49 protein-coding genes (1 of these 49 only partly in view) are annotated in these 55,941 nt (G+C 73.4%); 18 read left to right on the forward strand and 31 right to left on the reverse strand.

The genetic code is table 11. The annotated features are described in order from the left end of the window. Nucleotides 1-65: 65 nt before the first annotated feature. From mshC to M3185_RS08795, 3 genes are all read right to left on the reverse strand, one after another. Nucleotides 66-1,346 carry a cysteine--1-D-myo-inosityl 2-amino-2-deoxy-alpha-D-glucopyranoside ligase gene (mshC, locus tag M3185_RS08785; protein ID WP_251333292.1) on the reverse strand — a complete coding sequence of 427 codons (1,281 nt, stop codon included), beginning with the start codon at nt 1,344-1,346 and terminating at the stop codon, nt 66-68. 170 nt (nt 1,347-1,516) lie between these two features. After that, nucleotides 1,517-2,347, reverse strand: coding sequence for an undecaprenyl-diphosphate phosphatase (locus M3185_RS08790; RefSeq protein ID WP_251333293.1), 831 nt, complete (start codon nt 2,345-2,347; stop codon nt 1,517-1,519). Nucleotides 2,348-2,454: 107 nt separating this feature from the next. Next, nucleotides 2,455-2,850, reverse strand: coding sequence for a primosomal protein (locus M3185_RS08795; RefSeq protein WP_251333294.1), 396 nt, complete (start codon nt 2,848-2,850; stop codon nt 2,455-2,457). 40 nt (nt 2,851-2,890) lie between these two features. Here M3185_RS08795 and M3185_RS08800 point away from each other — a divergent pair, with 40 nt between their 5' ends. Then, nucleotides 2,891-3,124, forward strand: coding sequence for a DUF5703 family protein (locus M3185_RS08800; RefSeq protein ID WP_251333295.1), 234 nt, complete (start codon nt 2,891-2,893; stop codon nt 3,122-3,124). Nucleotides 3,125-3,162: 38 nt separating this feature from the next. On the opposite strand, the gene M3185_RS08805 is transcribed toward M3185_RS08800, so the two are convergent. From M3185_RS08805 to M3185_RS08825, 5 genes are read right to left on the reverse strand one after another with little or no spacing between them, the layout of a single operon-like run. After that, nucleotides 3,163-4,344 carry an acyl-CoA dehydrogenase family protein gene (locus M3185_RS08805; RefSeq protein WP_251333296.1) on the reverse strand — a complete coding sequence of 394 codons (1,182 nt, stop codon included), beginning with the start codon at nt 4,342-4,344 and terminating at the stop codon, nt 3,163-3,165. Between the two features lie 40 nt (nt 4,345-4,384). Then, on the reverse strand, nt 4,385-5,722 hold the full coding sequence (locus M3185_RS08810) for a M20/M25/M40 family metallo-hydrolase (RefSeq protein WP_251333297.1): 1,338 nt from the start codon (nt 5,720-5,722) through the stop codon (nt 4,385-4,387). 24 nt (nt 5,723-5,746) lie between these two features. Continuing rightward, nucleotides 5,747-6,181 carry a nuclear transport factor 2 family protein gene (locus M3185_RS08815; protein WP_251333298.1) on the reverse strand — a complete coding sequence of 145 codons (435 nt, stop codon included), beginning with the start codon at nt 6,179-6,181 and terminating at the stop codon, nt 5,747-5,749. 32 nt (nt 6,182-6,213) lie between these two features. Continuing rightward, nucleotides 6,214-6,744 carry a hypothetical protein gene (locus M3185_RS08820; protein WP_251333299.1) on the reverse strand — a complete coding sequence of 177 codons (531 nt, stop codon included), beginning with the start codon at nt 6,742-6,744 and terminating at the stop codon, nt 6,214-6,216. 46 nt (nt 6,745-6,790) lie between these two features. Further along, nucleotides 6,791-7,798 carry a zinc-dependent alcohol dehydrogenase family protein gene (locus tag M3185_RS08825; RefSeq protein WP_251333300.1) on the reverse strand — a complete coding sequence of 336 codons (1,008 nt, stop codon included), beginning with the start codon at nt 7,796-7,798 and terminating at the stop codon, nt 6,791-6,793. A 233-nt stretch (nt 7,799-8,031) separates the two neighbouring features. On the opposite strand from M3185_RS08825, the gene M3185_RS08830 reads away from it, so the two are divergent. After that, nucleotides 8,032-8,913, forward strand: coding sequence for a manganese catalase family protein (locus tag M3185_RS08830; protein ID WP_251333301.1), 882 nt, complete (start codon nt 8,032-8,034; stop codon nt 8,911-8,913). A gap of 141 nt (nt 8,914-9,054) precedes the next feature. On the opposite strand, the gene M3185_RS08835 is transcribed toward M3185_RS08830, so the two are convergent. The 4 genes from M3185_RS08835 to M3185_RS08850 all read right to left on the reverse strand — a co-directional run bounded on the left by M3185_RS08835 (nt 9,055) and on the right by M3185_RS08850 (nt 12,559). After that, entirely contained in the window at nt 9,055-9,798 is a 744-nt protein-coding gene (locus tag M3185_RS08835) for an MBL fold metallo-hydrolase (RefSeq protein WP_251333302.1), read from the reverse strand. 15 nt (nt 9,799-9,813) lie between these two features. Continuing rightward, nucleotides 9,814-10,839: a glycosyltransferase gene (locus tag M3185_RS08840; RefSeq protein ID WP_251333303.1), complete on the reverse strand. Its 1,026-nt coding sequence runs from the start codon at nt 10,837-10,839 to the stop codon at nt 9,814-9,816. Between the two features lie 83 nt (nt 10,840-10,922). Then, entirely contained in the window at nt 10,923-11,636 is a 714-nt protein-coding gene (locus M3185_RS08845) for a type 1 glutamine amidotransferase domain-containing protein (RefSeq protein ID WP_251333304.1), read from the reverse strand. 50 nt (nt 11,637-11,686) lie between these two features. Further along, the gene (locus tag M3185_RS08850; protein ID WP_251333305.1) at nt 11,687-12,559 is read right to left on the reverse strand and encodes an aldo/keto reductase; all 873 of its coding nucleotides are present in this window, start codon (nt 12,557-12,559) and stop codon (nt 11,687-11,689) included. Nucleotides 12,560-12,730: 171 nt separating this feature from the next. Here M3185_RS08850 and M3185_RS08855 point away from each other — a divergent pair, with 171 nt between their 5' ends. Beyond that, a complete protein-coding gene (locus M3185_RS08855) occupies nt 12,731-13,606 on the forward strand; it encodes an SDR family NAD(P)-dependent oxidoreductase (protein ID WP_251333306.1) in 876 nt (291 codons plus the stop codon). Here the strand turns inward: M3185_RS08855 and M3185_RS08860 are convergent. Beyond that, nucleotides 13,587-14,216, reverse strand: a complete 630-nt coding sequence (locus M3185_RS08860; protein ID WP_251333307.1) for a deoxynucleotide monophosphate kinase family protein — start codon at nt 14,214-14,216, stop codon at nt 13,587-13,589. The two genes, M3185_RS08855 and M3185_RS08860, sit on opposite strands and share 20 nt — an antisense overlap. Nucleotides 14,217-14,351: 135 nt before the next feature. Between M3185_RS08860 and M3185_RS08865 the strand changes: the two genes are divergently transcribed. Continuing rightward, nucleotides 14,352-15,014, forward strand: coding sequence for a TetR/AcrR family transcriptional regulator (locus M3185_RS08865; protein WP_251333308.1), 663 nt, complete (start codon nt 14,352-14,354; stop codon nt 15,012-15,014). After that, a complete protein-coding gene (locus M3185_RS08870) occupies nt 15,011-16,621 on the forward strand; it encodes an MDR family MFS transporter (protein ID WP_251333309.1) in 1,611 nt (536 codons plus the stop codon). Before M3185_RS08865 ends, M3185_RS08870 begins: the two co-directional genes overlap by 4 nt. Nucleotides 16,622-16,727: 106 nt before the next feature. On the opposite strand, the gene M3185_RS08875 is transcribed toward M3185_RS08870, so the two are convergent. Next, nucleotides 16,728-17,792, reverse strand: coding sequence for a GmrSD restriction endonuclease domain-containing protein (locus M3185_RS08875; RefSeq protein ID WP_251333310.1), 1,065 nt, complete (start codon nt 17,790-17,792; stop codon nt 16,728-16,730). Nucleotides 17,793-18,027: 235 nt separating this feature from the next. On the opposite strand from M3185_RS08875, the gene M3185_RS08880 reads away from it, so the two are divergent. Both M3185_RS08880 and M3185_RS08885 read left to right on the forward strand, forming a co-directional pair. Next, nucleotides 18,028-18,333 (forward strand): DUF4193 domain-containing protein, encoded by a 306-nt coding sequence (locus tag M3185_RS08880; RefSeq protein ID WP_251333311.1) that lies wholly within the window; start codon nt 18,028-18,030, stop codon nt 18,331-18,333. Between the two features lie 59 nt (nt 18,334-18,392). After that, entirely contained in the window at nt 18,393-19,574 is a 1,182-nt protein-coding gene (locus M3185_RS08885) for a PP2C family protein-serine/threonine phosphatase (RefSeq protein ID WP_251333312.1), read from the forward strand. A gap of 25 nt (nt 19,575-19,599) precedes the next feature. Here the strand turns inward: M3185_RS08885 and M3185_RS08890 are convergent, their stop codons facing one another. Then, nucleotides 19,600-20,190 (reverse strand): thymidine kinase, encoded by a 591-nt coding sequence (locus M3185_RS08890; protein WP_251333313.1) that lies wholly within the window; start codon nt 20,188-20,190, stop codon nt 19,600-19,602. A gap of 162 nt (nt 20,191-20,352) precedes the next feature. Between M3185_RS08890 and M3185_RS08895 the strand changes: the two genes are divergently transcribed. Then, nucleotides 20,353-20,850, forward strand: coding sequence for a hypothetical protein (locus M3185_RS08895; RefSeq protein ID WP_251333314.1), 498 nt, complete (start codon nt 20,353-20,355; stop codon nt 20,848-20,850). A 40-nt stretch (nt 20,851-20,890) separates the two neighbouring features. Here the strand turns inward: M3185_RS08895 and M3185_RS08900 are convergent, their stop codons facing one another. Continuing rightward, nucleotides 20,891-22,087, reverse strand: a complete 1,197-nt coding sequence (locus tag M3185_RS08900; RefSeq protein ID WP_374238484.1) for an MFS transporter — start codon at nt 22,085-22,087, stop codon at nt 20,891-20,893. 209 nt (nt 22,088-22,296) lie between these two features. After that, a complete protein-coding gene (locus M3185_RS08905) occupies nt 22,297-22,641 on the reverse strand; it encodes a hypothetical protein (protein ID WP_251333315.1) in 345 nt (114 codons plus the stop codon). A gap of 242 nt (nt 22,642-22,883) precedes the next feature. Here M3185_RS08905 and M3185_RS08910 point away from each other — a divergent pair, with 242 nt between their 5' ends. Next, nucleotides 22,884-23,753: an IclR family transcriptional regulator gene (locus M3185_RS08910; protein WP_251333316.1), complete on the forward strand. Its 870-nt coding sequence runs from the start codon at nt 22,884-22,886 to the stop codon at nt 23,751-23,753. 892 nt (nt 23,754-24,645) lie between these two features. Here the strand turns inward: M3185_RS08910 and M3185_RS08915 are convergent. From M3185_RS08915 to M3185_RS08930, 4 genes are all read right to left on the reverse strand, one after another. Then, complete coding sequence (locus tag M3185_RS08915; RefSeq protein WP_251333317.1) at nt 24,646-25,437, reverse strand: potassium transporter TrkG; 792 nt, start codon at nt 25,435-25,437, stop codon at nt 24,646-24,648. A 72-nt stretch (nt 25,438-25,509) separates the two neighbouring features. After that, nucleotides 25,510-26,193, reverse strand: a complete 684-nt coding sequence (locus tag M3185_RS08920) for a response regulator (protein WP_251333318.1) — start codon at nt 26,191-26,193, stop codon at nt 25,510-25,512. Continuing rightward, nucleotides 26,190-27,719, reverse strand: coding sequence for a sensor histidine kinase (locus tag M3185_RS08925; protein WP_251333319.1), 1,530 nt, complete (start codon nt 27,717-27,719; stop codon nt 26,190-26,192). The genes M3185_RS08920 and M3185_RS08925 overlap by 4 nt, the downstream gene beginning before the upstream one ends. After that, complete coding sequence (locus tag M3185_RS08930; protein ID WP_251333320.1) at nt 27,716-29,695, reverse strand: amino acid transporter; 1,980 nt, start codon at nt 29,693-29,695, stop codon at nt 27,716-27,718. Before M3185_RS08930 ends, M3185_RS08925 begins: the two co-directional genes overlap by 4 nt. 536 nt (nt 29,696-30,231) lie before the next feature. Between M3185_RS08930 and M3185_RS08935 the strand changes: the two genes are divergently transcribed. Further along, the gene (locus M3185_RS08935) at nt 30,232-30,741 is read left to right on the forward strand and encodes a hypothetical protein (protein ID WP_251333321.1); all 510 of its coding nucleotides are present in this window, start codon (nt 30,232-30,234) and stop codon (nt 30,739-30,741) included. Between the two features lie 97 nt (nt 30,742-30,838). Here the strand turns inward: M3185_RS08935 and cls are convergent, their stop codons facing one another. The 3 genes from cls to M3185_RS08950 all read right to left on the reverse strand — a co-directional run bounded on the left by cls (nt 30,839) and on the right by M3185_RS08950 (nt 35,617). Continuing rightward, entirely contained in the window at nt 30,839-32,302 is a 1,464-nt protein-coding gene (gene cls / locus M3185_RS08940) for a cardiolipin synthase (protein ID WP_251333322.1), read from the reverse strand. A 1,120-nt stretch (nt 32,303-33,422) separates the two neighbouring features. Continuing rightward, complete coding sequence (locus M3185_RS08945; RefSeq protein ID WP_251333323.1) at nt 33,423-34,661, reverse strand: ABC transporter permease; 1,239 nt, start codon at nt 34,659-34,661, stop codon at nt 33,423-33,425. After that, entirely contained in the window at nt 34,661-35,617 is a 957-nt protein-coding gene (locus M3185_RS08950; protein ID WP_251333324.1) for an ABC transporter ATP-binding protein, read from the reverse strand. Before M3185_RS08950 ends, M3185_RS08945 begins: the two co-directional genes overlap by 1 nt. A 402-nt stretch (nt 35,618-36,019) precedes the next feature. Between M3185_RS08950 and M3185_RS08955 the strand changes: the two genes are divergently transcribed. After that, nucleotides 36,020-36,232 (forward strand): hypothetical protein, encoded by a 213-nt coding sequence (locus tag M3185_RS08955; RefSeq protein ID WP_251333325.1) that lies wholly within the window; start codon nt 36,020-36,022, stop codon nt 36,230-36,232. A 338-nt stretch (nt 36,233-36,570) separates the two neighbouring features. On the opposite strand, the gene M3185_RS08960 is transcribed toward M3185_RS08955, so the two are convergent. Both M3185_RS08960 and M3185_RS08965 read right to left on the reverse strand, forming a co-directional pair. Beyond that, a complete protein-coding gene (locus M3185_RS08960) occupies nt 36,571-37,485 on the reverse strand; it encodes an NAD(P)-dependent oxidoreductase (RefSeq protein WP_251333326.1) in 915 nt (304 codons plus the stop codon). Between the two features lie 36 nt (nt 37,486-37,521). Continuing rightward, on the reverse strand, nt 37,522-38,949 hold the full coding sequence (locus M3185_RS08965) for a GntP family permease (protein WP_251333327.1): 1,428 nt from the start codon (nt 38,947-38,949) through the stop codon (nt 37,522-37,524). Nucleotides 38,950-40,093: 1,144 nt separating this feature from the next. Between M3185_RS08965 and M3185_RS08970 the strand changes: the two genes are divergently transcribed. Together M3185_RS08970 and M3185_RS08975 are read left to right on the forward strand one after the other, a co-directional pair. Then, complete coding sequence (locus tag M3185_RS08970) at nt 40,094-40,822, forward strand: response regulator transcription factor (RefSeq protein WP_251333328.1); 729 nt, start codon at nt 40,094-40,096, stop codon at nt 40,820-40,822. Then, nucleotides 40,819-41,949, forward strand: coding sequence for a sensor histidine kinase (locus tag M3185_RS08975; protein WP_251333329.1), 1,131 nt, complete (start codon nt 40,819-40,821; stop codon nt 41,947-41,949). Before M3185_RS08970 ends, M3185_RS08975 begins: the two co-directional genes overlap by 4 nt. Before the next feature lie 85 nt (nt 41,950-42,034). Here M3185_RS08975 and M3185_RS08980 read toward each other — a convergent pair whose 3' ends face one another. Continuing rightward, nucleotides 42,035-43,204 carry a heparan-alpha-glucosaminide N-acetyltransferase domain-containing protein gene (locus M3185_RS08980; protein ID WP_251333330.1) on the reverse strand — a complete coding sequence of 390 codons (1,170 nt, stop codon included), beginning with the start codon at nt 43,202-43,204 and terminating at the stop codon, nt 42,035-42,037. A 514-nt stretch (nt 43,205-43,718) separates the two neighbouring features. On the opposite strand from M3185_RS08980, the gene M3185_RS08985 reads away from it, so the two are divergent. After that, complete coding sequence (locus M3185_RS08985) at nt 43,719-44,033, forward strand: hypothetical protein (RefSeq protein ID WP_251333331.1); 315 nt, start codon at nt 43,719-43,721, stop codon at nt 44,031-44,033. 288 nt (nt 44,034-44,321) lie between these two features. Here the strand turns inward: M3185_RS08985 and M3185_RS08990 are convergent, their stop codons facing one another. Then, nucleotides 44,322-45,461 carry an aromatic ring-hydroxylating oxygenase subunit alpha gene (locus tag M3185_RS08990; protein WP_251333332.1) on the reverse strand — a complete coding sequence of 380 codons (1,140 nt, stop codon included), beginning with the start codon at nt 45,459-45,461 and terminating at the stop codon, nt 44,322-44,324. Nucleotides 45,462-45,570: 109 nt separating this feature from the next. Next, nucleotides 45,571-46,761 (reverse strand): NAD(P)/FAD-dependent oxidoreductase, encoded by a 1,191-nt coding sequence (locus tag M3185_RS08995; protein ID WP_251333333.1) that lies wholly within the window; start codon nt 46,759-46,761, stop codon nt 45,571-45,573. A gap of 255 nt (nt 46,762-47,016) precedes the next feature. Here M3185_RS08995 and M3185_RS09000 point away from each other — a divergent pair, with 255 nt between their 5' ends. Together M3185_RS09000 and M3185_RS09005 are read left to right on the forward strand one after the other, a co-directional pair. Then, nucleotides 47,017-48,918, forward strand: a complete 1,902-nt coding sequence (locus tag M3185_RS09000) for a putative nucleotidyltransferase substrate binding domain-containing protein (protein ID WP_251333334.1) — start codon at nt 47,017-47,019, stop codon at nt 48,916-48,918. Next, nucleotides 48,915-49,601 (forward strand): 3'-5' exonuclease, encoded by a 687-nt coding sequence (locus tag M3185_RS09005; protein WP_251333335.1) that lies wholly within the window; start codon nt 48,915-48,917, stop codon nt 49,599-49,601. The genes M3185_RS09000 and M3185_RS09005 overlap by 4 nt, the downstream gene beginning before the upstream one ends. A 135-nt stretch (nt 49,602-49,736) precedes the next feature. Here the strand turns inward: M3185_RS09005 and M3185_RS09010 are convergent, their stop codons facing one another. After that, the gene (locus M3185_RS09010) at nt 49,737-51,356 is read right to left on the reverse strand and encodes an APC family permease (protein ID WP_251333336.1); all 1,620 of its coding nucleotides are present in this window, start codon (nt 51,354-51,356) and stop codon (nt 49,737-49,739) included. 373 nt (nt 51,357-51,729) lie between these two features. Between M3185_RS09010 and M3185_RS09015 the strand changes: the two genes are divergently transcribed. Both M3185_RS09015 and M3185_RS09020 read left to right on the forward strand, forming a co-directional pair. After that, a complete protein-coding gene (locus M3185_RS09015) occupies nt 51,730-52,092 on the forward strand; it encodes a bifunctional 3-phenylpropionate/cinnamic acid dioxygenase ferredoxin subunit (protein WP_251333337.1) in 363 nt (120 codons plus the stop codon). A 35-nt stretch (nt 52,093-52,127) separates the two neighbouring features. Next, nucleotides 52,128-54,596 carry a GcvT family protein gene (locus M3185_RS09020; RefSeq protein WP_251333338.1) on the forward strand — a complete coding sequence of 823 codons (2,469 nt, stop codon included), beginning with the start codon at nt 52,128-52,130 and terminating at the stop codon, nt 54,594-54,596. Nucleotides 54,597-54,881: 285 nt separating this feature from the next. Here M3185_RS09020 and M3185_RS09025 read toward each other — a convergent pair whose 3' ends face one another. After that, a protein-coding gene (locus tag M3185_RS09025) for a protein adenylyltransferase SelO (RefSeq protein ID WP_251333339.1) crosses the window boundary here: on the reverse strand, nt 54,882-55,941 show its 3' portion. The gene runs 407 nt beyond the window's last position; 1,060 of the gene's 1,467 nt are visible here — the last part of the coding sequence; its start codon lies beyond the right edge, outside the window; it ends in the stop codon at nt 54,882-54,884.

A 55,941-nucleotide genomic window follows, 5' to 3' on the forward strand; every position in this document is an offset into this window, starting at 1 on the left:
CCACGAGCGTGCCGTCCATGTCGAACAGCACGGCCGAGGGCAGCACGGCGGCGGGCCGGACCGGGTCAGAGCACGACGCCGAGCCGGGCCTCCACGAGCTCCCGCACCAGCTGGGCGTCCGCGGGGGAGCACTCGGCGGCGCTGCCGGCGGTCAGGGCGCCGGCGGCCCAGTCGTCGAGGGCCGTGAGCGCGGCGGGGGCGTCGAGGTCGTCGGCCAGGGCGGCGCGCACGGTCGCCAGCAGCGGGGCGGCGGTGCCGGCCGGGGTGACGGCGAGGGCGCGGCGCCAGGCGTCGAGGCGGGCCACGGCCGCGGCCAGGCCCAGGTCGGTCCACGACCAGTCGTCGGAGTAGCGGTGGGCGAGGATCGCGGTGCGCACCGCCGCGGGCTCCACGCCCTGCGCGCGCAGCCTCGAGACGAGCACCAGGTTGCCCTTCGACTTCGACATCTTCTCCCCGTCGAGACCGACCATGCCGGTGTGCAGGAAGTGCTCGGCCATGGGCCGGCCGGTCAGGGCCGAGCAGTGCCCGGCGCCCATCTCGTGGTGCGGGAAGACGAGGTCGGAGCCCCCGCCCTGCACGGTGAAGGGCGCGGGCAGGTGCTCCAGCGCGATCAGGGCGCACTCGATGTGCCACCCCGGCCGGCCGGGCCCGAGGGACGCCCCGTCCCACGCGGGCTCGCCCGGGCGCTCGACGCGCCACAGCAGGGGGTCCAGCGGGTGCCGCTTGCCGGGGCGCTCCGGGTCCCCGCCGCGCTCGGCGAAGACCGGCAGCATCTGCTCCGGGGTGAGGTGGGAGACGTCCCCGAGCACCCACGCGGCGTCGTCGTCCAGGGCGCCGGCGGCCTCGACGTCGAAGTAGACGTCGCCGTCGGGCTCCCCGTCCGCTCCGGGCACGCGGTAGGCGAGGCCGCGGCCGAGCAGCTGCTCGACGGCGGGGACGATCCAGCCGACGGCCTCGGTGGCGCCCACGTAGTGCTGGGGCGGGAGGACGTTGAGGGCGCTCATGTCCGCGCGGAACAGCTCGGTCTGCTCGGCGGCCAGCTCGCGCCAGTCCACGCCCGTGGCCTCGGCCCGCTCGAGCAGGGGGTCGTCCACGTCGGTGACGTTCTGGACGTAGTCCACGGGCGTGCCGGCGTCGAGCCAGGCGCGGTGCAGCACGTCGAAGGCCACGTAGGTGGCGGCGTGGCCCATGTGGGTGGCGTCGTACGGGGTGATCCCGCAGACGTAGAGGCTCGCGCGCTCCTGCCGGGGCAGCTCCGCGCGACGCCGCAGCCGGGTGTCCTGCACCACCGGCAGGGGGGCCTCGCCGGGGAGGTCGGGGACGGGTCGGGCGGACCAGGCTTTCATGCTCACCTCGGAAGGGTTCGGGAACGGGAGGATCGGGGCGCGGGGCCCCCCTTAACCTACCGGCCCCCGCGAGGGGTCCCGGTCCGGGCCCCCGGCGGGGGCCCGGACGGAGCTCCCGGCGGGGGCTTCGGCGGAGGCTGCGGTGGAGCGTGCGGTGGAGGCTGCGGCGGTCAGGCGCTGATCAGGCCGAGCCCCAGGAGCACGAAGATCGCCAGGCCCAGCGCGATCCGGTACCAGACGAAGACCGTGTAGCTGCGGTTGGAGATGTAGTGCATGAACCAGCCGATGATCACGTAGGCCACGCCGAAGGCGATGCCGGTGGCCACGAGCGTCTCGGCCGTCCCGTAGGGGCCCGCCTGGGGCTCCCCCAGCGTCTGGGCGAGCTTGTACAGCCCCGAGGCGAACACGGCCGGGATGGCGAGCAGGAACGCGTAGCGGGCCGCGGCCTCCCGGGTGTAGCCCATGAGCAGCCCGGCGGTGATCGTCCCGCCCGAGCGGGAGACGCCCGGGATCAGGGCCAGCGCCTGGGCGAGGCCGAAGAGCACGCCGTGGCGGACGGTGAGCTCGTCGAGGTGGCGCACCTGCCGGCCCACCCGGTCCGCGGCGGCGAGGATCACGCCGAAGACCACGAGCATCGTGGCGGTGATCCACAGGGAGCGGAACTCGGTGTCGATCCAGTCCTCGAGCAGCAGCCCGAGCACGCCGATGGGCAGGGAGCCGAGGATGATCAGCCAACCCATCCGGGCGTCGGGGTCCGAGCGGTCCACCCGCCCCACCAGGGACAGGGCCCAGTGCCCGATGATCCGGGCGATGTCGCGCCAGAAGTAGATGATCACGGCCGTCTCGGTGCCCAGCTGGGTGATGGCGGTGAACGCGGCCCCGGGGTCGGCGCCGTGGGGGAGGAACTCGCCCGCGATGCGCAGGTGCGCCGAGGAGGAGACCGGCAGGAACTCGGTGAGGCCCTGCACGAGGCCGAGAATGATTGCTTCGATCCAGTTCACCCGGCCACCTTACGGCACGGTACCGCCGCCGCCCGCCGCCCGGACACGCCGGGAGCGGCCCGCCGGGGCGGGCCGCTCCCGGGCAGGCCCGGGCGGACCGGGCCGGGTCAGCGGGCGGACCGGGACTGACCGCCCTCGTCGAGGTCCTCGTAGTCCTCCTCGTCGACGAGGTCGTCGTCGAGCATCTCGTTGTCCTCGAGCAGATCCTCGTCCGCGCCCTCACCGGAGTCCTCGTCCTCGTCGTCCGGGCCGAGGTCGTCCTCGTCGTCGGAGTCCTCGTCCTCGGAGTCCTCGTCGTCCTCCTCGGCGAACACGGTCAGCGGGGTGACCTCGTCGTAGGCGTCGTAGAGCGCCTCCTCGTAGGCGTCGAAGGCGTCGGCGATCGCCAGGTAGGCGCCGTCGACCGCGGGGTCGTCGTCGCCCCGGCGGTTGGAGGCCGCAGCCAGGTGTTCTTCGAGGGCACTCACGAGGGCCTGCAGCGCAGCACGAGGATCTTGGCTCATGGAGTAGACGTTATCGCTATTCCGTGCAGAATGGGGACCGATGAGAGAACAAGTCCGGACCAGCTCGGCGGCCCTCGCGCGGGACGCCGACCAGCGCTACGAGTACCTCCTGCTGACCGTCGCGCCGCACGAGAGGCTCAGCGAGGCGCGCGCCCGGCTCACCGAGCACGCCGAGTACGGCAAGTGGGAGCTCACCCGGTCCGTCCTGCTCTACAGCGGGGCGCGCAAGTACTGGCTGCGCCGCCGCGTGATGCGGGTCGAGCGCACCATCTGAGCGCTCCCGCCCGGCCCGGGCGCGCCCGGGCCGCTCCCTCAGCCGCCGACCGGGCCCAGCAGGGCCCTGGCGGCGACCGCGTGCACGGACTCGCTGTCCGAGGGGTGGTAGATCCCGGCGAGCACGTCCCGGTAGAGCCGTTCCAGCTCCCGGCCGCGGGAGTACTGGGCGCCGCCGGCGGTGCGCAGCGCCAGGTCCACCACCTGACGGGCCGTCTCCGTGGCCCGGTGCTTGACCCCGGAGAAGAGCAGGAACCAGCGCGGCCCGTGCTCCGGAGCGCGTCCCGAGCCGAGGGCGTCGACGTCCGCGCTGAGCTGCCGCAGCTGCAGCTCCAGCCCGTCCCGCAGGATGGCGGCCTCCGCGATCTGCCACCGCACGTCCGGGTGCTCGGCCCGGGGGGCGTCCGCGCCCCGGGAGCGGCGGGTGCGGGCGAGCTCGGCCGCCAGCTCCACCGCCCGGTCCGCGATCCCCGTGTAGACCGCGGCCAGGAGCAGCTCGAAGCACCCGAAGATCCCCCACACCACCGGATCGGGGTTGGGCTCCGCGGGGGTGCGGGTGAGGACCTGCTCGGGGCGCATCCGCACCGAGCGCAGCACCGTGGTGCGCGACTGCGAGGCGCGCATGCCCAGGGTGTCCCAGTCGTCGAGGACCTCGATCCCGTCCGCGTCCCGGTCCACGAAGCCGAACACGAGCGGCGCCCCGGCGTCGGCGTCGTCCCGGGCGTGGACGATCAGCCGGGTCCACACCGGGGACAGCGAGGTGAAGATCTTCGTGCCCGTCACCCGGTAGCCCTCCCCCTCGGCGACGGCGGTCGTCGCCGCGTCGAAGAGCACCGCGTCGTTGCCGGCCTCGGAGATGCCGAACGCGAAGATCTCCCCGGCCGCCGCCTGCCGGAAGATCCCCTCGGCGCGGCCGTCCCCGCGCAGGCGCAGGGTGTGCGCCACGCCCACGAGCACGTGGTGCATGTTGATCCCCAGGGCCGTGGCGGGGGCCGCCGAGGCCAGGCGCCGCTGCGCGGCGACCGCCTGCTGCAGGGTGAACCCGAGGCCGCCGTGTTCCCGCGGCACGAGCATCAGCGGGTAGCCGATGCGCACCAGCTCCGCGAAGTCCTCGTCGAAGAACCGGTTGTCCCGGTCGTAGCCGGCGGCGCGCTCGCGGAACGCCGCGAGCAGCTCGTCGGGCAGCAGGGTCTCGGGCGTCGGGGCGTCCGTGCTGGGCATGGGGTCCTTCCGGGAGCGCGGGTCGGGCGGGGCGGGACGGTCAGTACGAGCTGAGCAGGCGGTGGAGGACCCGCGAGCCGAACTCCAGCGACGCCGTCGGCACGCGCTCGTCCACGCCGTGGAACATGGCGGGGAAGTCGAGCTCGTCGGGCAGGCGCAGCGGCACGAACCCGTAGCCGGTGATCCCCAGCGGGTCCAGGGACTTGTTGTCGGTGCCGCCGGAGAGCATGTACGGCAGCACGACGGCCTCCGGGTCCTCGGCGTGCAGGGCGTCCACCATGGCGTCCACGACGCTGCCGGAGAACGGCACCTCGAGGGCGATGTCGTCGGACTCGAACTCGAAGCGCACCCCGTCCCCGGCCAGCTCGGCGAGCTTGTCCAGCACGAGCTCCCGCTGCTCCGGCAGGTAGCGCACGTCCAGTCCCGCCTGGGCGGAGCCCGGGACCACGTTGACCTTGTACCCGGCCTCGAGCATCGTCGGGTTGGCCGTGGTCTGCAGGGTCGCGCCCACGAAGCGGGCCACCGAGCCGAGCTCGGCCAGCAGCCGCTGCGGGTTCTGCGGGTCGAACTCCACACCGGTCAGCTCGGTCACCGAGTCCAGGAACGCGCGGGTGGTCTTCGTCAGCTGGACCGGCCACCGGTGCTCCCCGATGTTGGCCAGCGCCCGGGACAGGCGGGTGACGGGGTTGTCGTCGTTGATCTGGGAGCCGTGCCCGGCGGTGCCCTCGGCGTGCAGGCGCAGCCACATCAGGCCCTTCTCGGCCGTCTGCAGCAGGTAGGCGCGGCGCCCCCCGATGGTCGCGGAGTAGCCGCCGACCTCGCTGATGGCGTCCGTGACCCCGTCGAAGAGCTCCCGGTGGTGCTCCGTGACCCACCGGGACCCGTAGGTCATCCCGGCCTCCTCGTCGGCGAAGAAGCCGAAGACGATGTCGCGCCGGGGCCGGGTGCCGGTGCGGGCCATGTGGCGCAGCACCGAGATCATCATCGCGTCCATGTCCTTCATGTCCACGGCCCCGCGGCCCCAGATCATGCCGTCCGCGAGCTCCCCGCCGAAGGGGTCCACGGACCAGTCCGCGGCGATCGCGGGGACCACGTCGAGGTGCCCGTGCACGAGCAGGGCGTCGGCGGACGGGTCGGTGCCCTCGAGCCGGGCGAAGACGTTGGCGCGCCCGGGGGCGGACTCGAGCAGCGTGGGCGTGAGCCCGACCTCGTCGATCAGCCCGGCGACGTACTCGGCCGCGCGCCGCTCCCCGCGGGCGTCGCCGCTGCCGAAGTTGGACGTGTCGATCCGGATGAGGTTGCGGCAGATCTCGACGGTCTCGCCCTCCGGCGACGAGGCGGCGGGTGCCGGCACGGGGGTGGGCTGGGAGTCGGTCATGGGGTCCTTCCTGGTGCCTGGGGGTCAGCGGGTGGCGGTGTCCCGGCCGGGGTAGTCCCGCAGCAGGAGCCGGCCCGACTCCTCCACGACGGTGACCGTCTCGGTCCGGTCCGGGGCGCCCTCGGGGGCCACCAGCAGCTCGTGGCCCTCCGGGGTGGCCGTGGCCCCGTCCTGCACGACCAGCGTCCGGTAGCCGGAGGTGTCCTCGTGCCACTGCTCGAGGTAGCGCGGGCAGTACTGCGAGTTGCCGTCCGTGCTGCGGTGGACGAGGTCGTGGGAGAGCAGCGCGCAGGCGCCCTCCCAGTCCCGCTCGGCCATCGCCTCGACGAATGCCTCGGTCACGCCCTCGGGCGTGCCGGGGTCGGGCCCGCAGCCGGCGAGGCCGGCGGCCGCCGCCGCGGCGAGGCCCAGCCGCAGCGCGCCCCGGGACCGCGCGGGGCGGGTGGCGTGGACGGGCATGGGTCTCCTTCCCGGGGGCGGGCCCTCCCAGCCTAGCGCCACGGGCCCGCGGGCACCGGCCGCGGGGGCGCCGGGGCGTCCTCGAGGTGGCGGGGGCGCCCGGCGACGACGCCGGCCACCAGGGCCACGAGCAGGCAGCCCAGCAGCACGAATGCGCCGGCCCAGCTGCCCGTCAGCGCCAGGACGAGCCCGAACCCGAGGGGCCCGGCCGACGCGGAGGCGTAGCCCACGCCCCGGGCGACGGCGGAGAGCGCCGCGGAGCCGGCCGTGGTGCGGGTGCGCGGGCTGGTGAGCGGCCGGGCCATCGGGTAGGCACCCCGGCCGCTGCCCGCCCTCCGGGCCCCGTCCCTGCGGGTGCCGGCGAGCACCACCGGCCAGGGCGCGACGGCGACGGGGCCGACCGCGGCCCGGACGCCGATCGAGAGCCGCCACCCCGCGGTCCGGGCCGGGGGCACGGCCAGGAAGGGGGTGGCGGGGGTGCCGATCCCGCAGCACATGGTGTGCGCGGAGGTCAGGGCGGCCAGGCGCAGGGACAGGGCGAGGAGGACGGTCCGGGCCAGCACGGCGACGCGGCCGGGCAGGCGCGGGGGTCCGGGGAGCGCCGGGGCCTCAGTACTCCAGGCAGATCTTGCCGAAGTGGCGGCCGGACTCCTGGTGGCGGAACGCCTCGGCGGCCTGGGCGAGGCCGAAGCTGCGGTCGATCACGGGCCGCAGCCCGGTCGCCTCGAGCGCCCGCACGAAGTCCTCCTGCTCGCGGCGGCTGCCCACGATCAGCCCCTGCAGCCGGGCCTGCCGCGCCATGAGCAGGGCGGTGGGGACCTCGCCGGATCCGCCGGCGAGCACGCCGATGAGGGAGATGTGCCCGCCGATCCGCACGGCCCGGATCGACTGCGGCAGCGTCCCGGCGCCGCCCACCTCGATGACGTGGTCCGCACCGCGTCCGCCCGTGAGCTCCAGGACGGTGCGGCCCCACTGCGGGTCCTGCCGGTAGTTGATCGTGTGGTCGGCGCCCAGGGCGCGCAGACGCTCGAGCTTCTCGTCGGAGGACGACGTCGCGATCACGGTGGCGCCCATGAGCTTGGCCAGCTGCACGGCGTAGACCGAGACCCCGCCCGTGCCGAGGGCGAGGACGACGTCCCCCGCCCGGAGCCCGCCGTCGACGACGAGCGCGCGCCAGGCCGTGAGGCCGGCGGTCGTGATGGTGGCGGCCTCGGCGTGGGTCCACCCCGCCGGGGCCCGCGTGAACCAGGTGGCGGGCCGCACGACGACCTCCCGCGCGTAGCCGTCGAGCCCGTCGCCGGGCACGCTGCGGAAGTCGCCGACCGCGGGCGGGCCGTCCTGCCACAGCGGGAAGAAGCAGGAGACCACGGCGTCGCCCGGCGCGAGCTCCTCGACGCCCTCCCCCACGGCCTCGACGACGCCCGCGCCGTCGGCCAGGGGGATCCGGCCGTCCTCGGCGGGCGAGCCGCCGCTGACGACGAGGTAGTCGTGGAAGTTCAGCGAGCTGGCGCGGACCCGCACGCGGACCTCCCCCGGTCCCGGGTCCCCGGGGGCGGGGACGTCCTGCAGGACGAGGCGGTCGAGACCGCCGGGGGCGGCGAGGGAGAGCTGCTTCACGGGGGGACCTCCGGGGCGTCGTGGTCGGGCGGCGTCGCGGTCGGGTGGCGGCACGCCGGGGCGGCGCACGGGCGCCGCCGGTCGGGAGCCGCCAGCCTACCTGGCGCGGCCCCTTTCGTCAGCACACTTCCCTTATGGCCCCCGCGGCGTTTAGGGTGGCCTTACCTGCGACGGTGCGACGCGGACATCCGCGGCCCGCCGCATCCCCACTGCAGTCGACGACGGAGGCAAGCATGTTCTTCCACCAGCAGAAACTCCAGTACAACGCCACCCCCGAGGCCCCGGACGCGGTCTACGCGCGCAAGCTGCAGGAGGTGATCGGCGGGCAGTACGGCGAGATCACCGTCGCCATGCAGTACAGCTTCCAGGCCTGGAACGCCCACATCCCCGGCAAGTACCGTGACCTGCTCTTCGGCACGGCGGCCGAGGAGTTCGGCCACATCGAGATGCTCGCCACGATGGTCGCGCAGCTGCTCGAGAAGGCCCCGCTGGGCATCACCGACGAGGCCGTGCAGGGCGACCCGGCCGTGGCCGCCGTGATCGGCGGGACGGACCTCCAGCACGCCATCGTCGCCGGGGCCGGCGCGCGGCCGGTCGACTCCATGGGCAACCCGTGGCAGGGGTCCTTCGTCACCGCCAGCGGCAACCTCCTGGCCGACATGACGGCCAACGTCAACGCCGAGATGCAGGGCCGCCTGCAGGTGGCCCGGCTCTACCACATGACCGACGACCACGGGATCCGGGACATGCTCTCGTTCCTGCTGGCCCGCGACACCATGCACCAGAACCAGTGGATGGCCGCGGTCAAGGAGCTGCAGGAGGACGGGCTGGAGCAGATGCCGGTGCCGTCGAACTTCCCGCAGTCGAAGGAGGCCACGGAGTTCTCCTACGACTACTACAACTTCTCGGACGGCGCGGCCGCCGCGGACGGCTCGTGGGCCTCCGGCCCCACCCCGGACGGCAAGGGCACCTTCGGCTACAAGGCGGAGCCCATGGCCGGCGTGCCCATGCCCCCTCCCACGCACCCGGACGCCCGCTTCTACGGCACCACCGAGGTCCCCAACGCCGTCGAGAAGGCCGCCGGCACCCTCCAGGACAAGCTCAAGAAGGAGTAGCGCCCGGCCGGACGCCCCGCCGGGGAGTGTCCCCGCAGGCGCGCAGGGGCCCGGGACGGCGACCGCCGTCCCGGGCCCCTGCGCGTGCCCGGCAGCACCGGGCCACGGCCTCGGGTCGGGGCACCGGCTCCGGGCGTGCGGTCAGTGGGCGCCGACGGCGAGGGCGTGGCGCACCGCGGCCTCGGCGCCCTCGGCCCAGGGCTCGCCGTGGCCGGGCAGGACCGTGCGGGCGCCCGTGGCGGCGACCGCGTCGAGGGAGGCCAGGGCCGTGGCCGTGTCGCTGGTCGCGGCCGAGGCGACGATCTGCGGGCCCCGCCGGCCGGTGTACGGGTCGAGGGTGACCAGCGCGTCCCCGCTGAGGACGGTGCCCCGGCCGGGCAGGTCGAGCACGCAGTGCCCGTCGGTGTGACCGGGGGTGTGCACGACGACGGGCCGGCCCGGCACCGGCAGGGGGCTGCCGGTCTCCAGCGGACGGAGCACGCGCACGCCCTTGACGCTCAGCGCTCCGGCGAGCGCCATCCGGCCGAGCAGCGGCAGGGAGCGCGGGTGGCCCAGCGGGTAGAGGAAGCGGTTGCGCTGGGGCCGGTAGCGGTACGGGTGGGCGGCCAGCCGCGCGTCGGCGGGGTGGCCGAGCACGGGCAGCCCCCACTCGTCCTGCGCGCGGCGGGCGAAGCCCACGTGGTCGAAGTGCCCGTGGGTGAGCACGAGCGCCTTGACGTCCTCGGGCCGCCGGCCGAGCTCCTCGAGCCCGGCCAGGAGCATGGGCCACATGCTGGGCAGTCCCGCGTCCACGAGGGTCAGGCCGTCCTCGTCCTCGACCAGGTAGCAGTTGACGTGGGCGTGGGTGATGAGGTGGACGCCGTCGGCGACTCCGGAGGTGAACATGGGACTCCTCGGTGGTCAGTGGGTCGGTGGGAGCGGGACGGGGGCGGCCGCCGCCGCGTCGTCGGCGGGGCCGGGGCGCCCGCGCAGCCGGCGGCGCAGGGCCGCCCTGGAGTGCCCGGCCGTGCGCAGGCGGGCCCCCGCGTAGGGCACGCCGCCGCGCAGCCGCGCCCCCACGGCCGCCCACACGCACACGGCGCGCTCGAGGAGCCACACGGGCGCCCACGCCACGGTGCCGGCGGGGAAGACCGCCCGTCCGCCCGCGCGGCGGCGCCCGGCCTCCGCGACCCCGCACGCCAGCACCCCCAGGGCGGCGAGGCGGGCCGGCCGGCGCGCGGCCCAGCCGAGGAGGGGCAGCAGGGACAGCTCGGCGGCCAGGCGCCCGGGCTGGGCGAAGTCGTCGTAGGCCTGCCGCACCCGCTGGCCGAGGAAGTGGGCGGCGCTCGGCGGGATCCGGCCGACGTACAGGTCGGGGGCCCGCACCTCCCGGCCCCCCGCGGCGGTGATCGTGCGGATCAGCTCGAGGTTCTCGAACAGCACGTCGCCGTCGTAGCCGCCCGCCCCCAGCAGCGCCGAGCGGCGCACGCCGAGGGTCCCGGGGTAGTCGGCGCCGAGGGCGCGGTTGAACAGGGTGCGGGCGGTGTCCCAGCGGGCGTGCCAGGGCAGTTCCAGGAAGTAGTTCTGCGGGCGGACCAGCTCCGCCCGCCCCAGCAGCCCGACCACCCGCTGGAGGGCCTCCCGGGTGTAGCGCACGTCGTCGTCGGCGAGGACGATCCGCTCCTGCGCCACCCGCCGCACCCCGGTCATGACCCCCGCCACCTTGCCGTTGGCCCCGGGCCACGGCTCGGGGCGCAGGAGCTGCACCGCGTCCGGGAGGGCGCGGCGGTGGGCGGCGAAGAGCTCGTCGGCGGACCCGTCGACGACCGTGACCGGCACCCACTGCACGACCTCGGCGAGGTAGCGGGCCAGCTCGTCCAGGGCCGCGTCGTCGCTCCACTTCAGCGGCAGGACGTAGTGGGCGTCGGCGAGCGGGGGCAGGGCCATGGGCGGGGGTCCTTCGCGGCGTGGGCTCTTGATAAGGGCACTGATGGTGGTGTCCCGATCATGCGCCCGCGCCGGGACGGCGGTCAAGCCGGGGACTGCTCCGCGAGGGCCTCGGCGACGACCTCGGCGACGGCCTGGCTGGACTGCGGGTTCTGGCCGCTGACGAGGTTGGCGTCGCGCACGACGTGGCTGGACCAGGCGGGGCCGGTCTCCACGACGGCGCCCTGCTCGCGCAGCGCGGTCTCGACGAACCAGGGGGTGTTCTCGCCGGTGCCGCCGCCGAGCTCCTCCTCGTTGGTGAACACGGTCATCCGGCGGCCGGTGAAGACGAACGCCCCGTCCTCGTCCACGGCGCTGAGCAGCCCGGCGGGACCGTGGCAGAAGGGCGCGACGATCCGGCCCGCCCGGTCCGCCTCGGCCAGCAGGCGCCCGAGGTCGGCGTCCTGGTGGAGATCGGCCATGGGCCCGTGGCCGCCGGGCAGCACGAGGGCGTCGTAGTGGCCGCCGTCCACGTCGCCGAGCACGAGGGGGACGGCCAGCTCCGCGTCGATCCGCTGGAGGTAGGCGCGGAACTCGTCGGCCCGCTCCTGGCCGCCGGTCATCTCCGGGGCGAAGCTCGCCCGGTCCACGGTGGGGGCGACGCCGCCGGGGGTGGCGATGTCGACGTCGTGGCCGGCCTCGCGCAGGACGCGGTGGGCGACGACCAGCTCCTCGGCCCAGAAGCCGGTGGGGTGCTCGGTGCCGTCGCGCATGGTGAGGGAGTCGGCGGCGGAGACGATCATGAGGACGTGTGCCATGGGAGTGCTCCTTGCAGGGGTCGTGGACGGGGCGGGCCGGTGCGGCGGCGTCAGGCGGCGGCGGTGAGCTCCGCGTAGGTGGCGTCGTCGAGCTGGAGCCGGGCGGCGCCCATGTTCTCCTCGAGGTGCTCCAGGGACGCCGTGCCGGGGATGGGCATGATCACCGGGGAGTGGTGCAGCAGCCAGGCGAGGGCGACCTGCGAGGCCGTGGCGCCGAGGCGCTCGGCGGCCCGGTCCACGGGACCGCCGGGGCGGGCGAGGTCGCCGGCGGAGATGGGCGCCCACGGGATGAACCCGATGCCGTGCTCGGCGCAGTGCTCGAGGACGTCCTGCGAGCTGCGGTCGGTGAGGTTGTAGCGGTTCTGCACGGTGGCGACGGTGAAGTGCTCCTGGGCCGCCCGGATCTGGTCCACGCCCACCTCGGAGAGCCCGAGCGCCCGCACCTTGCCCTCCTCCTGCAGCGCGCGCAGGACGGCGAACTGTTCCTCCGCGGGGACGGTGGGGTCGATCCGGTGCAGCTGGAGCAGGTCGAGGGCCTCGACCCGCAGCTTGCGCAGGCTCAGCTCGGCCTGCTGGCGCAGGTACTCGGGCCGGCCCAGCGGGATCCACCGGCGGGGACCGGTGCGGGCGAAGCCGACCTTGGTCGCGATCCGGACGCCCTCGGGGTAGGGGTGCAGGGCCTCGGCGATGATCTGCTCGCTGACGTCGGGGCCGTACGCGTCGGCGGTGTCGACGAAGTCGACGCCCAGCTCCACGGCGCGGCGCACCACCCGCACGGCGTTGGCGCGGTCGGCGGGCTCGCCCCACACGCCCTCGCCGACGATGCGCATGGCGCCGAAGCCGAGGCGGTGGACCGTGCCGAGGTCCTGGAGGTCGATGGTGCCGGGCACTGCTCGGGTGCCGGCCGGGGTGCTGTCCGTCATGTCCGCCGCAACCCGGCGGCGCCCGACGTTATTCCGATCACGCCGGCACCGGCGGGAGCTCCCCGGGTGCCGACCGCGCCGCCCGTTCCCCGGGCGCCGGACGGTGGGTAGCCTGAGCGGCGGGACGCACCCGCGGCCCGCCCCGCACCACCCCGCCCAGGAGGGAGCCCCATGGAGCCCAGCACCGAGCCGCGCACCATCGTCGTCACCGGCGCCAGCGACGGCATCGGGGCCGCCGCCGTCCGGGAGCTCGCGCGGCGGGGCCACGAGGTCGTCGTCGTCGGCCGCTCGCCCGCCAAGACCGCCGCGGTCGCCCGCCCGCTGGGGGCGCGGCACTTCTCGGCGGACTTCGCGCGCCTGGACGAGGTGCGCGGGCTGGGCGCCCAGCTGCGCTCGGCCCTGCCGCGCATCGACGTGCTCGTCAACAACGCGGGCGGCATCTTCGACCGGCCCGAGCGCACCGCGGACGGGCTCGAGCGGACCTTCCAGGTCAACCACCTGGCGCCGTTCCTGCTCACCCACCTGCTGCTGGAGCCGCTGCGGGCGGGCACCGGCGCGGTGGTGAACACGTCGAGCATCGCCGCCCGGATCGGGCGCCTGGACCTCCGGGGCATGGACGAGCTGGACGGGTTCGGCGGCCCGGGCGGCCGCCGGGCGTGGTCCCCGCACCGGGCCTACGGCGACTCCAAGCTCGCCAACGTCCTGTTCACGCGCGGGCTCGAGCGCCACCACGGGGACCGCGGGCTGGCCGCCGCGGCGTTCCACCCCGGCGGGGTGGCCACCAACTTCGCCTCCTCCACGACCACGGCCCTGGGCCTGCTCTACCGCACCCGGCTGGGGCGGCGCCTGATGATCACCCCGGAGCAGGGCGCGGACACGCTCGTCTGGCTCGCCGAAGGCACCCCCGGGCGGGACTGGGCGTCGGGGGCGTACTACGAGAAGCGCCGGCCGGCCCGCACCAATCCCCGCGCCGGCGACGACGCCCTGGTGGACGCCCTCTGGGAGCGCAGCGCCCGGCTCGCCGGCCTCAGCGGCCGCGCAGGCTGAGCACCAGGGCGTCCACCTTCTGCTCCAGCTGCTCGATCGTCCCGTCGTTGACGATCGTGGCCGTGATCCACCGCGGGTCGATGCCGGCCTCTGAGGCGTGCGGGTCGGCGCTCCCCCCGGCCCCCGGGCGCACCACGTGCACCACCCGCCCGCCCGCGGCCACGACGGCCTCGGCCTCGACGTCGAAGCGCACGTCCGTGAACACGACCCGTCCGCCCAGCCGGCGGGCGGCCGCCAGACCGCGCTGCGCCCACACCGTCTCCCCGAAGACCGCCTTGCCCGCCTCGTTGCCCACGCGCTGGAGCAGGACCCGGATCTCCCGGTGCACCGGGTCGCGCTCCTCGTCCTTGAGCCGGTCCCAGTCCCCGCCGACCTCGGCCAGCACCGTGGACAGGCGCAGGAGGGCGTCCCCGCGCCGGCCGACGAGCGGGTCCAGCTTCGTGAGGAACAGCCGCAGCGGATCGGCGAACGCCACCCGCGAGTAGCCGTGGGCCGCCACGAGCCGGGCCCCGCACGTGTCCTTGCCCGCCTGCTTGCGCCCGTGCAGCCCGATCAGCTCCACACCGCCGGGGTCGTCCGCGCCCGTGTCCGTGCCCGTGTCCGCGCCCATGGTCAGCCTCCTCGGTCGTGCCGGCACCGTTGCCAGCCTACGAACCGCCGCCCGGCACCGCACCTGACGCATCGCACCAACTTTTTGCACTATGATGCCGAGAGTGCAATTAATGGTCTGCGGCAGGAACTCCCGGTGACCGACGGGGCGCGCGAGCAGCGGATGCGGCGCACGCGCCGGTCGCTCATCGTGCACGCGCGCCGGCTCACGGCCGAGCGCGGGCTGGGCGGGTTCACCGTGGACGAGCTCTGCGCGGAGGTCGGCATCTCCCGGAGGACCTTCTTCAACTACTTCGCCTCGAAGGACGACGCCGTGCTGGGCACCCCGGCGCGGGACCCGCTCGCGGCCTACTCCGAGGAGTTCGTGGCCGGCGGCCGGTCCTCGGGCGGGCCGGGCCTGCTGGAGGCCCTGCAGGAGCTCGTCGTGCGGTCCTTCCGCGTCATGGACGCCCCCCACGACCGGTCGGTGCTGCTGGAGGTCCTGCGGCGGGAGCCCGCCCTGCTCCAGCGGCTGACCGAGTCCATGGACCGCCACGTCGCGGGCCTGGCGGAGCTGATCGCCCGGCGGCAGGGCTGCCCGCCCGGGGACCCCTTCCCGCGGGTGGCCGCCGCCGTCGTCGCCCACCTGGCGGGGCACACCGTCCACGAGCTCCTGGAGAGCCGCCCGGGCGCCGACGAGTCGCCGCCGCTCGAGGAGTTCGCCGCCCTGCTGGAGCGCAACGTCGGCCTCGCCGCCGAGCTCCTCGCGCCCGCCGGCACCGGCCCGGCCACCCCCACCGACACCGAAGGAACCCCATGACCACGACCCCGCCGTCGGCCGTCCCGGACGGCCCGCTGCTGGTGCTGACCCGGAAGCGGATCTGGATCATCTTCTCGGCCCTCATCGCCGGGATGCTGCTCTCCAGCCTCGACCAGACCATCGTCTCAACCGCCATGCCGACCATCGTCGGCGAGCTGGGCGGCGTGGAGCACCAGGCCTGGATCACCACCGCCTACCTGCTCGCGACCACCATCGTGATGCCCGTCTACGGCAAGTTCGGCGACGTGCTGGGCCGGCGCACCCTCTTCCTCGTCGCCATCGCCCTGTTCACCGTCGCCTCGGTCGGCTGCGCCCTCGCCACGGGCTTCTGGGGCTTCGTCGCGTTCCGCGCGATGCAGGGCCTCGGCGGCGGCGGCCTGATGATCCTCTCCCAGGCGATCGTCGCGGACATCGTGCCGGCCTCCGAGCGCGGCAAGTACATGGGCCCCCTCGGCGGCATCTTCGGCCTCTCCGCCGTCGCCGGGCCGCTGCTGGGCGGCTACTTCGTGGACCACCTCACCTGGCAGTGGGCGTTCTACATCAACATCCCGGTCGGGATCGCCGCCTTCGCCATCGCCTGGTTCACCCTGACCCTGCCCCACAAGCGCGCCACCCGGCGGATCGACGTCGCCGGCGTGGTGCTGCTGTCCGCGGCCACCACGTGCCTGATCTTCTTCACGGAGTTCGGCGGCGACGCCGAGCGCGGCTGGGACTCCCCCGCCACGTGGGCGTGGGCCGCCGGCACGGTCGTCGCGGCGGGCCTGTTCGTGCGGACCGAGGCGCGCGCGGAGGACCCCATCATCCCGCTCGCCCTGTTCCGCAACCCGGTCTTCGTCAACGCGACCGCGATCGGGCTCACGCTGGGCCTGGGCATGTTCGCCGCCATCGCCTTCGTGCCGACGTTCCTGCAGATGTCCTCCGGGACCTCGGCCGCGGAGTCCGGGCTGCTCATGCTGCCCATGATGGCGGGGCTCATGGGCACCTCCATCTGGTCGGGCATCCGCATCTCCCGCACCGGCCGGTACAGGGGCTACCCGATGGCCGGCACCCTCGTCACGGCGGCCGCGATGCTGGCCATGACCACGCTCGCAGCCGACACGCCGATCTGGCTGATCTGCGCCTACCTGCTCGTCCTCGGCGCCGGCCTCGGCCTGATCATGCAGGTCATCGTCCTCGTGGTGCAGAACGCCGTGGACCCCTCCATGGTGGGCACGGCCACGAGCACCAACAACTACTTCCGGGAGGTGGGGGCCGCCCTGGGCGTGGCCATCTTCGGGGCGATCTTCACCAACAACCTCGCGGAGCAGCTCACCGAGGTGTTCGCCGGCGCCGGGGCCACCGCGGACCAGGCCGGGCAGGCCACCGCGACCCTCGACCCGCAGACGCTCGCGCAGTTGCCCGATCCCGTCCGGGACGGCATCGTCGCGGCGTACGCCGACTCCCTCGCCCCCGTGTTCTGGTACCTCATCCCCTTCATGCTCCTCGCGTTCCTGCTCGCGCTGTTCCTGCGGCAGATCCCGCTGTCGGAGACCGCCGGGATGGTGGCCCGCGGCGAGGCGGTCGGCGGCGCCGAGGCCGAGGCGCTCGAGGCCGCCCGCACCCGCTGAGCGCCCCCGCCCGGGCACGGCACGAGGCCCTGCCCGCCGTGGGCGGGCGGGGCCTCCTCGTCGTGCCCGGGCCGTCCCGGGGCGCAGCGGAGGAGCCGCGGGACGCTCACGGGTTCTCGCAGCCGACCCCGTCGCCGTTGCCGTCCAGGCGCGGCTGCCAGCGGGGATGCGCCGGCGTGAGGTGCGAGAGCCCGTCGGCGTAGACCGCCGAGCAGTGGGGGTACGGATCCGTGGGGGCCGGGGACGGGGTGGCCGGCCCGGGCGCGGTCGGCTCCGGCGCGGCCCCCGGTCCGGTCACCGGCCCCGCCCCTGGCGCGGGCTCGGGGTCCGCGGGCACGACCTGACCGGGGCACTCCCCCAGCACCTGGCCCATCGCGTCCTTCTCCGCGGCGGTCACCCACAGCCCGTACCCGGCCTTCACCGCGATCTGGCGCGCGACGTAGTCGCAGCGGAACGCCCGGTTCGGCGGCAGCCACGTGGCGGCGTCGCCGTCGCCCTTGGCCTGGTTCGTGGGCCCGTCGACCGCGAGCAGGTTGAGCGGGTCGTTGGCGAAGCGGGCCCGGGTGCCGGCGTCGAGCTGCCGGGCGCCCTTCTGCCAGGCGTCGGAGAGCGCGACGACGTGGTCGACCTGGACGTCGGAGGAGGTGGCCGGCCCGCGCACGAAGTCGATCGTGGTGGCGGTGTAGGGATCGAGCAGGGTGCCCGAGAGCACCGTGCACCCGTCGCTGCCGGCCCGGTGCACGACGTCGACCAGGTCCCGGGCGAGCACGTCGTTGCGGGTGTCGCAGCCGTTGCCGTCCACGTCCTGCCAGGCCGGGCCGAACTGCTCCCGGTCGTAGCCGGCCCTCGGCGCCCGGCCCTTCACGGCGAGCGTCTCCAGGGCGGCGGCCGCCGTGGCGGGCCCGCCGCCCGTGGACGCGGCGGGTGCCGTCGCGCTCGCCGGGGGTTCCGGCGGGTCCGCGGTCCCGGCCGGCACGGGCGCGGCCGAGGGCGCCGCCGTCGCCGGGGCGGGATCGTCCGGCGGGCCGGCGGTGGTCGCGCCGACCGGGCCCGCGCAGCCGGTGAGCGCCAGGACCGCCGCGCCCAGCGGCACGGCGAGGGTGGCGCGGATCCGACGGCGGGGCGCCGGGGCGCGGAGCACGGACGGGCGCGGGGCGGTGCAGCGGGGCACGGGGTCGACCTCCGGGGGCAGGTGCGAATGCGAATGCAGAGTCCACCGTAGGCCCGGTCCCCGGCGCTGCGCGAGCCGGTCACGGGTCGTGACGCGTCGTGGCGAGATCCTCCGCGCCGGACCGCGCGGGCGGCGCCGGGAATAGGCCCCTGCCCCACCGGGTTGTCGGGGGAACACCCCGCTGCCGCCTCTCGCGCGCGGCGGTCCCACCGCACTTCCGAGGAGCCGAGAACCCATGGCCACCGACTACGACGCCCCGCGCACGGGCCCCGACGACGACGACGCCGGCGAGTCGCTCGAGGTGATCCAGGCGCAGCGCAGCGCGCCCGCCCAGAGCCCGGCGATCGACGTCGACGACGCCGACACCGCGGAGGGCATCGACCTGCCCGGGGCGGACCTCTCCCACGAGGAGCTGCTCATCCAGGTCGTGCCCGAGCGGGAGGACGAGTTCACCTGCATGTCCTGCTTCCTGGTCCACCACCGCAGCCAGCTCGCCCGCGAGGAGAACGGCAACAAGTACTGCACCGACTGCGAGGGCTGACCGGCGCCGGCACGGGCCGGCCGTCCGTGGGCGGCGGCCGGGCACCGTAGGGTGGATGCATGTCGATCGATGCTGTGGAGCGCGCCGAGGACGCCCGGGTGGAGGCGCTGCACGCCCTCCAGGTGCTGGACACCCCGCGGGAGGAGCGCTACGACCGGATCGTGCGCCTGGCCCAGCAGGTCTTCGACGTGCCGATGGCCGCGATCAACCTCATCGACGCCGACCGGCAGTGGACCAAGGCCGAGGTCGGCCTCGACGGGCTGGAGAGCATCCCCCCGGGCGACTCCATGTGCCGCCACACCGTGCGCTCCCCCGGGACGCTGGTGGTGCCCGACACCACCGTCGACCCCCGCTTCCGCGCCAACCGCTTCGTCGTCGGCGACGAGCGCATCCGCTTCTACGCGGGCCAGCCCGTCCACGCCCCCGGCGGGGAGGCGGTGGGCACCCTGTGCCTGTTCGCCACCGACCCGCGGGAGCTCAGCGGCCGGGACCGGCAGATGCTCCAGGAGATGGCCGGGTGGGTCGAGCGCGAACTCGTCGCCCAGCAGGAGCTCGACCGCGCGGCCCAGGTCCAGCAGGTCCTCATGCCCGCCACCGCCCCGGTCGTCGACGGCTACGAGCTCGCCGGGCGGTGCGTGCCCACCCAGGCCATCGGCGGGGACTTCTTCGCCTGGCACACCCTGCCCGGCGGGGCCCTGCAGCTGCACGTGGCCGACGTGATGGGCAAGGGCATCCCCGCGGCCCTGATCGCCGCCTCGGTGCGGGCCATGCTGGTGGGCGCGGCCCAGTTCAACGACCAGGCCGCCACCGTCCACCGCACCGCCACCGCCGCCGAGGAGCTGCTGTCGGCCACCGGGGCGTTCGTCACCGCCTTCTCCGCCCGCCTGGACCCGGCCACCGGGGTGCTGGACTACATCGACGCCGGGCACGGGCTGGCCTTCGTCTTCGGTCCCCACGGGTACCGCCGGCTGCACCGCTCCGGGCCCCCGATCGGGATCTTCCCCGAGACCACCTGGCCGCTGCACACCACCACCCTGGCCCCCGGGGAGCTGCTGGTGGTGGTCTCCGACGGGTTCCTGGACTTCTTCCCCACCCTCGGGCACACCCTGGAGGCGGCCGCCCGGGCCGGGCTGGCCGAGGCCACCGCGGCCCGAGTGGTGGACCGGGCCATCGCCTACGCCCGCACCCGGGGCCACCCCGACGACGTCACCGTCCTGGCCCTGCGCCGCGAGCCCGCCTGACGCCGGCCGCCGTCAGGACCGGCGCTCAGCGCAGGCGGCCGCCGGAGTGGCGCAGGTAGCAGGCGGCGCACATCGACTCGTAGGAGGCCTCCTGGCCGTCGATGGCCACCTGGTCCCCCTCGAAGACGAACGCCCCGTCGACGAGCCGCGCGTTGAACATCGCCTTGGACCCGCAGCGGCAGATCGTGCGCAGCTCCTCGACGGTGTGCGCCAGCGCCAGCAGCCGTGCCGCCCCGGGGAACGCCTCGGTGCGGAAGTCCGTGCGCAGCCCGTAGGCGAGCACCGGCACGCCGTCGAGCACCGCGATGCGCAGCAGGTCGTCGACCTGTCCGGGGGTGAGGAACTGGGCCTCGTCCACCAGCAGGCAGTGCACCGGGCCGTGCTCCCGGACGGCCGCGTGGAACAGGGCGCGCGCCGGGTCCCCGGGGCCCAGCAGCAGGTCCACCCGCCGGGACTCGCCGAGACGGGACACCACCGTGTCCGCGCCCTTGGAGTCGATCGCCGGCTTGGCGACCAGGACCTTCTGGTCCCGCTCCTCGTAGTTGTGCGCGGCCTGGATCAGGACCGTGGACTTCCCCGAGTTCATCGCCCCGTGGCGGAAGTAGAGCTTGCCCATCAGGCGCCCCTGCGGTGCCGGGCGGAGGTGGCGGAGGTGGTCATCGTGGTGCTCCTGGGGGGGGTCGGGCCGGGTGCCGGTGTCGAACGCGCGTCCTAATATAGGCGCCAGGAGCGCGGGGCCGGGCCACCCCGGCCGCACCCACCGAGGAAAGGGCTGGCAGTGGACCACGACTACAACTACGGCGGGGCCACCGCCGTCGGCACGCGCGCCGTCGTCGTCCGCGGCGGCCACGGCCGCTCCACGGAGCGGCGCACGGTCGTCGACGAGTCGCACTGGACCGTCACCGTCGACGACGGCACCCGCTTCTCCAAGGCCGACGGGGTGCAGTGGGGCGACTCCGCCGGCGGGTCCTCCGACCTCGAGGACGCCCACCGCCCCACGCACATCGTGACGGAGGGCAACCCGGACTTCGACGAGCTGTGGGCGGACGCCGTGCTGAGCGCCTACACCGGCCACGACCAGCTGGCCTACGTGGAGGACAGCATCGCCGCGAACCTGCTCACCGGCGACGCCGACGTGCACGCCCACTACGACGTCTCCGGGATCATCGACGAGCTCACGCCCATCGGCCAGGACTACGACGAGATCCCCCAGGAGCAGTTCTGGGCCGTGGTGGCCAGGCACCGGCTCGCCGCCGACGACCCCAGGGGCCGATGACCGGCCCGGAGCGGTCGCCGGTCCTCCCGGCCGGTCCGGGCTAGCGGCGTCGCGCCGCGACGCCGCGCACCGCCAGCGTGGTGCACACGAGGTACGTGGCCGTGGCCGCCAGCACGACCAGCAGGGACACCGACCAGGAGCCGCTGCGCGCCTGCACGAAGCCGAGCACGGTCGGAGCCAGGGCCCCCACCCCGTAGCCGGTCCCCTGCACCACCGCCGAGAGGCGCCCGGCCGAGGCGCTGTCGTGCGCCAGCTGCATGATGGCGATGAAGATCACGGTGATGCCGCCGCCCTGCGCCACCCCGCCCAGGGCGGTCCACGCCCACCACTGGGCGGGAGCCAGGAGCAGGCCCAGCGGCAGGGCGAGCCACGTCACCCCGACGGCGGCGGCCACGGTCACGGTGCTCAGCCGCCGGGCGGCCAGAGGAACACCGAGCGCGCCGGCGATCGCGAACACCTGGAAGAACGACGACGCCGCTCCGGCGGCGACGGTCGTCATCCCGACGACGTCGACGAGCAGCGTCGGCAGCCACGCCGTGACGCCGTAGAAGGCGAAGGCCTGCCCGGCGAACCCCGCCGCCAGGCCGGCCGCGGCCCACCGGCCGCCCCGGGGGCGCACCGCCTCGCCGGCCGGCCGGGGCTCGCGCGCGGGCACCAGCGCCCCTCGGCCCCGGACGGTCAGCAGCCAGACCCCCACGCCGACGACCACGGCCGCCGCCGAGGAGGCCAGGGCGATGCGCCATCCCGCCGCGGCCGCGATGGGAGCGGTGAGCAGCGCCGCGAGGGTCGAGCCGATGTTCAGGGCGGCGGTGTAGAGGCCGGTGGCCGCTCCGTAGCGGCGCGGGGGGAAGTCGCGCCGGATGAGCAGGGGCACGGCGATGTTCCCGACGGTGATGGCCAGTCCGATGACCACGGTGCCCAGCATCGTGGCCGTGATGGTCCCCGCCGACCGCAGGACCATGCCGGCGAGCACGCCGAGCAGGGTCGCGGTGATCGAGAACTCCACGCCGAAGCGGCGGATGCCCGGCGCGACCAGCGGGGACGCCAGGGCGAAGCAGAGCACGGGAATGGTGGTGAGCAGACCGGCCGCGGCGGCGGAGAGCCCCAGATCGGCGCGGAGGTCCCCGAGGACCGGGGCGACGGCGACGATGGGGGTGCGCAGCGCCAGGGCCACCAGGCCGATGCAGGCCATCAGCAGCCATCCGCGGGGCACCCGGCCCCGGGCGCGTCGGGTCACGGGCGGCTCACCACGGTGCATGGTCCTCGGCTCTCCAGGGCTCTCGTCCGGCGGCTCCCACCGGACGGGGTCCGGCCGTCGTCGTACGGCCGGACGCGCGGGGACCCCCGTCCATCATCACCCACCCGGGGCACCCCGGCGTGCACCCCCGGGCGCACCGGGACGGGCGGCGGGGTGCCCCGTGCAGCACCGCACCGCGGGAGGGCAGGTCAGGGGCGGACGCCGGGCTCGTCCCAGGTGCAGGGACCGAAGCGGCCGTGGGCCGGTTCGAGGTACTCGAGCTCCGCGGCCGGGAGGAGGACGCCGGGACGGTGCCCGTCCGCCTCGCAGCGCACCAGCACCACCAGGCCCAGGGCGACCGGCTCGTACGGGACGCACAGCACGAGCTCACCGGCACGCAGGTTCAGCCCGGCCCGGTCGGCGCGCACGCGGTAGCGGCCCAGCCGGGCGGAGGGCGCCGGCCGGTCGGGCTCCGCGCCGTCGCCGGCCGCCGGGGGCGGCAGGAGCTCGGCGGGGCTCGGGGCGGGGAGCGGGATCAGTGCGGGGACGCACATGGCGGAGGACCTCCTGGCGTTCGAGCGCACCGGGCCCGGGAACGGGCCCGGTGCCGGACGGGGGGCTCGACGACGCTGTCCCCTCCCAGGATAGAGAGCCGGATCACAGATGGGAAGCAGGCTGTCGAAACAGCCCGCTCCGGGCCCCGGCGACACCGATATCCTGGTCCCACGCACGCGCTGCACGGTGCGCCCCGCCCCCTGCACCCCGCCGCACGCCCTACGACGAAGGAGATGGTTTCGTGCACAGTCGCACCGACGAGCCGGACCGCGCCACGGCCGGAGCCGACACGGTCGACCACGACCCGGACGTCCACGACGAGAACGGCACCGAGGGGGCGCATCCCGGCGGGGTCCAGTCCGTCGACCGGGCCATCACCGTGCTCGAGCTGCTGGGCCACCTGGGCAGCGCGAGCGTCGGCCGGGTGGCCGACGAACTGGGCGTCCACAAGTCCACGGCCTCGCGCCTGCTGAGCGCCCTGGAGAGCCGGGGCATGGTGGTCCAGAACAGCGAGCGCGGGAAGTACCAGCTGGGCTTCGGCATCCTGCGCCTGGCGCACGCCATCCCCGCGCGGCTGAGCCTGGTGACGGAGGCCCGGGAGGAGATGCGCCGGCTCGCGGAGGAGCACCGGGAGACGGTCAACCTCGCCGTCCTGCGGGAGGGCGTCGCCGTGAACCTGGCCCAGGAGATCGGCCCGACGTCGCTGGGCACGCACGACTGGATCGGCAGCCTCACCCCGCTGCACGCCACGTCCAGCGGCAAGGTCCTGCTGGCCGCCCTGCCCTCGGCCGAGCGGGACCGGCTCATCACCAGGAACCGGCTCACCGCCCACACCGGCCGCACCATCACGTCGCGCCGCAAGCTGGAGCAGCAGCTGCTCGACGTCGCCGCCCAGGGCTACGCCACGGTCCTCGAGGAGTACGAGATCGGGCTCAACGCCGTCTCCGTCCCCGTGCGCGACCACCTGGGCACGGTCGTCGGCGCGGTGAGCATCTCGGGCCCGGCGTTCCGCTTCACCGAGGGGACCATCCGGGAGCTGCTGGGCGATCTGCAGGAGGCGGGCCTGAGGATCAGCGCGCGCATGGGCTACGTGCCGGAGAGCCGCGGCTGAGCACCCGGTCACGACCGGGACACCGCTCGTCGGCCCCCACCGGGCGGTGTCCCGGGAACCGTCGGCGTCCGCGCCGCGTTGGCGCCGCCGCGCTTCGGGCTCTCGCCTTCGGGCTGCTGGGGGTGCTCACGACGCCGCCGTCGAGCCCGGGAGCGCGGCGCCGGGGGCGCCGTCGTGGGGCGGTGTGCTCGGGCGAGGGTGCTGAAGGCCTCGGCCTTGCCGGTGGGCCCCGTGACCAGGACCTGGTCCCTTTCGCCGGGCACCGTGGACGGTCCGGCCGGGACCCGGCTCTCCCCGGGGCGGCGCAGCGGACCAGGGCGAAGCCCTCGTCGATCCGGGCGAAGGGCAGGACCCGGCCGCGGACCAGGTGGGCGGACCGGACGCCCCTGTCGTGCTCGGGGCGGCCGGCAGGCGCGAGGTCGTGGCGTGCAGCGGAGCACATGGGGGTCCTCCGCAGCTGGTGAGGAGCGCAGGGCCGGCCGGGAGGCAGCGCGGGCTCAGCCGATCAGGGGGCGTTCCTCGGGCAGTGCGGAGAGCACGGGCCGGCGCGGGCGGCGATGGCGATGGCCACGGTGGTGGGCCCGAGCCGGCCCAAGACCAGGCGAGGCGGCCCAGCACGGCGAAGGTCGTGACCTTCAGCCCGCCGGCGGGGCCGCCGATGAGCCCGAGGATGTCCGGCCCGAGCCAGGAGACCGGGTTCATGCCCCCCGATGTCGATGCCGTTGAACCCGGCGGCGGGCGATGGCGGACGGGAAGAACCCGGCCAGCTGCTTCTCCCCCGGCGCCAGGGGCCCAGGGTGGCCGGGTCGGCCCACTCTACGGCGCGCAGGCACACCGTGCCCAGGACGAGGAGCGCCGGGGCGGCCAGCCGCACGATGCGGGTGTTCATCGATCATCTGCGCGGGAGCCTCCACTCCCGGCGCAGCTCCCAGAGCACCGGGAAGCCGAGTCCGCCCAGGATCACCGCGGCGGCCATGGGCAGGATGATCCACGGGTCGTCCACGAAGTCCGTCCGGGACAGGGTGTAGAGGGTGAAGCCGGCGTTGTTGAACGCCGAGACCGCGTGGAAGACCCCGTGCCACAGCGCCTGGGCGGCCGGGTAGCCGTAGCCGGTGAGGAAGCGCAGGAACAGCATGACCGCCACTGCGGCCTCGATGACCAGGGAGGTGGCCAGGATGCGCAGCAGCACCCGGCGCATGCCGCCGCAGCCGGTGCTCCCGCTCCCGGCGGAGGTGAGGGCCTGGGAGGCGAGCCCGGGCTTCCGGGCCAGCAGGACGCCCAGCACGGTGGTGCAGGACATCACCCCGAACCCTCCGACCTGGACCAGGCCCAGGATCACGGCCTGGCCGAAGGGGGTCCAGAAGGTGGGCGTGTCTACCACGGCCAGCCCGGTCCCGCACAGCGCGGAGGTGGCGGTGAACAGGGCCTGGAGCAACGATGCCCCGCCCTCCCCGGCCTTCGCCATCGGCAGCATCAGCAGGGCGGTGCCGATCAGCAGGGCCGCACCGAAGGCGCCCGCGATGATCCGGGCGATCCTCGCCGGGCTGGTCTGCTGGGCGCCGGCGGTGTGCCGGGGTCCGGGGTCCGGGCGGGCCTCGGGGGTGCGCCGGAGTGGTGGGCGGTGCCCGGCCGCCTTGGTCAGGCGCCGGATCCGGGCCCGGTACAGGGTCTCTTCCAGCGGCATCAGCAACAGCTTCCGGTCGTTGCGGGGCCCGCGGGGCCTCCGGATTCACGGGTGGGGGTCATCAGGGGGTGATCAGGGGGTGAACCGGTAGCCCATGCCCAGCTCGGTGAGGAAGTAGCGCGGATGGGAGGGCTCGGGCTCCAGCTTGGCGCGGATCTGGGACATGTAGACCCGCAGGGAGTTCGCCTCCTCGCCGTACGCGGGCCCCCAGACGGTGGTGAGCAGTTCGGTGCGCCCGATCAGACGGTCGGGGTGGCGGGCGAAGACCTCCACCAGGCGCCACTCCAGCTTGGTCAGCCGCACCGGTGCTCCCGCCACGCTGACCGACCTCTGGGCCAGGTCGATGCGGACCCGCCCGTCGGAGGTGGTGACCACGGCCTGGGCCGGGTCGGGCTGGGCCCGGCGCAGCGCGGCGCGCAGGCGGGCCAGGAGCTCGTCCATGGCGAAGGGCTTGGCCACGTAGTCGTCGGCCCCGCGGTCCAGGGCGTCGACCTTGCTGTGGGACTCGCTGCGGGCCGAGACCACGATGATCGGCACCTGGGACCACCCGCGGATGCCCTCGATCACCTGCCGGCCCTCCATGTCGGGCAGCCCCAGGTCCAGGAGGATGACGTCGGGGTGCTCGTGGGCGGCCACGTCCAGGGCCTGACGCCCGGTGGCGGCCTGGTGGGTCCGGTAGCCGCGAGCGTGGAGGTTCACCAGCAGGGCCCGGGTGATGTGGGGATCGTCCTCGACCACGAGCACGCTGGCGCTCACCGGTCCACCTCCCCGGCCTCGGGGGCCGCCGCCGGCCCGGCGGGCGGGGAGGCCGCCCGAAGGGTCAGGACCATGGTCAGCCCGCCGCCCGGGGTGGCCTCGGCGCGCACCTGCCCGCCCACGCCCTCGGCCAGCCCGCGGGCCACGGCCAGGCCCAGGCCGATCCCGGTGGTGCTGTCCCGGTCCCCCAGGCGCTGGAAGGGCTGGAAGATCCGCTCCCGGTCCGCGGCGGGCACCCCGGGGCCGTGGTCGATGATCCGCAGCTGAACGGAGCCGGGCGCGGTGGCCGCCCGCAGGGTCACGGGGCTGACGGTGCTGTGCTTCAAGGCGTTCTCCACGAGGTTGGCGATGATCCGCACCAGCAGTCCGTGGTCGCCCAGGACGGGCGGCGTGTCCAGGGAGATGTCGATGCTGATCCGGTGCAGCTGCTCGGGCCCGGCGGCGTTGCGGACCGCGCTCTCGGCCAGGTCCGGCAGCTCCAGAGGGACCCGGTGGACCACCAGGTGCCCCGACTGGATGCGGCTCATGTCCAGCAGGTCGTCGATCCGCTCGGCGAGCTGGTCGGCGGACTCCTCGATGTTGGCGAGCAGTTCCCGGGTGTCCTCCTCGCTGAGCACGACGTCCTGCATCCGCAGGCTGGACACGGAGGCCTTGATCCCGGCCAACGGGGTGCGCAGGTCGTGGGAGACCGCCGCCAGCAAGGCGGTGCGCATGGCGTTGCCCGCGGCCAGTTCCCGGGCCTGGAGCCGGGCCTCGTCCAGGGCCTGTTGCTGCAGCACGGCGCCGATGCGCCCGGCGAAGGCCTCCACGATGCCTTGTTCGGGATCCTCGGCGGAGAAGCCGTCGACCAGCAGGACGTGCTCCTCGTCGACGGTCACGGTGAGGTCCCAGTCGGCGGGACCCGTGGCCTGACGGCCCGACGCCAGCAGGACGCTCCACTGCCGAGGGTCGGTGGAGCGGGGGGGACGTGTCGCCAGGGCGACCCCCGTGAGAGCGTAGGACTGCCGGAGCCGGTCCAGCAGGGCCCGCACGCTCAGTCCCTCGCTGATCACCCCGCCGGCCAGCTCGAACAGCACCGCCGCCTGGTGACGGGCCGCACGGGCCTCGGCCGTGCGGCGGGCCTCGATGTCCACGACCCGGGCGACCCCGGCGGCCACCAGCAGGAACAGCACCAGCGCCCAGATGTTCAACGGCTCGTGGATGATCAGCATCCCCGTGGGCGGGGTGAAGAACCAGTTGATGAGCATCGTCCCGAGCAGGGCTGCGGCCACCGCCGGCCACCAGCCGCCCACGAGCGCGACGAAGACCACCAGGGTGAGGTGGCACAGGAAGTTCAGGGTCAGCGCATCGGTGCCGGTGCCGGCCCGGAGGAACACCGCCGCCAGGGCCACGGACCCGCCCAGGGCGAGCGTCCACGCGGTGAGCCGACGGGACCCGCTCAGCACCGCCCCCCGGGCCCGCTCGCCCACCACGGTCTCCTCCCGGGGCCGAGGTCGTGCGCGGTGGGACGCGTCCATCGTGGTCATCCGACGTGGATGCGGGGCCGGCGGGACGGGTCGGGCTCGTGCTCGCGCAGGATCTCCCGCACCACCGGGGCGGTGTCGCCCTGCCCCAGCAGCAGGTAGCGCAGCAGGTGGGTGATCGGGCTGCCCTCGGACCAGTCGAAGTAGGCGTGGGGGATCACCCCGGTGGCATCGCGCAGGGCCAGCAGCACCGCGGCGATCGCGTTGGGGGCGGCCGGGCTGGAGACCCGCAGGATCCGGTGGCCGTCGATCTCCGCCCCGTGGACCTCCAGCACTTCGGAGAAGGCGGAGGGGTCGTTGATGGCCACCTCGAGGAAGAGCACGCCGGCGGTGCCCGGGACCGGGTTGACCAGCCGCTGGACGGCTTCCTTGGCCGCGTAGCGGCGCCCGCTGGTGCCGCGGGGCTTGTGGGCGATGATGTGCAGCCGTCCGTCGTGGGCCAGGGAGTCGAGGACGAAGCGGCGGGCGACCTCGTCGAAGTCGATGCGGTCGGCCCGCAGCTCGGTGGTGCGGTGGACACGGGAGATCAGGGAGACGGCGATGATCCCGGCGACGAAGAAGGCGGAGATCGTCAGCCCGTCGGGCTTGTGGACGACGTTCTCCACCAGGGCGTAGCCCATCACCAGGGTCAGCACGGCGAAGCCGGCCGCGGCCCTCTTCCGGTGGCCCCGCCAGCAGGAGATCGTCACGGCCACGGCCCCGGAGACCATCATGGCCAGGATCCCGGTGGCGTAGGCCCCGGCCTGGGCATTGACGTCGGCGTCGAAGGCCACCGTGATGAGGATGCTCAGGGTGGTGTAGACCAGCACCACGGGCCGGACCAGCCGGCCCCACTCCGGGGCCATGCCGTAGCCGGGCAGGTAGCGGGGCACGATGTTGATCAGCCCGGCCATCGCCGAGGCCCCGGCGAACCACAGGATGAGGATGCTGGAGGCGTCGTAGACGGTGCCGAAGCCCTCGCCCAGGTGTTCGTGGGCCAGGTAGGCCAGGGCCCGGCCGCTGGCGGCCCCGCCCTCGGCGAACTCCTCGGCGGGGATCAGCACCGTGGTCACGAAGGAGGACCCGATGAGGTAGACGCTCATGATCAGCGCCGCGGTGGTGAGCAGCTTGCGCGTGTTGCGCACCCGCGAGACCAGGTGCTCGGCCGGGGTGGCCCCGCGGGTGGCGACCAGGGGCATCATCGACACCCCGGTCTCGAACCCGGACAGCCCCAGCACCAGCAGCGGGAAGGCGAGCACCGACAGCAGCACCACCTCCCCGGGGCCTCCCCCGGTGGAGGCCAGCGCCTGGGTCCAGCCGGACAGGGCGCCGGAGGTGGTGGCGATCTCCCACAGCCCCACCGCGATGATCACCGCGTTGAGCCCCAGGAACACGCCCACCAGCGGGACGGCCACGGCCACGGCCTCGGTGAAGCCCTTGAGGAACACCGCGCCCAGGATCAGCAGCAGGACCACGGTCACCGCCACCTGGTGGCCGTGCAGGAACTGCGGAGCCAGCGGGTTCTCCACCAGGTGCACGGTCGCGTCGGCGGCCGACAGCGTGATGGTGATGATCCAGGAGGTCGCCACGAAGCCCAGCAGCACCAGCACGAAGACCTTGCCCCGCCAGAACGGCAGCAGGTGCTCGAGCATCGCCACCGATCCCTGCCCGTGCGGGGACTCCTGGGCGACCCTGCGGTACATCGGCAGCATCCCGGCCAGGGTCAGCACCACGATCAGCAGGGTGGCCAGCGGGGAGAAGGCCCCGGCGGCCAGGGCGGCGATGGCCGGGAGGTAGGACAGGGTGGAGAAGTAGTCCACCCCGGTCAGGCACATCACCTTCCACCACGGCTGCTCGTGGTGCTCCGCCTCGGCAGCGCCCGGACCCACCGGGGCCACCCGGTGGGCCGACAGCCACCGCACCACGGGGCGCCGGGGGGCGGGCTTGCCATCAGGACGCGGCACGCTGGCCGGCATCGTGTACGTCGTCGAACGATCCATGATCTGCTTTCTCACATCCGGTCCCGGCGCGAAGTGGCCGGCACGGCCGTCCGCCTCGTGCCACGGACCGGGGTGGCGGGTCCGCCGCCGCCTCCCGCCGGCACGGGGCGGGCGGGCAGGTGCCCCGCCGACACCGGGGAGGGGTGGCCGACCCCGGGCCGGCACGGCGACGACAGGGGTGCTGCGCAGCACACGTCCACGCTGGCTCCCTTCGTCGCCGCCGACCGCGCCCATGGACAGGACATCTCTGGAGGACAGTCCACACCCCCGCCAGGCCCATTGTGCGTTTCTTAATGCCGCGCTAATGGGATCGGGGTCTTTTTTAGCAGCGGCTTTACACCTCTGGCGCCGGGAGGCTGGTGCCCGACGGGGGCGGTGAGGTGACGGTGCAGCCTCGTGGAGCCGGCCCCGTCGACGCCCTGCAACATATCCGCCCGTTGTTCTCTGTGAACGGGTGCTCTGGGATGCTCGTGGGACCACGTCGTCCCTGGCGCCGGCTGCACCGGAGCAGCGGCTACCGGCGAAGGAGGTCCTCGATGAACCGGGAACCGGGAGGGCACCGGATTCGACCTCAGGTCAGCGAGGAGCCCCTGCCGCCCGCCGCGGAGCGTTTCACGCGACAGCCCACCGCGGCGGAGTGCACCGCCGTCCACCGCGCGTGGGATCTGCGCCCCGGGAACGTCTTCCACGGGCGGACCATCGTCTCCGTCCGCGGGGAGGTGGGCCTGGGCTCCAGCCCGGTCGCCGTCCTCTCGCTCACGGGTGAGAACCCCGCCCACCCGGTCCAGACCCGCGTCGGGGCAGCCCATCCCGACACGGACTACGGCTGTGACGCCGTGTGGCTCGCCGCCCGGGCATGGGTGCGGACCCACGGGCTGCGCGAAGGCGATGCCGTGGATCTGGACGAGCTCCGGAGCGAGGTGATGAGCGCCAGCAGATGCCTCGGGATCGGCTCCTGCCCCCGTGCGACGTCTCCCACCGCAGCTCCGGCCCCCCTGTCCTCCGCGGAGCAGGGGTCCCCGGAAGGACACCCCGCCCCGGAGTAGCGGCCCCGGAACTCCCGGACGTCCTCCACCACACGGGTACCGGCGCCTGGCCGGGACTCCCGGGCCCAGGACCCGCCGAGGAGGCGTGCTCGAGGGATCACATGACGGCGGAGGTCAGCCGACAGACGTTGTCGAGGTAGCGCCGGTACCAGGGCCGGCTGCTCCATTCCTCCAGGGACAGCGGGTGCGCGACCGCGCGGTACTGCGCGTCGTTGGCCTGCAGACGTGCCACCAGGTCCCCCCCGAAGGCGAGCAGCATGATCTCGTAGTCGAGGGTGAAGGACCGGAAGTCCATGTTCGAGGAGCCGATGGCGGCCACGCTGTCGTCGATCGTCAGGTACTTCGCGTGCAGGACCGTCGGCGCAGGATAGAGGTAGATGTGCACCCCCGCCTCCATCAAGGCGCGGTAGTACGACCGCTGGGCGTGCCCCACGAGGAACTGGTCGGCCTCCTCCCCCACGAACAGCTCCACCCGCACGCCCCGGTAGGCCGCCGTGGTGATCGCAGCCAGCAGCGACTCGTCGGGCACGAAGTACGGGCTGGTGATCGCCACCTTCTCCACGGCCAGGTGCACCAGGGACGTGAAGAGCCGGAGGTTCGGCTCGGAGGGGAACCCGGGCCCCGACGGGATGAGCTGCATGGCGTTGACCGGGCCGCCGGGAACGAGCTCGGGCTTCTCGACGAAGTGCTGCCGGGGGTCGAGCCGCTCGCCGGTCTCGGTGAACCAGTCGGTGGCGAAGACCGCCTCGACCGAGAGCACGATGTTGCCGCTGACCCGGACCGTGAGGTCCTTCCAGCGCCGCCCCGCCCGGGCGTTCCTCGCGCTGCCGTAGGCCGGGTCGATCACGTTGTGGGAGCCGACGAAGGCGGTCTCGCCGTCGACGATCAGCAGCTTGCGGTGGTTGCGCAGATCGGGGCGCCGCCACCGGCCGCGCAACAGGTCGATCGGCATCATGAGGTGCCAGTCGATGCCCGCCTCCGTCAGACGGCGGCGGAACGTCCTCCAGCCCGGGTACTTGCGCGAGCCGAGGTGGTCCATGAGCAGGCGCACCTTCACGCCCCGCCCGGCCGCCTCCGACAGCGCCGTGAAGAACGGGTCGGTGGTGTCGTCCCACGCCATGATGTAGAACTCCACGTGCACGTAGTTGCGGGCGGCGGCGACGGCGTGCGTCATCGCGGCGTACGCCTCGTGCGTGTCACCGAACAGCCCTTCGTCGGTCCCGGTGACGCACGGCAGCGCGGTGAGCCGGCGGGCCATGCGCAGCACGGACTCCAGCACCGGCGAGGGCTCGACGCCCCGGGGGATCGAGGGGAGATGCCCGGCGTGCTCGGCCAGCCGCCGATTGGCCTCCGCTTGGATGGCGTGCCTGCGCCCGCGCACGTAGGGGCTTCCGATCAGCCAGTACAACGGGAACCCGACGACCGGGACGAAGAGGATCAGCAGCAACCACGCCGAGGACGACGACGGGCGGCGGTTCTCCGGCACCGTTCCGACGGCGATCAGCTTCAGACCGTACTCGACGGTGACCAGCACGGTCGTCACGACGTGTATCCACCCCATGGCCACGGAGCTTACCCAGGCCCGGGCGGCGCACCGGCAGAAGTCGCCCCGATCCGGGCACGTGCGGCCTCGGTACGAGCGCGGCAGGCCCGTCCGGTGCAGCGGCTCGGCGACGGCCCGTGTGCTCCGCGTCGCCGGAGCCCACGGGGGTTCTCCTGGCGCCACGCCTCCCGGGCGGAACCTCGGCGGACCGGAGGAGACCAGCCGGCGGCCGGGTCCACGCGGGCGGGGAAGGTCGTCACGAAGGTGCCGGTGTCGGCCAGCATCTTCTCCGCGGCCGCCCCGACCCGGTCGGTCGTCTGCTGCTGGTCGTTGTACGGGGAGGGCCCGTGCTGAGCCGCCAGCCCCGCTGCACCCCCCCGGCCATCTCCGCCAGGATCCGCCGTTCCCGGGGGTCGAGATCCCGGGGGCAGGGTCGGTCAGGCACAGCGTGCCCATCCGCTCCCCGCCCGGGGCCCGCCCGGGGCCCGCAGGGGGTGCCCGGCGGAGAAGCGGATGCGCGGGGTGCCCACCACGAACCGAGTGGCCTCGAACCGCGCATCGACGGTGGCGTCCGGACCACCTCCGCCTCGGTCCACTGCCGGTGGGCGTCCACGAGGTTCACCGAAGCGGCCCTCACCCCGAAGACCTCCTGCGCCAGGCGCACCACCCGGTCGTAGCGCTCCTCCCGGGGTGTCCAGCACGTCCAGCGCGGGCAGGGCCTCCACCCTCGGGACATCCATGACGTCCGTGCAGAGCACTGCATCCGCCACGTGGCCCTACCGTGCCCGACGCTGTCCACCGGCCCGCCGGCAGCGCCCGCGCACGAGCCGCGACCGCGACCGCGACGCCTGGGAGTGGAGCGCGGGCCTGCCCAGTCCCTCCTGCCGTGCCGACAGACTCCCTTCCCTCTGCGCCACGCGTTCCTGGACGACCAGGCCTTCTCCAGGAGGACGCAGCACGCCACGGCCCCCGGCCACGACGCCCCGCCCACCGGACCCGAGGACGGTCCGGCCGAGGAGTTCCGCGCAGCGGTCCAGGCCCCCTGCCGACCGGAACGGCTCCGGCCCCGGCGCCCGAGGCGCCGCGGGGCCGGGGCCGCTCGCCCCGACACCCGGCGGGAGCGGGGCGAGCGGAGGATTCACCGGCCGGCCCTCACCCGGCGCGCACGGTCCAGGGCGGCGCGCAGGTCGAGCTTGTCGGTGTAGGCGGTGGAGCCGTGGCGGAACAGGTGCACGGCCACCCGCAGCACCACCGCCCCGAGCACGAACAGCTCGGCGATCACGACCCCGGCCGCCCAGGGCTCGAGGGTGCCCAGGGCGTTGCGCAGCATCGCGGTCACCGGAGCGGTGAGGGGGAAGTAGGTGAACACCTGCACGATCAGCGCCTGAGGGTCGCTGATGATGAGGCTGACGATGTAGAAGGGGACGAACATCGCGAAGATCAGCGGCCCGAAGACCACCCCGGCGTCCTTGGCGGTGGGCATGATCGCCCCGATCGCCACCAGCACGCCGGTGACCAGCACGAACCCACCCACCAGCAGCAGGACCGCCACCACCATGGTGGGCGCGTCCACCTGCACCTGGGACAGGTCCACCTCCGGGATCGCCAGCCTGTCGCGGAAGAACAGGTAGCCCGCCACCACGGGAGCGAGGAACACCAGCACCTGCACCAGCCCCACCCCGAACAGGGCCACGATCTTGCCCAGGATCAAGGTGGTGGGGTCGACGGTGGTGAGGACCATCTCGGTGACCCGGTTCTCCTTCTCCTCCAGGGTGGAGGACAGCATCTGGTTGGACAGCAGCATGATCACCAGGATGAACACCACCAGCAGCAGCAGCGGGGCGACGGCGTCGTTGAACCCGCCGGTGGCCTCCCCCGCCCGGTAGATCGTGGCCTCCACCCTCAGGTCTCCGGCTGCGGCCGCGGCCAGGGCGGGATCCCCGATCTCCTGCTGGGCCGCGGTGGTCAGCAGGGACTGGGCGACGGCGTCGTAGGCCCCGTTGTCGAAGAGCCCGCGGTCGGCCCCGGTCACCTCGATGGGCGCGGCGGCCGGGTCGCCGGGGTAGGCGAAGTAGGCGTCCAGCTCCCCGGCCTTGACCTGCTCGAGCGCCGCATCCGGGTCGGTGGCGGGCGTCCCCCCGAAGGCGCCGGCCAGCTCCGCGGGGATGAGCCCGGAGGCGTCCGTGTAGGCGAAGGAGACCTGCGCGTCCTTCTGCGCCTCCTCGGAATCGCTGATGGAGGTGTTGGCGGTGAACGACAGGGCGAAGATGATCGCGATGACCACCGGGATGGCCAGGGTCGCGATCCAGAACCCGCGCTTGCGCACGGTGCGCGTGAGCTCGAAGCCGACCACGGTGGAGAGGTTGTGGCGTCCCATCAGGCCCCCACCCCCGCCGTCTCGGTGCCGCTGGTCCGTGCTGCGAGGGTGTCGGTGCCGTAGACCCGCAGGAAGACCTCCTCCAACGACGTCCGCTGGCTGCCGAACCCGGACACCGCGACTCCGCCGCCCACGAGTTCGGCCAGCACCGTCGTCCCGTCCGCACCCGGGGCAGGGGCGAGCCGGGAGATCCGGTCCTGACCTGCCGCTTCGGTGCTGACCACCGTGTAGCGGGGCGAGGCCGGGACAGCGCCGGTGTGGATGAGGCGGTAGACGGTGGACCCGAACTGTTCCTGCACCTGCCCCACGGTGCCGTAGGCGTGGGAGGTGCCGTCCTTGAGCAGGATCACCCGGTCGCACAAACGCTCCACCTCCTCGAGATGGTGGGTGACCATCACGACCGTGGCGCCGGCTTGTCGCTGCTCGTCGATGATGTCCATCAGCAGCCGGCGGTTGACCGGGTCGAAGCCCTTCGTCGGCTCGTCCAGGATCAGCAGCTGCGGGGTGTTCATGATCGTCACCCCCAGCTGCACCTTCTGCTGCTGGCCCCCCGACAACTTGTCCAGGCGGGTGGTGGCTTTGTCGGCCAGCCCGACCCGCTCCAGGTACTCCAGCGACCAGGATCGGGCCCTGGTCTTGTCGAGGCCCTTGAGCCGGCCGAAGTACACCATCGTCTCGAGCACCGGCTCCTTCTTGTACAGCCCCCGCTCCTCCGGCAGATACCCCAGCTTCGCCCCGTCGGCGGGCTCGAAGACCTTGCCGTCGATGTGCAGGACCCCGGCGGTGGGCTGGTAGATCCCCAGCAGGGCCCGCAGGGTGGTGGTCTTCCCGGACCCGTTGGAACCGAGGAACCCGAAGGTCTCCCCGGCGTGCACGTCGAAGGACAGGTCATCGATCACGGTGGTGTTCCCGAAGGCCATCCGGAAGTCCTGGATGTGGACCAGCGGCTCGCTCATGTCGTTCTCTTTCGCATACCCACCACCCTACGGAGGCACGCTGCGCCGCCGGCGCAGGAACGCTTCTCCGGTGCCTCGGACGGGTTGCTGGCACAGGACAGGGATCTGCGCGGCGCCTCCGAGGCCTCACGGGCGCCGTCCCGCACAGCGGCACGGCGGCAGATGTCCCTGCACGCCGGGACGCCCCTCCTTCCATCGACGGCCGCGGACCGGACGCCCACCACATGGCCGCCCGCAGAGGAACCCCGGCCGCGCCGGCGAGACCACGGAGCGCCCCTGTCCGATGTGGTCGCCGGCACTGTGCTGTCGCGGGGAGGGCCATGGGCAGCACATTCCCGCCGAAGATGCGCGCAGGCCCGGCATGGGCGGGGAGGGTTCGGGACGGATCCTAGAATCATGGCCATGCCCCTGGATCTGGAACTCATCTCGCTCAGTGCCGCCCTGCTGCTGGCGGCTGCCGCGTGGCCGATGCTGGCCGAGACCGCCCGTCGCCGGCGGCTCACCACGACCCGCGGGCCGGGGCGGAGACGGGTCACGGCGCTGTCGGCCTTCGTCGGGCCTGCGGCGCTGACCACGGTGGGGATGATCCTTCTGGTGGCCGCCCGCTTCCTCTGAGATCCACCGGCCCGGCCCTCAGGATCCCGGCCCTGGGGATGCGGGGAGCCGTGGCCGCTCTCCACCGTCGGGGTCGTCGACGTCGCCGCTCCGGCCTGATTCCTCGCCGGGGGCCTGCGGACCGCGGCGGCCGTCCCGGGCCACCGCGCGGGTCCGCCGGCACCGCCGGCCGTTCCCTCGCACGGTCCGGTGACGACCGGACCGCCGGTGGCGCAGGCCCGCTGAGGGGTGGCGCTCCGTGCACCGTCGGATTCAGCGATGGCCTTCGCCCGGGTGCTCGGCGCGGGCACCTCCCGGATGCGGATGCTCGGGGACGCCCTCCGCGTCGAGTCGGACGCTCAGCCGGGAGCGCCCGAGGCGCCAGGGCGGGGAGGGAACTGCCGCCGGTAGGTCTGGATCACCTGGGAGTCGTCCTTGCGTTCCCAGCCGGCTTCTTTCGCCGCGAGGTATTTCGCCTGGGCGGCGGTGACCAGGGGGGCGTCGAACCCGATCTCGTCGGCGATGTCCTTCACCAGCGTGGAGTCCTTCACGAAGATGCCGATGGTGCTCGTCACCTCGGCATCCAGGCCCTGCAGCATGCGCGGACCCCGGTCGGAGAGCATCCAGGAGCTGCCGGCACCGCCGGCGACGGCGGGCAGCACCTTCTGCGGGTCCAGGCCGAGCTCGCCCGCGAAGGCCAGCGCCTCGGCCGCGGCCACGATGTGGACGGAGCACAGCAGCTGGTTCACCGCCTTGTAGGACTGGCCCTGGCCGATCTCCGGGCCACAGTCGACGATCGTTCCCAGGGCTTCGAGGACCGGCCGTACGTGGTCGATCGTCGCCGGGTCGCCCGAGGCGAACAGGGTCAGCTCCCCGGTCACCGCCCGCGCGACGCCCCCGGTGACGGGCACGTCGAGCACGGCGACGGTGGGCGGCGCGGCGTCGGCCACCTCGCGCACCGCACGGGGACCTACGGTGCTCATCACCACCAGGACGCTCCCCTCGCGCATGCGCCGCAGGACCCCGGCCTCGCCCAGCGCCGCCGCCCGCAGCTGTTCCGGAGTGGCGACCATGCACACGACGACGTCGGCCGCGGCCGCGGACACCGGCGTCTGCTCGGCGGGCAGTCCCCGGTCGGCCGCCTTCGCCCGCTGAGCGGCGAACGGGTCCACACCGGTGACATCGAACCCGGCCGCCAGGAGCTGCTCGGCCATCGGCAGGCCGATGGCCCCGATGCCGATGAAGGTGGTCCGGAGCGGTGGCACTGACGACATGGGGGCTCTCCTGGCGGGGTGAGGGACGGGGCGGACTCAGATGATGACGTCGAGCAGCAGGCACACGGCCAGGCCGATGACGGCGAAGGTGGACTGGGCGAGGGTGTAGATCTTGAACGTTCCCCTGGTCGTGAATCCGAGCATCTGCTTGAAGATCCAGAAGGTGTTGTCGGTGACGTGGGCACCGAACGCGGCGCCGGTCCCCGCGGCCAGCAGGATGAGGACCGGCGGGGCGTCGATGGAGCCCATGATCGGGGCGAGCAGGGTGGCGGCGGTGATCGCGGCGACCGACGCCGATCCTTGCGCGATGCGCAGGACCGCGGCCACCGTCCAGGTGAGCAGCACCGGGATCGCGGCGTTCGCCTGGAACAGGGCGGCCATCATCGCGCCGATGCCCACCTCGGTGATCACCTGCCCCAGAGACCCGGCAACGCCGGTGAACAGCAGGATCGACCCGGAGGTCTGGGCGCCCCGGGTGAGCAGGTCGTCGATGCCGTTGCGGGTGACGGCGGGGATCGCCAGGGCAATGCCGATGAGCAGGCCGATGAGCAGGGCGACCACGGGGCTGCCGAGGAAGCCGAGGACGGGGACCTCCTGGCCCAGGATGCCGGTGACCGTGTCCAGGATGATCAGCAGGATCGGCACGATGACGGGGAGCATCGCCACGGCCAGCGGCATCTGCCGGGTCGGGGTGGTCACGACGACGGTGCCCGCCGAGCTGCCGGCGACCTCGGTGGTGCCCGCGGTGGTGACGCCCGTCCCGCGCTGGGCTTCGAGGCGGGCGCGCTCCTCCTCGATCGACTCCCCGAAGATGGAGTCGTCGAAGCCGTGCTCCCGGTCCTTCACCGGATCGAAGATCCTCCGCATCAGCAGGTCGTGCACGAAGATGCTGGAGACGATGAAGAAGATGCCCAGGGGGATGCCCCACAGCAGCATGGTGCCGATGTCCACCCCGAGCGGACCGGCGACCGCGATGGCGGCGACACCGGGGACCACGATCAGCAGGCCGACCTCGAGACCGATGGCCAGCGAGCCGGCCAGGGTCGCGATGCTCTTGCCGGTCCGCTTGGCGATGGCGCCGGCGATCGGCGCCAGGATGACCAGGGCGACGTCGAAGTAGATCGACGGGAAGATGATGCCCGAGGTGAGGCCGAGGACATAGGGCGACCGCTTGGGCCCGACGAGTGTCAGCAGGCCGTCGACCACGCGCTGCATCGTGCCGGTCGCCGAGAGCGTGGTGCCGATCATGACGCCGAACCCGATGATCAGGCCCACCTCCGCCATGAGGGCGCCGAAGCCGGTGTTGACGGCTGCCACGGAGCCCTCGAAGCCGAGCCCGGCAGCGACTCCCAGGTACAGCGCGCCGACGACCAGCGCGACGACGGGGTTGATCTTCGCCCAGACGATCATCAGGACGATGCCGATGACCGCGATGGCGAGATGGACCAGGACGATCGTGTCCATGACTTCTCCGATACGGGTGGCGCCGGACGCACCGGCAGGCGGACGGTGGTCGGGCAGGGCGGGCAGTTGCTTGCTCGGCGGAGGCGGCCAGGTTCCCCCAGGCGGCACCGTGCCGGTTCTGGGACTTCCTCGTCCGGGAGGACAGGTCCCGGGGAGCACCTGGCCTCGAACGCCGCTTCATGGACGGGAACGTGCGCGCCTTGGTGGCCCGGCGGGTGCCAGAATCCTGAAAAACCGCTGTTGACTGTTAACATCCAATAGCTCCAGTGTGAGTCTCCCCACAGCCACTGTCAACAGTCGCCAGTGAAGTAGCTCACGCGGTCTTCGCCTCGGCCCGGCGGCCACCCGGTGGCCGACGTGCCTCGACCCCCAGCATGGCCCCCCTCGACCACCACCTGCCTGCCGGCCGGTGGATGCGCGGGCGGCCCTGGCGAAGGACCGGACTCGGGCATGGGACAGGGATCGCCGGGAACCAGCGGCCGTGGGGCATCGCGCCGGCCGGAGGGCGCTCGTGGTGCAGGACCCACCGCCACGACACCGGCCAGGACGCCGTACAGGGGCTCGGGCCTCGCCCCCGCCGGCGCCGGCACCGCGAGGGCCCGACCGCGGAAGGCAGGCGCGAGCCGCCCGGGGTCGAACCCTGTGCCGTGGAGCCCAGCGGGGCGGGGAGGGACTTTCGCGTCCGGACCTTCATGCTGGCCTCGCCCGCCAGGTCGGCGAAGAATCCGGGTGAGCAGCGAGACGGGCGTGATGGGGCATGGTCGGCATGGAGGAACCGACCACCACCGGGAGCAGCCGCCCGACCACATCGACCGTCGCCCGAGGGCGAACCATCTCCTGCGGTCCGGTTCACGGCGACCTTCACGGACAGCGCACCCCGGATCCCGGGAGGACGGGAACAAGAGGGATCATGGACGCGAGGGGTACCGAATCGCCCACGACGTCGACCCCCGTGTGCGTGCCGGATCCGCCACAGGCGCTCGCGAGGAGCCTGTTGGAGGAGCGGAGGACCGGCAGAACCCCGAAGGGCGCCACGGACGGAGCCCTGAGGAGATCAGCGGCCCGCACTCGCAACGGAGCCGACGCCGCGGATCCGGGGGATCGACGCCGATCCACTGCACTGCGATCACCACAAGGAGGGGACATGACGGATCCGCTGACCGGGCGCGTTCTGGTCGTCGATGACGAGACGGACCTGGCCGACCTCGTCGAGGGGTACCTGCGCAAGGTCGGTCTGGAGGTGCTCGTGCGGCACGAGGGGAGCGAGGCCGTGGCCGCGGTGCGGGAGTTCGCCCCGCACGTGGTGGTGCTCGACCTGGGTCTGCCCGGGATCGACGGGATCGAGGTGTGCCGTCAGGTGCGGACCTTCTCGGACTGCTACGTGCTGATGCTCACCGCCCGTGATGACGAGGTGGACAAGATCGTGGGGCTGTCGGTGGGCGCGGACGACTACGTGACCAAACCGTTCAGCCCGCGCGAGCTCGTGGCCCGGGTCCAGGCGATGCTGCGCCGCTCCCGCGGCCGCGCCCGTCCCGACGAGCCCGCGGCCGGGTCCGATCCGGCGGTCCGGGCCCGGGTGATCGGGGAGCTGGTGGTGGACGAGGCCGCCCGACAGGTCCGTGTGGGCGGGAAGGCGGTGGAGCTGACGCGGATCGAGTTCGACCTGCTGGCCGCCCTGGCCGCCCACCCGCAGCTGGTGCTCTCCCGCCGGCAACTGGTGGAGATGGTCTGGGACGCGCACTGGTCCGGGGACGCCCACCTGGTGGATGTGCACATCGGGCGGATCCGCAAGAAGCTCGGCGACGAGGCCGCCAGCCCGCGGTTCATCCACACCATCCGCGGGATCGGCTACCGGATGGGGACCGGGCGATGACCACCACGGGCCGCCTCGTGTCCTGGGGCCCGCTGACAGTGCGGCTGATGCTGGCGCAGATCTCGGTCCTGCTGGCCGGTCTGGCGATCGTGCTGCTGACGGCCGTCCTGGCCGGACCGACGATGTTCTACGACGAGCTCATCGACGCCGGTCACGTGGAGGAGGCCACCGGGTTGGGGCTGGAGCACCTGGAGGATGCGCTGCGACCGGTCAGCCTCATCGCCTTGGGCGTCGGGGCGGTTCCGGCCCTCTGCATCGCCGGTCTGCTCAGCTTCTACCTCTACCGCACCATCGGCCGATCTCTGGCCTCCTTCACCGCAGCCGCTCGACAGGTGGCCGCCGGCCACTACGACGTGCGGATTCCCTCGGCCGGGCTGGGGCCGGAGTTCGATTCCTTGGCGGCCTCCTTCAACGACATGGCCGCCAAGCTCAACGCCGTGGACGCCACCCGCCGGCAGATGCTGGCGGATCTGGCCCACGAGATGCGCACCCCTCTGGCCAGCCTGAAGGGGCATCTGGAGGGCATCGAGGACGGAGTAGTGCCCCTGGACGAGCGGACCACCGGCATCCTGCACGCCCAGATCACCCGGCTGGAGCGGTTGGCCCGGGACATCCGGGCCCTGACGCGGGCCGAGGAGGGCCTCCTGCGCCTCCAGCCGACCACCGTCGACATGGCGCACCTGGCCCAGCAGGCGGTGGCGGCCGTCGAACCCCTCGCGGCCCAGAAGAACATCACCGTCGCGGCTGCCGGTGTGACGGCGGCCCCGGCCGTGCTGGACGGCGAACGGATGGGACAGGTCCTGGGCAATCTGATCGAGAACGCCCTGCGCCACACCCCTCCCCGCGGCCGCGTCACCGTGCACACCGATCTCGACCCGGTGTCGGTGACCGTCACGGTGACCGACACCGGTGACGGCATCGCTGCCGAGGCCCTGCCGCACGTCTTCCAGCGGTTCTACCGCGCCGAGGCCGGGCGGGAATCCGACCACGGCGGCTCCGGGCTGGGACTGGCCATCAGCAAAGCCCTCGTCGAGGCCCAGGGCGGAACCCTGGAAGCCACCAGTCCCGGACGTGGGCAAGGGGCCGCCTTCCGGGTCCGGCTGCCGCGGCACACCGCTACGAGCTGACCCACCGGTTCGCCGCCGAAGGACGACGAACACCGGCCGCGGTCCGTCTCCACGACCCCGGTGTCCAGTCGTGAGGCACTGCCTCTCAGCCCGTGCTCCGGTCATGGCCGGTGACGGCAGGGCCGGTCGGCACCAGCCGGCGGGCCCTCGTGCTGGCCCAGCCCACCGCCCGCTCGAGCGGGCCCTGTCCCAGGGTGCGTTGCCAGAGCACCGCGAACAGGACGTTGACCGCCAGGTTGAGGGTGAACCACAGGTAGGGCCAGTCGTAGTGGGCCTCGAAGGACAGCCCCACGAGGTGGGCGGTGTACAGGGTCAACGTCATCGCACCCATCGCCGACAGGAGCACGAGCAAGGTCCTGGCCCGTGGTGCAACCAGCAGGAAGAAGCCCAGCACCGCCAGCCCGACGCCCAGGCTGGCGGCGATCGCCAGCGGGGTGTTGGTGTGCGGGGTGTCGACCACCAGCCACCAAGCGGTGTCGGTGGGCAGCTCGTCCTCCGGCCCCCACAGGAGAGCCTCCTCCAGGTCCTCCTCGTTCCTCGAGGAGCTCTCCAGCAGCCGCGCGTAGCCTCCCAGGGCGTGGAGCAGGAGATACGAGGTGGTCTGGGCGAGGATCGCCACCCCGACCCCCACCACCAGCAGACGGATCTGGATCGCCTTCTCGCGCAGGCCCAACCGTCCCACCCCCATTCCGACCAGCAGGTACGTCAGGTAGCACAGGGCCGGGTACGAGCCGGTCAACAACAGCTGGGAGGCTGTCGCTTCCGGTTCCTGCGCCACATCGGCGAACGTGGGGTTGTCGGAGGTGTATGCAGGCAGGACGTCCCTCAGCCCTTGCATCAGCATCGGACCCACGATCCAGAAGACCGCCGCGCAGACGAACAGCGCCTTCGGCCCCAGGTGGAGGAAGGGGATGGCCAGCAGGAAGAACACCCCGTAGTAGACGAGGATGTTGTCCGCCGGCGCGTCCTCGGGCATCACCGTACCGATCCACAGGCCCACCACGGCGATCAGGAGCGCCCGCACGGCCACCGCCACCCGGTCGGCAGCCAGCTCCCGCCCTCGGTGCCGGTGCCGTCCTCCGGAGCTCAGCGCCAGTCCCACCCCGGCCAGCAGGGCGAACAGGGCCGCCGAGTCCCCGGAGAAGAGGATGTACGACCAGGTCGGTTCGCCGGTCGTCTCGTCCTCGGTGGGCAGGATGTGCACGGCCATCAGCCCGATCAGCGCCAGCCCGCGGGCCGCGTCAACACCCGCCAACCGCCTGGAGGACCTGGGGGCACCGCCCGCGGCGCCCGCCAGGTCGGATCCTTCCGTTCTGGACGTCCGACTCATGACTCCCCCAGGTGTGCCAGGCCGACCCCGGCACCCCCAGGGTCCCGGCCACGAGCCGTGTCTGCGGCCCCGGAACCCCGGGACCGTCCTGCGCTCAGGGTCTGTGATGCACCTTGCGCTCCCGTTGAGCAATCCTCAAGATTCCGTGAAGTCCTGCGAGCCACACCGTGCACGCGAGGGGGTCGTCTGCCGCACCGGTCCAGCAGGCCACGGTCGTCGGGCGGATCCGCCGGTGGGGCCGAACGGGCTGCCGAGGTGTCGACGCAGACCTTCCCGGATCGGGCCGCACGACGCCGTGCGGGGCGTCACGACCGGTCACGGACGGTGAAGCATCCCCTTGCCGGGGGTCGCACGCACGAGAACGGGACGCGCCCCACCGTGCGTCCCTCGCCCCGTCCCTGCTCTTGAGGTCCACCTCGTCCTCGGTCCCAGGAGCACCGTGAGTTCCTCCCTCATCCTGTCCCAGCACCGCACCGCGCTGCGGGTCGCGGGCTGCGTCGTACCGGGGATGGTCGGGGTGACGATCACCATCGGGTGCCTGCTGGCGCTGTTCCTGGCCAACCTCGGCTTCTTCGGCGTACGCCCGGAAGTCCTCCTGGGCCACACGCTTTCGCTGCCGGCCGGAGCAGCCGCAGGGATCGGGGTCCCGGCCCTGGTGGCGGTCATCGTCCTGGACGGTCGGCGGCAACGGCTCGTCGTCGCGGTGGTGATGCTGGCCGTTCTGCTGCTGGGGTCCTCTCGGCGGTCATGGTGATGGGCAGATGACCTCCCCGTCACGGTCCGGCCGTCACGGCGGAACCACCCCGGCGCCACACCGCGCCCCGGGTCGCCGTCTGGGCTGTGCTGACGCCGCTGAGCACCTGCCGAAGCCTCGGGCTTCCTGCTGGGCGTCCGCCTCGAGCCCTCCGGTGAGCTCCGGGCGACCACTGTGTCCGGCCCGCGCAAGGTGGCGGGTGGAGGCGAGTTCCGGATGGGTCATGGGCCCGCCGCCGGGCAGGGGAACGCCGTGGAGACGGCCGCATCGGGGGTGGGTGGGGTGGGGTCAGGGGCGGGGGGTGGCGACGTCGCCGATCTTGTCGAGGACCCAGTCGTGGAAGGCCCCGATGTGGTGCTCGCTGGGCACCAGGACACCGCCCTTGGCGTAGACCTTCGAGCCCATGGCCGGCTGGCAGCGCTCGCAGGCGTCGAAGTCCTGCTGGTTGACCCGGTGGAACAGCTCCACCGAGGCCGAGACGTCCTTGCCCGACTCCACCACCGAGGGCAGGTAGAGCCAGTCGCACTCCACGATCGTGCGGTCCGCGGCCAGCGGGAACATCCGGTGGATGATCACGTGGTCCGGAACGAGATTGACGAACACCGTGGGCTTGATCGTGATCGCGTAGTAGCGCCGGTCGTGGTCCTCGTCCACGCCCGGGATCTTCTCCAGGCCCTCGGAACCGTCCACGGTGAAGCCCAGCACGTCCTCGCCGAACTCCGCGCCGTGGCCCACGAAGTACTGCGCGGCCAGCCCGTCGGCGAACTCCGGCAGCACCTCGGTGAGCTCGGGGTGGATGGTGGCGCAGTGGTAGCACTCCATGAAGTTCTCGATGATGAGCTTCCAGTTGGCCTTCACGTCATAGGTGATCCGCCGGCCCAGGGCGAGGTTGGCCACGTCATAGCCCTCGATCGCCTGGGTGTCGCCCAGCCGCTCCTGGATATCACCCATCACGTCCTCCTCGAAGGAGGGCGGCTCCTCGGCCAGGCACACCCACACATACCCCAGGTACTCCCGCACCGGGACCGTGACCAGCCCGTACTCCTGACGATCGATGTCGGGCATCTTCGTGAGGTTCGGGGCGGCGATGAGCTTGCCGTCGAAGTCATAGGTCCAGGCGTGGTAAGGGCACTGGAAGGACCGCCCGGCCTCCCCGGTCTCCTCCATGCACAGCTTCACCCCGCGGTGACGGCAGACGTTGTAGAACGCCCGGATCCCGTGCTTGCGGTTGCGGGTGATGATGATCGACTCCCGCCCCACCTGCACGGTGCGAAACGCCCCGGGCTTGTCCAGATCCGCCGCGCGCACCGCGCAGAACCACATCTGCTCGAAGATGCGCTCCTGCTCGGCGGCGAACACGGCCTCGTCGACATAGGTGCTTCCGGGCAGGGTGGCGATCAGGGACTCGGAGATGATGTTGGTCGACACAGAGGTCCTCCTTGTAGATCCAGGCACAACACAAAAAGAGAGAAACAGGGAAGAGATAAGGCAACAGGCCCGCAGGAAAGGACAGCAGGCGGGGAAGGGGGGGGCGGGCTCAGGCGGTGAGGCGCTGCACGGGCACGGCCGTGGCGGTCTTGGCCAGGGACTTGCGCCAGCGGGTGAACAGCCGCGGCTGGTTCCAGCCCAGCACCGCCACCGGCTCCTCCCCGGCGTAGTACACGGCCAGGAAGCTCTCCTGGCCCTCCCCGCCGTGCTCGTAGCTGATCCGGTCGGCCCCGGCGATGTCCCCGACGAACTGCAGCCGCGCCCCGTACTGGTGGGACCAGAAATAGGGCTGCTCCACGGGCAGGGACGCATCGGCGTGGCCCAGCAGCGCCCCCACCGCGATCGCCGGGCGCTCCAGGGCCCCGGTCCAGTGCTCGACCCGCCGGTGGGCGCCGGTGCGCGGATCCAGCCACGCCGCGCAGTCGCCCACGGCCACGACCCCGGCCACGCTGGTGCGCCCGACCGCATCACACACCACCCCGTTGCCCAGCTCCACCCCCGAGCCCTCCAACCACCCCACGTTGGGCACCGCGCCGATGCCCACGACCACCACATCGGCCGGCAGCACCCGCCCGTCGGCCAGACGCACCCCGGTGAGCACACCACCGTCGATGTCGTAGCCGGCGATGTCGACCCCGCACAACAGCTCCACCCCGGCCCGGTCGTGCAGCCCGGCCACCACCGAGCCCATCTGCGCCCCCAACGGCCCGCACAACGGGGTGGGCGACTTCTCCAGCACGGTCACCTGCAACCCCAGCGCGTGCGCGGTGGAGGCGACCTCCGCGCCGATGAACCCCGCCCCGATCACCACCAGACGCCCTCCGCGCGCCACCAGCGCCCGCAGCTTCCTGGCGTCCTCCAGGGTCCGCAGCGTCAGCACGTTCTCCAGCCCCGCCAGCTCCGGCAGCGCCCGCGCCGAAGCCCCCGTGGCCACCACCAGATAGTCCGCCCGCACGCTGCGCCCGTCGGCCAGACCCACCTCACGGCTCAGCGCGTCGAAGGACACCGCCGCGACCCCCAGCACCCACTCCGCCTCCAGCTGCTCCTCATCGCTCTCCAGGGCCAGATCCTCCACCTGGCACACCCCGCTGAGGAACTCCTTCGACAACGGCGGACGATCATAGGGACGATGCGGATCATCACCGATGATCACCACCCGACCGGTGAAACCCTGCCGCCGCGCGGCCCGAGCCGCCGACAACCCCGCCAGCGAAGCACCAACAATGACCAGCGACTCCATCAACAACCCCTTCCGGGCCTTCCGGGACGGGACGCGCTGCGTCCCCGACCGACCGTGACGTTTTGCGCAAGACGCAACACTCATCACAATGTGAGTTACAGCGTGGAGGCGTCCCGAGGGAGTGTCAAGGATCGGGCGGAACTTTTCACGCCCTGGTAATACAAGGGCGCCGGAGAGCGGCCCCGGCCTTGACAGGCCGCGCCCGGACCTCCACAATGTTGCGCACCACACGGCGCGTTGCTCACAGAGATGCCATTGTCGTTGCTCAGCCGCACCCGTGCGGCGGCGCGGCCCGGGCCGGACGAGGACACCGACCGACTGGAGGCGCCCGTGAAGGAGTTCGTGGAGTTCTTCGGCGGGCAGTCCCCCTACGACCGGCTCGACGCCGACGACCTGGCCCGCCTGGCGGCCACGGTCGACGTGGAGTTCTTCTCGGCCGGCGAGTGGGTCATCGCCGAGTACGAGCAGGCGCTGGACCGGCTGTTCGTCGTGCGCGCGGGCAGCGTGGAGGTCGTCGACCGCGGGCGGGTCGTCGACGTGCTGGGCGTCGGGGACACCTTCGGGCACATCTCCGTGCTCTCCGGCCTGCCGCCGGCCCTGGCCGTGCGGGCCGTCGAGGACACCCTGTGCTACTCGATGCCGGATCCCCGGCGCACCGTGCACGAGCCCGAGCGCCTCCAGTTCTCCCACTTCAACACCCTCGTCGCCCGCGAGCGCCTCATCGCCGCCGGGGGGCCCTCGAGCCGCCTGGAGCGGCCCGTGACCGAGTCGATGCGCCCGGTCCTGTGGTGCGGGCCGGAGGACACGGTCCGGGACGCGGCGCAGCGGCTGACCGAGGAGCGCCGCGACGCGGCCCTGGTGCGGTACGGGACGGGGTACGGCATCGTCACCGACCACGACTTCCGCGCGAAGGTCGCCACCGGCGCGGTGGGCCTGGACGCGCCCGTGAGCGAGATCGCCAGCCGCCCGGCGCTCAGCGTCACCAGCGACGCCACGGCGTGGGCGGCCTACCTCAGCATGGTGGACCACGGGGTGCACCACATGGTCGTGACCACCGCGGCGGGTGATCCGGCGGGGGTCACGGGCGTCATGGACCTGGTCGGGGCCGACGTGCACCACCCCCTGGTGGTGCGCAGCGCCATCGCCGCCGCGCGGACGCTCGACCAGCTCGCGGAGGCCTGCGAGCTGATGACCCCCACCATGGTCGAGCTGTGGGACGCCGACGTGTCCTCCGCCCAGCTCGGCGCCGTCCGGGCGGCCATGGTGGAGTCGGTGGTCCGCAAGGTCCTGGAGCTCGAGCCCGTCCACCCGTCGCTCGGGGGCACCCCGCACTCGTGGCTCGTCCTCGGCTCGGTGGCCCGGAGGGAGCCCCTGCCGGCCTCGGACGTCGACACGGCCCTGGTGTGGCAGGACCGCGACGGGGCCCCGGGTCCGGGTGCCCCCGCGGTCCGGGACGCGGCGACGGCCACGCTGGAGCACCTGGTCCGGTGCGGCCTCCGATTGTGCCCCCACGACGCCAACGCGTCCCACCCGGCCTTCGGCCGGCCCGTCGAGCACTGGATCGGGGCGGTGGACCGCTGGATCGGCCAGCCCTGGGAGAGCACCCACCTGGTGCTCGCCTCGGCGCTGCTCGACGCCCGGCCGCTGACCCGCCCGCGCCTGGGCCAGGTGGTCCAGGGGAAGCTGCTGGCCGGCTCGCGGCACGACGAGTTCGTCCAGGCCATGCTCCGCTTCGCCCTCACCGACCGCCCCCCGGCCGGGTTCGTCAAGGGCTACGTGGTCGAGCGGTGGGGCGAGCGCCGCGGACGCCTGGACGTCAAGCGTGCCGGGCTGCGCCCGGTGGTCTCCCTCGCCCGGGCGCTGGCCCTCCGGGCGGGCGACGTCTCCGGCACCACGCCCGAGCGCCTGAGCCGCGCGGCGCAGGAGGGCCTGCTCAGCACGGAGGAGGCGGACACCCTGGAGGGGGCGTTCACGCTGTTCCACGGGCTGCTCGTCGACGAGGAGATCGAAGCGCTGCGCAACGGCCGGCCGGCGGCCACCCACCTCAGCCCGGCGGCACTGGACCCGCTGCGGCGCCGTCACCTGCGCGAGGGCTTCCGCGCGGTCGAGCGGATCCAGGAGCGGATCCGCAGCGACCGCAGGCTGGGCCTCGCGTGAGCCCCCCGCAGCGGCCGGTCTCGAGGCTGCGCCGCCCGCCCCGCCGGACCACGGCCTTCGGCGGGTGGAAGGAGACCGAGTACTGCGCCCTGGACCTGGAGACCACCGGGCTGGACCCGGCCCGCGACCGCGTGGTCTCCTTCGGGGCCGTGCCCGTCGTGGGCGGCCGGGTCGTGACGTCGTCGTCCCTGTACAGTCTCGTCAACCCGATGACCGCGGTCGGCCGGGAGGCCGTCGTGGTCCACTCCCTGCGCGCGTGCGACCTGGACCGGGCGCCCCGCCTCGAGGAGTGCCTGGACCAGCTGCTGGAGATGCTCTCCGGCCGCGTGCTCGTGGCGCACTCCGCCTGGGTGGAGACGGGCTTCCTCCGGGAGGCGCTGCGCCGGCGGGGGCGCCGCTTCCCCCTGCCCGTGATCGACACGGCGGTCCTGGCGCAGCGCACCCTGTCCCTGCCCCGGGTGCGGGACGGCTACGACGTGTCCCTGGAGTACGCCACCGCGGCCGCGGGACTGCCCGCGCACACCCCGCACCACGCGCTGGGGGACGCGGTGACCACGGCGCAGCTGTTCATCGCCCTCGCCGCGCGGCGCTCCCAGCGGGAGTACTGCACGGCCTCGACGCTCCTGCGCCTGTCCCGCCGCGAGCCGCGCACGCCGGCCTGGCTGGATCCCACCGCTCCCTGAGGCCGTTCCCCGTCCCGGTGGCCCACGGGCCGGTGGTCGCGCGGCGCCTCGGCGCCCGCACGCGAACGGGCGGGGAAGGCCGGTCCTGCCGGCCTCCCCCGCCCGTGAGCCCGGTGCGCGTCCCGCGCACCGGGCTCACACCAGCGCGGGATCCTTGGTGTCGCCGATCGGGTCCTGGTCCTCGTGGCGCGCCCCGACGGCGGGCGCGGCCGGCGTGGCGGCGGCCGGTGCCTCCGCGGCGGCCGCGTGCTCGGCGAGGACGCCGGTGCGGTGGCGGATGCGCAGCCGGAACAGCAGCAGCCCGACCACGGCCACGGCGCCGATGAAGAGGACCCCGCCCCACTGCACGTACCAGGCGAAGGGCGCGACGGGGTTGTAGATCGCCTGGCGGGGCCAGATGAGGTTCACGGTCATGGCCGCGCCCCACACCACCGCCACGAGGTTCACCGGGACCCCCCAGCGGCCGAGGCTGAAGCCGGTCTCCACGCCGTCGCGCAGCGGCCACTGCCGGGCGAGGCGGTTGCGCAGCATCGGGGCGGTGACCAGCAGGTAGGACAGGTAGATGAGCACGATGCAGATGCTGGAGAGGATCGTGAAGATCGCCGGCTGGGTGATGTTCACGAGCAGCGGGATGAGCGTCAGGCCACCGGTGACGACGGCGGCGACGGTCGGGGTCTTGCGGACCGGGTGCACCCTGCTGAGCTGGCGGCTGAAGGGCAGGTTGTTGTCGCGCGCCATGGCGAACATCATGCGCATCGCCGCGGCCTGCACCGCCAGGGTGCACACCACGATGGCGACGACGATGCACACCAGGAACGCCTTGCCGAAGGGCCCGCCCAGCACCGAGAGCACGATGTACTGCAGGCCCCCGCTGGCCTCGCCGATCTTCGGGTCCTCGAGGTCCGGGGCGGCGAGGATGCCGAGGAACAGCAGCAGGCCCCCGAGGACGAAGGACGCGGTGACGGCGCGCAGGATGGCCTTGGGCGCGGTGCGCTTCGGGTCCCTGGTCTCCTCGCCCAGGGAGCTGGCGGTGTCGAAGCCGTACATCACGTAGCCGGAGGCCAGCGCGGCGACGAGGAAGGCCCCGAAGAAGCCCATGGGCTCTCCCTCCCCGATGCCGCGGGTCTCGAACAGCACACCGGGCCCGCGCACGACGTGCCAGCCGAGGGCGAGGATCAGCAGCACCGCGGCGGCGAGCTCGATGAACACGCCCGTGCTGTTGATCCGGGCCGCCAGCTTGACCCCGAAGGCGTTGACGAGGGTGGTGAACGCGATGAGGAGGCTCGCGAGGATGACCCCGTTGACGGCGTAGTCGTAGGTGCCGGTGCCGTCGCCGACGATCTGGAAGCCGCTCCAGATCTGCGGCAGCGTCAGCTGCAGCGCCAGGGCGACCACACCGATGGTGATGATCGAGGAGACGAGCAGCAGCCAGCCGGCCATCCACGCGGTGGTCGGGGAGGCCAGGCGCTTGGACCAGTTGTAGACGGAGCCAGCGACCGGGTAGCGGCCGGCGAGCTCGGCGAAGCACAGCGCCACCATGAGCTGGCCCACGAAGACCATGGGCCAGGACCAGGCGTAGGCGGGGCCGGCCGTGCCGAAGCCGAAGTAGAAGAGCTGGAACACGCCGGTGAGGATGGAGATGTAGCTGACGCCGGCGGCGAAGCTCTCGAACCGCCCGATGCTACGGTCCAGGGACTGGGCGTAGCCGAACTCCTCCATGCCGCTCGAAGCGATGGCGTGGGATTTCTCTGACATGGGCATCCTCTGGATCTCGAGACGGTCCGGAGGACCGAGGTCGGGTGTGGCGGACGAGACGAGCGCAGGCGACGGTCCGCACCGGGGCCCCCGAGGTCCCCCGCTGCGCCGGGATTGTGCAGCCTGCGCAACACTCATCGCAAGGTGAGCTAAAGCTTGGGGGTGCGCCGGGGGGCTGTCAAGGTCCGGCCGCCACTTCGCACACAGCGGACAGCCCGGTGACATGTTGGGCACGACACCGCCCGACCCCTTGACACCTCTTCCGGCCAGCTCCCAGGATGTTGCACATCGCAACGCTTGTTGCGCAGGGCGGAATTCCGTCCTTCTGGTTCACCCCCGGCCGGCTCCGGGGCTCATGGAAGGATCCGGTGCGATGCACAAGGCCTGTTTCCTCAAGGACCTCGCCCCCGGCGACGCCCTCCGGCTCGACACCACTCCCCCGATCGCGGTGTTCCACACCGAGGAGGGCGAACTGTTCGCCATCGACGACACCTGCACCCACCAGGACGCCTCCCTGGCCGACGGCTGGGTCGAGGGCTGCGAGGTGGAGTGCCCGCTGCACGCCTCGAAGTTCGACCTGCGCACGGGCGCGGTCGACTCACCCCCGGCCAAGCTGCCGGTGCGGGTCCACCGCGTCGAGGTCGTCGACGGCGAGGTGCTGATCGAGGAGTCCGCCGAGGCCCCCAACCTTCCTCCCGGCCTCACGGCCGGCGGGCACCAGTCCCAGACCAGCTGAACGCCGTCCCGCCCCCGCCACCAGGAGGAGCATCCATGAGCACCACCCCCCGCGTCGTCGTCATCGGCGCCGGCATCGTCGGCACCAACCTCGCCGACGAACTCGTCCAGCGCGGCTGGACCGACGTCACCGTCCTCGAGCAGGGGCCGCTGGCCCTGCCCGGCGGCTCGACGTCGCACGCCCCCGGCCTGGTGTACCAGACGAACCCGTCGAGGACGATGACGCACTTCGCCCGGTACACGGTGGAGAAGCTCGTCTCCCTGGGCTGCTTCAACCAGGTGGGGGGTCTCGAGGTCGCCACCACGCCCGAGCGTCTCGGCGAGCTCAAGCGCAAGGTCGGCTACGCGGCGTCGTGGGGGATCGACGGGCACCTGCTGGACGCGGACGAGGTCGTGCGGCAGTACCCCCTCCTGAACCCGGAGATGGTGCTCGGCGGCTACCACGTGCCCACGGACGGCCTGGCCCTGGCGGCCAAGGCCGTGCAGGTGCTCATCGAGCGCAGCACCCGCGCCGGTGTCGTCTTCCGCCCGGAGACCACGGTGACGGGCATCGAGCGGGCCAACGGCAGGGTCACCGGGGTGACCACCACCCAGGGCACCGTGCCGGCGGACATCGTCGTCTCCTGCGCCGGGTTCTGGGGGCCCGCCATCGGCGAGATGGTCGGCATGCCCTGCCCGCTGCTGCCGCTGGCCCACCAGTACGTCTTCACCTCCGCGGTCCCGGAGCTCGTGGGCAAGCACGACGCCCCCAACGGGGCCACGCTGCCGATCCTGCGCCATCAGGACGCGGACCTCTACTACCGGGAGTGGGGCGACCGGATCGGCATCGGCTCCTACGCGCACCGCCCGATCCCCGTCGACCTCGCGGACCTGCCCCGCTACGACCCCTCGGAGATCAGCCACGACCGGATGCCGTCCCGGCTGGACTTCACCCCCGAGGACTTCACGGAGCAGTGGGCCGAGAGCCGCCGCTTCCTGCCCAGCCTGAAGCACGCCGAGGTCGCCGAGGGCTTCAACGGCATCTTCTCCTTCACCCCCGACGGCGGCCCGCTCATCGGCGAGTCCCCGGACGTGGCCGGCTTCTACGTCGCCGAGGCCGTGTGGGTGACCCACTCCTCCGGCGTCGCCAAGGCCGTGGCGGAGCTGCTCGTGGACGGGCGGTCCGAGACGGACCTGCACGGCTGCGAGGCCACCCGCTTCGAGGAGGTGCAGCTGACCCCGGAGTACGTCGAGGAGACGGCCCAGCGCAACTTCGTGGAGATCTACGACGTCCTCCACCCCCTCCAGCCCAAGGAGTCCCCGCGCAACCTGCGGGTAAGCCCCTTCTTCCTGCGGCAGCAGGAGCTCGGCGCCTTCTTCCTCGAGGGAGGGGGCTGGGAGCGGCCGCAGTGGTACGAGGCCAACGCCCGGTTCCTCGACGAGCTGCCCGAGCAGTGGCGCGAGCCGGAGCGGGACCCCTGGTCGGCGATGTTCCACTCCCCCGTCGCGGCCGTCGAGGCGTGGAAGACCCGCACGGCCGTGGCCATGTACGACATGACCGCGCTCAAGCGCGTGGAGATCGAGGGACCGGGGGCCGGCCTGCTGCTCCAGCGGCTGAGCACGGGCAACGTCCTGCGCAAGCCCGGCGCCGTGACCTACTGCCTGCTCCTCGACGAGCAGGGCGGGATCCGCAGCGACATCACCGTCGCCCGGCTCGGGGACGAGCTGTACCAGGCGGGCATCAACGGCCACGTCGACGTCGCCTACCTCTCCGCCGCCGCCGACCGCCAATCCGCCGAGGACCCCGCCTCGTGGGTGCGGGTGCGCGACATCACCGCGCAGACGTGCTGCATCGGCCTGTGGGGACCGCGCGCCCGGGACGTCATGGCCAAGGTCTCCCGCGACGACCTGTCCAACGAGGGGCTGAAGTACTTCCGCACCAAGCAGATCTGCGTGGGCGGGCTGACCGTGACGGCCATGCGCCTGTCCTACGTCGGCGAGCTGGGCTGGGAGCTGTACACCACCGCCGACCAGGGCCTGCGGCTGTGGGACCTGCTGCACGAGGCCGGCCAGGAGTTCGGCATCGTACCCGCCGGCCGGGCCGCCTTCAACAGCCTGCGCCTGGAGAAGGGCTACCGCTCCTGGGGCAGCGACATGACCACCGAGCACACCGCGGAGGAGGCCGGCCTGGCCTTCGCCGTGAAGACGGACAAGGGCGAGTTCGTCGGCGCGGCGGCGGCCGCGGCCGCAGCGGACCCCCGCCGGCGGCTGCGGTGCCTGACCGTCGACGACGGCACGTCCGTGGTCCTCGGCAAGGAGCCCGTGTACGTCGACGGCACCGCCGCCGGCTACGTCACCAGCGCCGCGTACGGCTACACCGTCGGCCGGCCCGTCGCCTACGCGTGGCTGCCCGCCGACGTGACGGAGGGCGACGCCGTGGAGATCGAGTACCTCGGCGAACGCGTCGCCGCCACGGTCAGCGCCGAACCGCTCGTCGACCCCGGCATGGCGCGACTGCGCGGCTGAGCGACGGGGGCCGTGGCCGGCGGACCGCCGGCCATGGCCCCCGTGCTCTCCCGGGTTCCCGGCGGGCTCCTCGTCCAGGGCCCAGGCCGGGTGGGACGAGCCGGGCGACCCGCCCGGGCGACCCGCCCGGGCGCGACGCCCGGGTGCGACGCCCGGGTGGAGGCGCGGACCACCAGCTCGGGCTGGAAGCTGACGTGGCGGTGGTCGGGGTCGGCGATCCCGTCCTCGAGCTGGTCCACCGCCGTGCGCCCGATCAGCCGGGCCGACCGGCGGCGGGGCGCGGGCTCAGGTCCCGCAGAACGTGCGGTAGGTGGCGCCGAAGTCCTCCGGCGGTGCGGCGGCATAGCGCTCCAGGCCGGGCCGCTCGTCGTAGGGGGCGGTCACCGCTTCCAGGAGGCGGCCGAGCGGTTCGAGGTCCCCCTCGACGGCGGCGTCGAGGGCCTCCTCGACGAGGTGGTTGCGGGGGATGTAGACGGGGTTGACCCGGTCCATCGCGTCGGCGTCCGGGCCCGCGGCGCGCCAGCGCTCCGCCCAGGCGTCGAAGGCGGCGAGGTCGAGCACCAGGTCCCGGGCGGGCCGGGCGTCGCCGCGGGCGGCCGCGCCGAGGCCGCGGAAGAACGAGGTGTGGTCCACGTGGTTGGCCTGGAGCAGCGTGAGCAGCTCGTGGGCCAGGGACGAGACGACCTCGTCGTCGAGCTCCGCGGACAGGCCGAGCTTGGCCCGCATGCCCGCCGACCACGCCGTGCTGTACTGCCCGGGGAACGCGTCGAGCGCCGCCACCGCCAGGGCGACCGCCTGCTCCTGGTCCTCGTGGAACAGGGGCAGGAGGGTCTCGGCGAGCCGGGCGAGGTTCCACTGCGCCACGACCGGCTGGTTGCCGTAGGCGTAGCGCCCGCCCGCGTCGATCGAGCTGTAGACCGTGGCCGGGTCGAAGGCGTCCATGAAGGCGCACGGCCCGTAGTCGATGGTCTCGCCCGAGATCGTCATGTTGTCGGTGTTCATGACCCCGTGGATGAAGCCCACGAGCATCCAGCGGGCCACGAGCGAGGCCTGCGCGGCGACGACCGCCTCGAACAGGGCCAGGTAGGGGTTCCCGGCGTCCGCGGCGTCGGGGTAGTGCCGCCGGATCGCGTGGTCGGCGAGGCGGCGCACCAGGCCGGCGTCGCCCGTGGCCGCGGCGTACTGGAAGCTGCCCACGCGCAGGTGGCTGGCGGCCACCCGGGCGAGCACGGCCCCGGGGAGCACCGTCTCGCGGCGCACCGGCCGGCCCGTCGCCACCACCGCCAGCGAGCGCGTGGTGGGAATGCCCAGGGCGTGCATCGCCTCGCTGACGACGTACTCGCGC

It is taken from the genome of Kocuria rosea, assembly GCF_023715525.1.
GTDB classification, from domain to species: Bacteria; Actinomycetota; Actinomycetes; order Actinomycetales; family Micrococcaceae; genus Kocuria; species Kocuria rosea_A.

What these genes read in the sequence shown, in the direction of transcription:
- mshC (WP_251333292.1), bottom strand. Translation starts at nt 1,346, where the DNA reads ATGAAAGCCTGGTCCGCCCGACCCGTCCCCGACCTCCCCGGCGAGGCC.
- M3185_RS08795 (WP_251333294.1), bottom strand. Translation starts at nt 2,850, where the DNA reads ATGAGCCAAGATCCTCGTGCTGCGCTGCAGGCCCTCGTGAGTGCCCTC.
- M3185_RS08800 (WP_251333295.1), top strand. Translation starts at nt 2,891, where the DNA reads ATGAGAGAACAAGTCCGGACCAGCTCGGCGGCCCTCGCGCGGGACGCC.
- M3185_RS08805 (WP_251333296.1), bottom strand. Translation starts at nt 4,344, where the DNA reads ATGCCCAGCACGGACGCCCCGACGCCCGAGACCCTGCTGCCCGACGAG.
- M3185_RS08810 (WP_251333297.1), bottom strand. Translation starts at nt 5,722, where the DNA reads ATGACCGACTCCCAGCCCACCCCCGTGCCGGCACCCGCCGCCTCGTCG.
- M3185_RS08815 (WP_251333298.1), bottom strand. Translation starts at nt 6,181, where the DNA reads ATGCCCGTCCACGCCACCCGCCCCGCGCGGTCCCGGGGCGCGCTGCGG.
- M3185_RS08830 (WP_251333301.1), top strand. Translation starts at nt 8,032, where the DNA reads ATGTTCTTCCACCAGCAGAAACTCCAGTACAACGCCACCCCCGAGGCC.
- M3185_RS08835 (WP_251333302.1), bottom strand. Translation starts at nt 9,798, where the DNA reads ATGTTCACCTCCGGAGTCGCCGACGGCGTCCACCTCATCACCCACGCC.
- M3185_RS08840 (WP_251333303.1), bottom strand. Translation starts at nt 10,839, where the DNA reads ATGGCCCTGCCCCCGCTCGCCGACGCCCACTACGTCCTGCCGCTGAAG.
- M3185_RS08845 (WP_251333304.1), bottom strand. Translation starts at nt 11,636, where the DNA reads ATGGCACACGTCCTCATGATCGTCTCCGCCGCCGACTCCCTCACCATG.
- M3185_RS08850 (WP_251333305.1), bottom strand. Translation starts at nt 12,559, where the DNA reads ATGACGGACAGCACCCCGGCCGGCACCCGAGCAGTGCCCGGCACCATC.
- M3185_RS08855 (WP_251333306.1), top strand. Translation starts at nt 12,731, where the DNA reads ATGGAGCCCAGCACCGAGCCGCGCACCATCGTCGTCACCGGCGCCAGC.
- M3185_RS08860 (WP_251333307.1), bottom strand. Translation starts at nt 14,216, where the DNA reads ATGGGCGCGGACACGGGCACGGACACGGGCGCGGACGACCCCGGCGGT.
- M3185_RS08870 (WP_251333309.1), top strand. Translation starts at nt 15,011, where the DNA reads ATGACCACGACCCCGCCGTCGGCCGTCCCGGACGGCCCGCTGCTGGTG.
- M3185_RS08880 (WP_251333311.1), top strand. Translation starts at nt 18,028, where the DNA reads ATGGCCACCGACTACGACGCCCCGCGCACGGGCCCCGACGACGACGAC.
- M3185_RS08885 (WP_251333312.1), top strand. Translation starts at nt 18,393, where the DNA reads ATGTCGATCGATGCTGTGGAGCGCGCCGAGGACGCCCGGGTGGAGGCG.
- M3185_RS08890 (WP_251333313.1), bottom strand. Translation starts at nt 20,190, where the DNA reads ATGGGCAAGCTCTACTTCCGCCACGGGGCGATGAACTCGGGGAAGTCC.
- M3185_RS08905 (WP_251333315.1), bottom strand. Translation starts at nt 22,641, where the DNA reads ATGTGCGTCCCCGCACTGATCCCGCTCCCCGCCCCGAGCCCCGCCGAG.
- M3185_RS08915 (WP_251333317.1), bottom strand. Translation starts at nt 25,437, where the DNA reads ATGCCGCTGGAAGAGACCCTGTACCGGGCCCGGATCCGGCGCCTGACC.
- M3185_RS08925 (WP_251333319.1), bottom strand. Translation starts at nt 27,719, where the DNA reads ATGACCACGATGGACGCGTCCCACCGCGCACGACCTCGGCCCCGGGAG.
- M3185_RS08930 (WP_251333320.1), bottom strand. Translation starts at nt 29,695, where the DNA reads ATGGATCGTTCGACGACGTACACGATGCCGGCCAGCGTGCCGCGTCCT.
- M3185_RS08935 (WP_251333321.1), top strand. Translation starts at nt 30,232, where the DNA reads ATGAACCGGGAACCGGGAGGGCACCGGATTCGACCTCAGGTCAGCGAG.
- cls (WP_251333322.1), bottom strand. Translation starts at nt 32,302, where the DNA reads ATGGGGTGGATACACGTCGTGACGACCGTGCTGGTCACCGTCGAGTAC.
- M3185_RS08945 (WP_251333323.1), bottom strand. Translation starts at nt 34,661, where the DNA reads ATGGGACGCCACAACCTCTCCACCGTGGTCGGCTTCGAGCTCACGCGC.
- M3185_RS08950 (WP_251333324.1), bottom strand. Translation starts at nt 35,617, where the DNA reads ATGAGCGAGCCGCTGGTCCACATCCAGGACTTCCGGATGGCCTTCGGG.
- M3185_RS08955 (WP_251333325.1), top strand. Translation starts at nt 36,020, where the DNA reads ATGCCCCTGGATCTGGAACTCATCTCGCTCAGTGCCGCCCTGCTGCTG.
- M3185_RS08960 (WP_251333326.1), bottom strand. Translation starts at nt 37,485, where the DNA reads ATGTCGTCAGTGCCACCGCTCCGGACCACCTTCATCGGCATCGGGGCC.
- M3185_RS08965 (WP_251333327.1), bottom strand. Translation starts at nt 38,949, where the DNA reads ATGGACACGATCGTCCTGGTCCATCTCGCCATCGCGGTCATCGGCATC.
- M3185_RS08970 (WP_251333328.1), top strand. Translation starts at nt 40,094, where the DNA reads ATGACGGATCCGCTGACCGGGCGCGTTCTGGTCGTCGATGACGAGACG.
- M3185_RS08975 (WP_251333329.1), top strand. Translation starts at nt 40,819, where the DNA reads ATGACCACCACGGGCCGCCTCGTGTCCTGGGGCCCGCTGACAGTGCGG.
- M3185_RS08995 (WP_251333333.1), bottom strand. Translation starts at nt 46,761, where the DNA reads ATGGAGTCGCTGGTCATTGTTGGTGCTTCGCTGGCGGGGTTGTCGGCG.
- M3185_RS09010 (WP_251333336.1), bottom strand. Translation starts at nt 51,356, where the DNA reads ATGTCAGAGAAATCCCACGCCATCGCTTCGAGCGGCATGGAGGAGTTC.
- M3185_RS09015 (WP_251333337.1), top strand. Translation starts at nt 51,730, where the DNA reads ATGCACAAGGCCTGTTTCCTCAAGGACCTCGCCCCCGGCGACGCCCTC.
- M3185_RS09020 (WP_251333338.1), top strand. Translation starts at nt 52,128, where the DNA reads ATGAGCACCACCCCCCGCGTCGTCGTCATCGGCGCCGGCATCGTCGGC.